This window comes from Methylobacillus methanolivorans, assembly GCF_044751345.1.
In the GTDB taxonomy this organism is placed as follows: domain Bacteria; phylum Pseudomonadota; class Gammaproteobacteria; order Burkholderiales; family Methylophilaceae; genus Methylobacillus; species Methylobacillus methanolivorans.
In genome coordinates this window covers 403,700-461,370 of sequence record NZ_JBIWXY010000001.1, presented here as the reverse complement: position 1 = coordinate 461,370, position 57,671 = coordinate 403,700, and the positions used below count along the sequence as shown (strand labels likewise).

Here is a 57,671-nt window from a genome sequence, read left to right as displayed (position 1 = left end):
GTTGGTCAGCTGCTTACCCTTGATCGGGTTAACCACCAAGTCATTATCACGGCTATGGATACCAATGATCATGCCTTCATACAGCTTGTCACCTGGTACGGAGAACATGCGACCACGATCTTGCAACTTCCACAGCGCATAAGCCACTGCATCGCCCTGCTCAGAAGAAATCAGTACACCGTTACGGCGACCAGGCATATCAGCCTTGACAGGGGCATACTCATCAAAAATATGCGCCATCAGACCTGTACCGCGGGTCATGGTGAGGAACTCGCTCTGGAAACCAATCAGGCCACGCGCTGGAATCTTGTATTCCAGGCGGGTACGGCCATTACCGTCGGACTCCATGTTCTGCAATTCGCCACGGCGGCGGCCCAGCTCTTCCATCACGGCACCCTGGCAGTCATCTTCCAGGTCAACCGTCAGGATTTCATAAGGCTCACACTTCTGACCGTCAATATCGCGGTAAACCACGCGTGGCTTACCTACAGCAATTTCATAGCCTTCACGACGCATGTTTTCCAGCAAGATGGTCAAGTGCAATTCACCACGGCCAGAGACACGGAAAATATCAGCATCGGCAGTATCTTCAACACGCAGCGCTACGTTGATCAGCAACTCTTTAGTCAAGCGGTCACGGATCTGACGGCTAGTCACGAACTTGCCCTCGGTACCGGCCAGTGGTGAAGTGTTCACCATGAAGTCCATGGTCAGGGTCGGCTCATCCACCGCCAGGATAGGCAGGCCAACTGGACTTTCACGATCAGCAATGGTGACACCAATACCGATTTCCTCAATACCAGAAATAATAACGATATCGCCTGCTTCAGCTTCTTCCACCTGCACACGCTCCAGGCCACGGAAGCCTAGCACCTGGTTGATACGCCCTTGGGCAACTTGCTCATCACCCTTCATGACAGTAACGACTTGACCAGGTTTGATACGACCATTACGAATGCGACCCACGCCTAAGCGACCAGTATAAGTAGAGTAGTCCAGTGCGGAAATCTGCAGTTGCAATCCAGCATTACTATCGCCGTCTGGTGGTTGTACGTGACTCAACACGGTCTCGAACAACGGACGCATATTGTCGGAAGGCTTATTCATATCAAGAGTAGCAAAGCCATTCAACGCAGAGGCATACACTACCGGGAAATCCAGTTGCTCGTCTGTTGCACCCAAGTTGGCAAATAGATCAAATGTCTGGTTGATCACCCAATCGGTACGTGCACCCGGACGGTCTACCTTATTAATAACCACAATCGGGCGCAAACCAAGCGCCAGAGCCTTCTTGGTGACGAAGCGAGTTTGTGGCATTGGGCCTTCCACCGCATCAACCAACAGCACAACGCCATCCACCATGCCCAATACGCGCTCAACTTCACCACCGAAGTCGGCGTGGCCTGGTGTATCAACAATATTAATATGCGTGCCTTCGTAATTGACGGCGGTATTCTTGGCCAGGATGGTAATACCGCGTTCCTTTTCAATATCCCCCGAATCCATGACACGTTCTGAAACCTGCTGGTGGGCGGCAAAGGTGCCAGCCTGTTGCAGGAGCTTGTCCACCATGGTGGTCTTGCCATGATCGACGTGAGCGATGATGGCGATATTACGAAGGGCGCGCGACATGTGTAATTACTCTATTGGCGAAAAAGTGCGCGATTTTAACACAGAGTTGATTAAATCCGCGTGAAAACCTTTGACAAATTAAGGACAAGCTATATACTGCCGGACTGATTCGATTCAGACGAATTGATGATTCATCGCCCTAGCCTCTCGAAGCCTGTGCAATTTTACGGCTCTCTTGTATTTGTTACCGGTTAGTGGCTATGCCCGTGCGCCGGTAAGAATGCTAAAAAATTTTAGTCATTGCGCCTAATACTGATACTGCCCACCAGGCAGGGTCACTATGGCTGCTTGCGCCCTTTTGGGCCTTGAACTCAAGGCCTTGTCAGTTTTCCTTGAAAGGGAATTTTGTGTCTTTTGAAAGCTTGAACCTACATCCATCCATCCTGCGTGCATTGACCGAGGCTGGCTACAACTCTCCTACCCCTATCCAAGCCCAGGCAATTCCTGAAGTGCTGGAAGGTCACGACCTGATGGCCTCTGCCCAGACCGGCACTGGCAAAACCGCAGCATTTACCCTGCCAGCACTGAACCTCCTGGCAACACCACACCCAGCCAAGAGCCGTGGCCCACGCATCCTGGTACTGACACCAACACGTGAACTGGCTGCCCAGGTGAATGAAGCCGCCCGTAAATATGGCAAGTTCCTGCGCGCCCGCACTGTCAGCATCGTCGGCGGTATGCCATACCCACTGCAAAACAAGCTGCTGTCACAACCGATTGATATCCTGGTCGCTACTCCTGGCCGCCTGCTGGACCACATGGAACGTGGCCGTATCGACATGTCCCGCCTGCAGATGCTGATTCTTGACGAAGCTGACCGCATGCTGGATATGGGCTTCATGCCCGACATCGAGCGCATCTCCTCTGCCTTGCCTGGCGAGCGCCAGACATTGATGTTCTCTGCTACTTTCGAAGGCCAGATCGCTAACATCGCCAAGACTCTACTTAAGAATCCTAAGGTGATCCAGATTGCTGCGGTCAAGGAAAAGCATGCCAACATCGAGCAGAAGCTGCTGTTCGTTGATGACATGGCACATAAAAACAAATTGCTGGAGCATTTGTTGATTGCACCTGAAGTCAACCAGGCTATCGTATTTACTTCGACCAAGCGTCACGCTGACCTGCTGGCAGAAGACCTTTACGCTGCTGGTCACAAGTCTGCTGCACTTCACGGCGACATGACACAGGGCGCACGTAACCGCACCCTGACCAAGCTGCGTCACGGTGATGTACGCGTACTGGTGGCCACTGATGTTGCCGCGCGAGGTATTGACGTTCACGGCATTACCCACGTCATCAACTACGACCTGCCGAAGTTTGCTGAAGACTATGTACACCGCATTGGCCGTACTGGCCGCGCCGGCAACACTGGCACCGCTTTGTCTTTCGCATCTCACATGGATAGGCACCAGTTGCGCAAGATCGAGCAATACACCGGTCAGCGCCTGGAGATTTCCGTGGTTGAAGGCTTGGAGCCTAAGCGCCCAGCGCCGCGCATGGACCGTAACGACAAGCCACGCAGTGGCCGCCCAGGTCAACGCCCAGGTGGCAATGGCGGCGGTTACAAGTCACGTGGACAAGGCTTTGGCAATCGCGAAGGCCAACGTGACGGCAATCGCTCGGAAGGCCGTACCTTTGGTGACCGCGCTGCCAGTGGCCGCAACGATGCTAACCGTGCGCCAGCCAAGCGTCATGACGGTGATCGTCCGGCACGCCGCCCACGTAGCTTTGCCTAATCGTATCGTTAATTTGTGACCACTCAACCTGAAGACAACGTGAATACAGACACTATCAGCTTTGCATCACTCAACCTCGCGCCTGAATTATTGAAGGCGCTGGATGAGTCAGGCTACACCACCCCAACCCCTATCCAGGCCCAGGCAATTCCTGTGGTGCTTGAAGGTGGTGACCTGATGGCAGGAGCGCAAACCGGCACCGGCAAAACCGCCGCTTTCACCCTGCCCCTGTTACAAAAACTGCTGCCACTTGCCAGTACCAGCGCTTCGCCCGCGAGGCACCCGGTACGCGCACTGATCCTGGCTCCCACGCGGGAGCTGGCGATCCAGGTGGAAGAAAGTGTAAAAGCCTATGCCAAACATACGCCTTTGCGTTCGCTCGTTGTCTTCGGTGGAGTAGATATCAAGACCCAGACTCCATCCCTCATGAAAGGGGTGGAGATTCTGGTAGCAACACCAGGCCGCCTACTTGACCACGTTGAGCAGCGTACCGTGCAACTGAGCCAGGTGCAGATGCTGGTGCTGGATGAGGCCGACCGCATGCTGGATATGGGCTTTATGCCCGATCTAAAGCGCATTCTTGCCCTGTTGCCGAAGAAGCGCCAGAACCTGATGTTCTCTGCCACTTTTTCACCGGAAATCAAGAAGCTCTCTGAAGACTTCCTGAGCAAACCCACATTGATCGAAGTTGCACGCAGCAATGCGACTTCTGAAAACGTCACACAAAAAATCCTGTTGGTCGAGACCGAGCACAAACAGCATGTGCTGGCAGATTTGCTGCGCAAGGAAGCCACACAGGTCATTGTTTTTACCAAGACCAAACTATCTGCCAGCCGCCTGGCACGCCATCTGGAGCGTGAAGGCATTGCCGCCGGCGCGATTCATGGCGACAAGAGCCAGCTTGAGCGCATCCAGGCGCTGGATGCCTTCAAGCAAAACAAGATCACGGCATTGGTTGCCACTGATGTTGCCGCGCGTGGCCTGGATATTGATCAGCTACCCATGGTGATCAATTACGAACTGCCTAGCGCTGCCGAGGATTATGTCCACCGCATTGGCCGTACTGGCCGCGCAGGTGCATCCGGGATTGCCATCTCTCTGGTGGCGAGCGAAGAAGAAAAATTCCTCAAGGAAATCGAAAAGCTCATCAAGCGCGAACTCCCCAAGGAACAAGCCAGTGTTCCCCAGTCTTCACGTCATAGCCATGATGGCCAGCGCGATCGACATGACAGTCAACGTTCAAGAGCGCCTAGCGCCCCTACTCACGCTAGCCCGCGTCCGCGCATGGCTCCGCGAAACAAGGAAGATGAGTGGTTCTTCAAACCTTACGAGCCATCTATAGATGCCCCAGCTCCCAAGCCCATGCATTCCAGGGAAAAATCAAAGAAAGAAATCCCAGCATTGCTTGGCGGCTTGAATCGCAAGTAATAAAAAAGGCGCTCACAGCGCCTTTTTTATTACGCACACCTTCTCTACTTTACCCTTCGCGATTGCGCATAAAGTCAGCAACACCATGCAGCGCAGCACCCATCTTTTCAATTATTGTGTCTTCAACCCCAGTATCGTGCATCGCCTTGATCATGCAATACATCCACTGGTCACGGGCCGATTCATCAATCGGGAATGGCATGTGCCGCATGCGTAAACGCGGATGCCCATATTGCTCAATATAAAGTTGCGGGCCACCAGTCCAGCCAGTGAGAAACATAAACAGCTTTTCGCGGGCAGAAGTTAGATCAGGCGCGTGCATGGCACGAATACCTGCAGCGCGAGGATCGCTATCCATGATGTCGTAGAAGCGCTCAACGATGGCACGTACCTGCTCGACACCACCCAACATCTCAAACAGGGTTGCCTTGCTGCTCCCTGGCTCACCTATCTTGTCCAGCATGTCTACTGCCCGTCTCTTGTCTTGACCAAACCAGCAGCCTGGCGAGCACGCTCTCTTGCTTGTTCAACATTTTCGGCAGTGGCAAGTGCCACCCCCATACGGCGTCGCTCAAACGACTCGGGTTTGCCAAACAGGCGAATATCCGACTCCGGCACGGCAAGCGCCTGCTCGACACCATCAAACACCAACTGCTCACTATCTAGCCCGCCATAGATCACCGCGCTGGCGCCAGGACGACTAAGGGTGACATTCACCGGCAACCCCAAGATAGCGCGTGCATGCAAATCAAACTCGCTGAAACGCTGGCTAGCCATCGTCACCATGCCAGTATCATGCGGGCGCGGGCTGACTTCCGAGAACCAGACCTGGTCACCCTTGATGAATAACTCAACGCCAAACAGGCCAAGCCCTCCCAGACTCTCCGTCACTGCATGGGCAATCTCTTGGGCACGTTGCAAGGCCAGCGCTGTCATGGGCTGCGGTTGCCAGCTTTCGATATAGTCACCTTTTTCCTGCAAATGGCCAATAGGCTCGCAAAAACTGGTTTCCATCTCACCCTTGGCATTCAGGGCGCGCAGGGTTAATAAGGTGATTTCATAATCAAAATCAATCTGGCCTTCCACAATCACTTTGCCCTGATTCACACGACCAGCGGTTGCTGCATACTCCCAGGCTGCAGCAATTTGCTCCGGGCCGGTCAAGCGCGATTGCCCTTTGCCGGATGACGACATCGTGGGCTTGATGAAACAGGGATAACCAATACCGCCTTCAATGGCGTCACGCAATGCCTGTTCACTATCAGCAAAGGCATAAGGCGAAGTAGGCAATTTGAGCTCTTCCGCAGCCAGTCGGCGTATGCCTTCGCGATTCATGGTGAGCTGCACGGCTTTCACCGTAGGAATCACTCGCGTATGCCCAGCAGCTTCGACTTCTGCCAACAATTGCGTATTCAAGGCCTCAATCTCAGGCACGATCAGATGTGGGTTTTCCTTGTCGATGACAGCACGCAAGGCCACCGGGTCAGTCATATCAATTGCATAAGCACGATGTGCCACCTGATGGCCGGGAGCATTCTGGTAACGATCCACCGCAATCACCTCGACGCCCAGTCTTTGCAAGGCAATGATCACTTCCTTGCCCAACTCTCCACTGCCTAGCAACATGACACGTGTGGCAACAGGACTGAGGGGGGTACCGATTTTCATGAACTCTCCAGAATTGAATGCGAGGAATTGCCCGGAATGATACCACGAGCACCTTGCCACCGTTGAGGCCCAGCGCTATTGGAGATACTACAGGAGCTTATAATTTAAGGCCGTGGCGCTCCATGCGGTAACGCATCGCCATGCGCGTGATGCCTAATTGGCGGGCAGCCTCAGAAACATTGTTGTTGGACTGACGCAGTGCATTCTCGATAAGCACTTTTTCGGCAGATTCCAGAGTGACACCCGGCTCTGGTGTCACCATGGGCGGTGCGGCTTGTAAGCTGCCTGGCAAAGCCAGGTCATGAGACATGATCTGGCTTTCGCGGCTGAGCAGTACCGCACGACTCACCTGGTGCTTGAGTTCGCGCACATTCCCGGGCCATTGATAATCGCGGATCATATGACTGGCTTCGATGGAAAAAGGCCTAGGTTGCAAGCCGTAGCGACGCTCTGTCTGGGTTGCAAAGTGCTTGGCCAGCAACAAGATATCGTCGCCACGCTCCCGCAATGGCGGCATATGCATGGTCAACACATTCAGGCGATAAAACAGATCAGAGCGAAAGCGCCCTTCTAGCACCATTTGATGCAGATCACGATTGGTAGCTGCCACAAAACGTGCCTGGACAGGATGCTCTTTGGTAGAGCCCAAGCGTCGCACCCTGCGCCTTTCCAGCACATTCAGCAGCTTGGCTTGCAAGGGCAAAGGCAATTCGCCTATTTCATCTAGGAACAAGGTGCCATCCTCGGCAGCCTCGATTAGACCGTAACGTGAAGCCTGCGCACTGGTAAACGCGCCTTTTTCATGGCCAAACAACTCACTCTCGATCAACTCTGCTGGCAAGGAGGCACAATCCACATGGACAAAAGGTCGATCACTATTCGCGCAAGAGAGGTGCAGCAAACGTGCCGCCACGTCCTTACCCGTTCCTGTTTCGCCTTGAATCAGCACGGTAGGAGGAATAGCGTCAGAGAGTGAGACCAATTGCGCAAAACGCTCAATCTGAGCCCGCACACTGCTCACCGCAGGACTATCACCAAGCAGTTCAACTCCTTCGCTAGCATGCATATTGCGCTGCCGGGAGTAATCAAGATGATGTTTCAGCTGCGTGGCGGTTTGTGCTTTTTCAACCGCCAGCAATAATTCTTCTAAATCGACTGGTTTTTTAAGGTAGTCCGTAGCGCCCAATTTCATGGCATAGACGGCATCTGTCACCTCACCATAAGCGGTCATGGAAATAACAGCTATCCCTTTGCTGACCAGCTCAGGCAGTAAATCCAGACCATTGCCATCAGGTAGGCGCATATCCAGCAATACCAGATCTGGCGCCATCTGACGTACAAGTTCACGGCCATCCTCAAGCGTTGCAGCATGCTCACAGTCATACCCTGCCTGCTGCAAGCGCTTGGCGACGGCACGTGCAAAAATCACTTCATCCTCAACCAGCAGGACACGCACCTTGGGGCTTACCCGCCCTGGCTTAAACTTCTGCTCTTGTCCTGGTGCTTGCGCCTGCATCGTGAGGTATTTCCTTAATACAACCTGTTGTTAACTTAGTTGGAAGAGGCTACGTTCTTCGGGCCACCAAACTCCCAGCGCACGCCAATCCAGCCTGCACGTGGAGCACCTGGCGCACGTAGGCTCGCACGGTGATCATCGCCATCATCATACAGACCATTGGCTTGGAAGTAAGACTCCCCGATCATGCCGCCGCTACTGTACTCGCGATCAAAGATGTTGATGGCTTTTGCAAACAATTGCCAGCCATTACCAAAGTTGTAGCGTGTATCCAGGTTAACAACCGTATAACCGCCGAGCTTGGCACCCTCGCCTTGATCCTTATTATTCTCATTACCGTGAGAGAATTGATCAGAGAACATCAGGATGTTGGTACCTACGCTCCACTTTGGTGTAATAGCATATTCACCACGGAACTTCAGGCGATGCGCAGGGATACCAGCCAAGCGATTACCCTTGCGAACATGAATACCGTCCACATCAGCACCGCTGTCATCTTGGCCAATCACCTGCTTTGAGGTATTTACTTCGTTCACCAAAGTAAAGTCACTCTCATAGGTTGCCTTGATGTAGCTATAGCCAACATTCCAGTTGAATTGACCAGCATTGCCAAACAAGTTGGTATCAAGACCAAGGCGACGTGTCTTGCCTACATTGTCGAAATACCCCATGCCATTGGAAGCATTGGCATAAATGAACTGGATATCGTCATAGTTTTGCGCACGGTACGCACTGGCCGTCCAACCAACATTCTCTGCCAGGCTACCACGCAAACCAGCCTCATAGGTCTTGGCTACCACTTGCTTTAGCGGTGGATCACCAGCCATCGCATTTGGCAACTTGCAAGGCACATTTTCGTTTGCACAACCTAACTCAATCGCAGTCGGTGCACGGCTACCTTCGTTATAGGCACCATAGAATGTCCAATCCTTGCTTGGCGTGAAGTTCAAACCGATAGCTGGATTGATGCGATTGAAGCTGTGATCACCAGACAAGGACTCATCACCGCTAGAGATGAGATGGTCCGTATTCTCTACACGGGTATGGTTATAGCGTGCAGAAAGTGTCAGGTGCCATACATCGGTCAACGACACGGTATCTGTCGCAAATACGCTGTAAGTCTTGGTACGGCCAGTGAGGCTGACTTCATTTTCACCTTCTTCGCCAATGCCAGTTACCCCACGGCTATCGGTCAGATTACCTAACTCGGACTCTTGACTGAAGCGCGTCTTGCTTTGATCATAGCCAAAACCAACGATAAATTGGTTTTTCTTGTTCAACCAGTCCTGGTTAAAACTCAACTGTGTATTAAAGCCATAACTATCTTTACGTGCACGGCTGCGGTTTAACGCACCAGCACAAGCCTCATCATAGTCACTACCTGCAGTACTACAATCAGCCAGATAATTATTATCATCCACATCGTCATTGCCATCGCCATTTAGCGTACGTGTTCTGGATTGACGGTAGTAAACATTACCGCTCAGCATGACGTCATCGTTGAACCAATGCGAGCCTGTCAAGTTCAAGAATGAAAGTGTATTACGTGTCTGATCAGGACGGGTCAGGATGGTATCGCGGCCCAGTGTACGCAGCATTTCGGATGGTGTCAGACCGTTACCGATCATATCGTTGTCAGCGCCGGTGTAGCTCAGGTCGAGCTTGGTAGTTTCGTTCTGCCAACCCACCTTGGCAAACACTTGGCGTACATCAGTTGGGGAGTAATCACGCCAGCCATCTTCACGGAAGGAGTTAGCAGTGATGAAGAAGTCCACCGAGCCATCTTCGGATACACCACCGTATTCGACTGAACCTGTCTTGCGGCCCCAGGAACCAACACTGGCTTCAACAGCCGCACCCTGGTTATCACGACCACTCTTGGTTTGTATCGACAAGGCACCGCCCAAAGTATTCAGGCCGAACAATGGGTTAGAGCCTGGAATCAATGAGGTATTGGCAATCGCATTCACGGGAATCAAGTCCCAGCTCACCACGTCACCGAAAGGCTCATTGACACGCACTCCATCCACATAGACGGACAAGCCTTGTGGCGTACCCAGCAATGGAGATGCGGAATAGCCACGGAAGCTGACATCCGGCTGGAATGGGTTATTTTGGGTATCGTTGACATTGACACCGGCAATGTTGTTTTGCAGATAGTCTGCAATCGTGACACTACGCTGCTTTTTCAACTGGGGGCCAGTAATCAGCTGGATACCAGCAGGTACCTGCTCCAATGGCAAACCAAGTGATGGCAGTGGTGTGGTGCCTACGACATTGACCTTGTCAGTCGTAATGGCATCTGCAGCATGTGCCTGGAAACTGATACAGGCATTGGCTACCAGCACGGCAACCGTGCTCAGCCTCAAGCTCTCTCTCTTTAACATACAATCCTTCCATAGTAGTGATGATGGGCTGGTTTATTTTTTTTGGTCCAGCACCTCCATCTATCAAGTTTCATGCCTGATTTCAGCTGGATGGTAAGTGATTGTATTAATGGAACTCTATGCAGCATGGCGTAAGCATCGCATGTAAATTGGTTATATACAACCAATTTACATGGCTACATGCAACCACATTGGCTATATATAACCAATGTGGTTAGATGCTTTGCAACACAGCCCGAGGAGATAGATTGAGGAAGCGGCGCATACCAAACCACGCCGCAGCAGGCACCAACAGCGTAGCCAGCAGGATGACAAACATCACCCCCTGCACGTTGAAATGGTAGGGAATATTGAATACCTGGCTACTCAAGTAATACGCCATGATCGCTGCAGCCAATGTCGCCACCACTGCGGCCAATGCACCTATCATGGCAAACTCTGTCCAGAGTGATTGCACCACTTGCCGCCTGGAAGCGCCAAGCACACGCAACAAGGTCGCCTCCTTGACACGTTCTTCGCGAGTTGCCACTAAGGCGGCATACAGCACTGCCAAGCCGGTCAATACGCTAAAGGCAAACACATATTCCAATGCATGACTCATCTTGTTCATGATCTCGCGTACCTGATCAAGCAATGCCGCTACATCAATAATCGTCAAGTTGGGAAACTCCCTGACCAATTGATTGAGCAGTTGCTCATGCCCAGCAGCCAAATGAAAGCTGGTGATATGGCTAGCGGGATAGCCATCCAGCACACCGGGAGGTGTGACTGCGAAAAAATTCGCCCGCATGGTATCCCACTCCACTTTGCGTATGCTGCTGATTTCCAGCGCCAGCTTGGTGCCAGCCACATCATAAGTCAGCACATCCCCCAACTTGAGGTGCAAGTCTTTGGCGATCCCCTCCTCAAGCGAGAGCAAGGGTTTGCCATGTTCCAAAGGCTCCCACCAACGCCCCTCTAGCAATTGGTTATCCTGTTGCATCTCAGCGGCCCATGACAGGTTGAACTCACGCTCTGCCAGCCTGCGCGCCCTGTCATCCTGATACTCATCAAGATTAAGTGCCTTGCCGTTGATCTCCAGCAAGCGTGCGCGCACCATGGGAAATATTTCGACATGCTGCAAGTCATGGCGCTCAAAGAATTGCTTGATTGGGTTGATCTGATCTGGCTGTATATTGATGATGAAGCGGTTTGGCGCGTCTTCTGGCAAAGTTTGCTGCCAGCTCGACAACAAATCCCCGCGCACAATCGTCAGCAATATCAGTGCAGTAAGCCCCAAACTAAAGCCCACCACTTGAGCGATCACCAAGCCAGGCCTGCGCTTCAAGGCTGCCAAACCAAGCAACCAAGCACCTGTCACATTCTGTGGTAAGCGCGCCAACAAGCGTAGGCCCAACCAGGCGACCAAGGCAATAACCAACAACAATCCCAACAGGGCCAACAACACAATCACAGCTAGCTTTGCATGCCCAGCCTGCCAGAAAATCAAGGCAGCAAGCACCAATAGTGCGGGGATAAAATGCAGCCAATGTGCCTGATATTGTTCAGCGAGATCGCGACGCAGAATGCGCAGTGCAGGCACATCGCGGAGCCGGAGCAAATGTGGCCACACCACAGCCAGCATGGTGGCAAACCCGGCTGCCAGGCCTGCAAACGCAGGCACAACGCCGGGAGCAGGCAAAGTCTCGAGCAACAAGCGGCTAGCCAGCACAGCCAATCCTGCTTGGGCAGCAAAGCCAAGCAATACCCCTACCCCACTGCCCAATGCAGCGATCATCAAGGTCTGACTAATGAGGATACAGAGGATAAAGCGACGCGAAGCGCCAAAGCAGCGCATCAGGGCATAACCATCCAGGCTTTTTTGTACATAAGGCTGGCTAGCGAGAAACATGGCTACCATCGCCAAGATCACGCTCACCATGGCAGACAAGCCAAGGAATTGCTGGGCCTTTGCCATGGCGTTGCGCATTTCAGGCCGGGCATCGGTCACTTTCTGCGCCAACTCGCCGCGCGCAAGCTGAGGCTTGAGCCAGCTGGCGTAATCATCAATCGCCTCAGCCTCTCCAGCGAGCAACAATTGGTATTTGACCCGGCTACCGAACTGAATCAAGCCAGTGGAAGCCACATCTGCCATATTCATCATCAATCTCGGCGCAATGCTGAACATATCGCCGCCACGGGAAGGCTCGCGTTGCAGGATGGCAGACACCAGCAACTGTCGTTCACCAACCTCTAGTTGATCACCTATGTTCACCCCCAAACGGCTTGCAAGGCGAGGCTCTATCCAGATGCTACCCGGTGCTGGAATATCACGGGCGACTCCTCCGCCTGTCAGCATCAAGGCTGGTTCGACCTTGTGCTGCAATATCGTCAACTCACCACGCAAGGGAAAACCAGCCTCCACGGCTTTGATTTCCACTAACTGGCTATCGTCACCATAGAGCACCATGCTGGGAAACTCGGCCGTACGCGTCAATTGCAAGCCACGCTGATTGGCTTCAAGCGCATAGCGGTCAGGCATGGCATGATCTGCCGCGACCATGAGGTCACCGCCCAACAGCATCCCGCCTTGCCTGACCAAGGCAGATTCGATACGACTGGTAAAAAACCCTACCGAGGTGGTAGCGGCAACAGCAAGCACCAAGGCAAGCACCAGCACTCTCACCTCACCAGCGGCCCACTGGCTACGCAACTGTCGCCAAGCAATCAAGAAGGCCGTCATGCAGCATCCTCTTCATGCAATTGTCCATCATGCAGGCGTAAGCGTCGCTGGCAACGCATTGCCAGCTTCATATCGTGGGTAACGAGAATCAAGGTCGTGCCAGACGCAGCATTGAGGCTGAACAGCAACTCCACAATACGTTCACCGGTATGCTCATCAAGGTTACCCGTAGGCTCGTCGGCAAACAGGATGGCAGGCTGTGGAGCAAAGGCACGTGCAATCGCTACCCGCTGCTGCTCACCACCGGACAATTGGCGGGGATAATGCGAGAGGCGTTGCCCCAGCCCTACCCGTTCGAGAGCGGCAGTAGATTTCTCCCGAGCATCCTTGCGGCCAGCGAGTTGCAAGGGCAGCATGACGTTTTCTAGCGCAGTGAGAGATGGCAGTAACTGGAAGGATTGAAAAACGAAGCCCATGCTCCTGCCACGCACGGCAGCGCGACCATCTTCATCCAGATGACTGATCTCGGTGCCATTGATCAGCACTTTTCCATGACTTGGACTGTCCAACCCGGCAAGCAGGCTCAGCAAGGTTGATTTCCCTGACCCTGAGCTACCAATAATGGCGACCTTCTCACCGGCTTGTACCTGGAGCGAAAGCGCCTGCAAAATATCAAGCCTGCCAGCCCCGTTTTCTATATATTTATCGAGATTAACCGCCTCAACTGCCAAAGGTGTTTGCATCAATGATGTTCCGTTTCATATTGTTATTCAGTCTGGCTCTTACATGCTTCGGCAATGCAGCACATGCCGCGACTATCCTGGTATATGGCGATAGCCTGTCTGCGGCTTACGGCATACCTCGCGAACAAGGTTGGGTCAGCCTGCTGGCAAACCGTCTCAAGCAGCAGTATCCCAGCTATCAGGTCGTCAATGCCAGCATCAGCGGGGAAACCACCAACGGTGGTAATAGCCGCATCAAAGCAGCACTCCAGCAACACAAACCCGACATTGTCATTCTGGAACTGGGTGCCAATGATGGCCTGCGTGGACTGCCTATCGCTGGCATGCGCAATAACCTCACCAGCATGATCAAGGCCAGCCAAGCAGCAAAAGCGCAGCTCTTGCTGCTTGGCATGATAATCCCACCCAACTATGGCCCTAAATATACGCGAGAGTTCACCAGCAGCTACGCCACTCTGGCAAAAGAATACAAATTGCCGCTGGTTGATTTCCTGCTGGACGGTGTAGCTGGCAAGGCTGAATTGACGCAAGCCGACGGATTGCACCCTAACGCTGATGCCCAGGAGCGTATCCTGGACAATGTCTGGAAGCAACTCAAGCCCATGCTCAAGACAGTGAAATAGCGGCGGCGCTATTAGCCCAGCCTACGTTGGCTTATACAATCGCTTGTACAATCATGGCATGATGACACCTGGCTGCAGAGGCTGCCAATCCAGCAGCAGCCCATGCTCGCCAGGCTGTGCTTGCCAGCCTGCGGCCACACCAAAGCCAGGCACCATGACCAATTCATCCTCCAGATAGATCAAGGGCATACGATCCCGCAACCAGGGAGCAATATTGAACTCTTGGGAAAGCTGCTTGATGGTGCGCGTTGGTCGCCGCGCATCTGGCTTGAAGCGCTCGCCCCCGCTACGGTAGCGTATGGTCAAGCTGCGCCCTTGTAGCCTGGAGAGTGCCAGCCCAGCTGTTACATCATATCGAGCCAGCAATTCGCCATTGGCAGGTAGCCTTAAGCTTTGCTCACCTTGCCATTGCAAAGGGGTCAATGCTGCTAATGGTGGCTCTACACTCAGATAAGCCCCCCCCTGATAACGCCGCAGATAAGTGCACTCATGCACTTGCACCTTCAGCAACGCCTTATCTCCCGCATGGCATAACTGATGCAGCATCTCCTGCAATCGTGGAATACCGGGCATTGGCAAGCCATAAGAGGCCAGCCACCAACGCAACAGATTGCGCGCACGCTGATCAGACAAAGTGCTCAAGCTGGCCACTTGGATATTGCCATCAACCATCACGGCATCAGCATCAATCACTGCCAGTTCATCAAGCAAGATCATGGCCTCGGCTATATGTGCTGCTGAGCGAGCCAAGGTGCTCTTTACTGCGGGATAACGCTGCTCCAGCAAGGGGATGATCTCATGACGGCAAAAATTCCTGTCATAGCGCGTATCAAGGTTGCTTTCGTCCTCTATCCATTGCAGGCCTACCAGCTTGGCATAAGCCTCAATCTCGCTACGGGGGACATCCATTAACGGACGCAACAAACGACGGGGCGCATCGTGCATCGCCATCCCGGCTAAACCTTTGGCACCAGCACCTCGTAGCAATTGCAGCAGCAAGGTTTCTGCCTGGTCATCCTGGTGATGTGCCAGCAAGACATAATCCGCAGGATGCGCCAACAAGGCGGCGTACCGCGCACGCCTTGCGCTTGCCTCTATACCCAGGCCTGACTGCCGTTCAACATCCACACGGGCACAATGAAATGGCACATCCAGCTTTTCGCACTCTGTTGCACAAAACACTGCCCAATCATCGGCATTCGGGCTGAGGCCATGATGGACATGCATAGCCTCCAGCACAATATTGTGGCTAGGTCTGGCTTCTGCCAGTAGTTGCAAGAGCACTCGAGAATCCAGGCCCCCGCTGAAAGCGAGCAGCAAGCGCTGCCCAGGCTGGGTATGAAGTGAGAGGAAACGATGGAAGCAGCGCACCAACTCGGGCAAGCCGGTGGGCATAACTACAGACTCACGTGAATGGAGGGGCTGCCCTCCATTCACGGATAATGATTTATTTGACAGGGACTTCCTTGAACTTGCCATAGCTCATGAGGCGCTCATGACGTGCCTCCAGCAAGTGATCAACCGACTTGACCTGCAAATGGGCAAGTTCGTCAGCCAAGACGCGACGCAAATTCTGCATCATGTCCTCTGGCGCACGGTGTGCACCACCCATGGGTTCAGGCACGATGCGATCTACCAGGCCCAGGGTCTTGAGGCGCGTCGCCGTGATGCCCAAGGTTTCTGCCGCTTCAGAGGCCTTGTCTGCGCTCTTCCACAGAATAGAAGCGCATCCTTCGGGCGAAATCACGGAATAAGTGGAATATTGCAGCATCATGAGATGATCAACCACACCCAGCGCCAATGCACCGCCAGAGCCACCTTCGCCGATAATGACACCGATAATCGGCACGGTCAGCTCAGCCATCACATAGAGATTACGGGCAATCGCCTCGGACTGGCCACGCTCTTCGGCACCGATGCCTGGATAAGCACCTGGGGTATCGATCAGCGTGATGATGGGCAACCTGAATTTCTCAGCCAGGCGATAAAGACGCAAAGCCTTGCGATAACCCTCTGGACGCGGCATACCAAAATTGCGGTATTGACGCTCCTTCACGTCACGGCCTTTCTGGTGACCGATCACCATGACCGGATGGCCCTCGAAGCGGGCAAGACCACCCACGATAGCAGGATCATCGGAAAAAGCACGATCCCCGTGTAGCTCTTCAAAATCAGTGAAGATGCCACGGATGTAGTCCAGAGTATAAGGCCGCTGTGGGTGGCGCGCCACCTGGGAAATCTGCCAGGCAGTCAGCTTGGCATAGATATCCTTGGTCAGTGTTTTGTTCTTCTGCTGCAAGCGCTCAATCTCTTCCGAGATATCCAGTGCGGAGTCATCCTGCACGTAGCGAAGCTCTTCAATCTTGGCTTCCAACTCGGCTATCGGTTGCTCGAAGTCGAGGAAGCTGGTTTTTACGTTGTTGGTTTTGGCGTTCATAGGGCGTCAATTATAAAGTATTTTCACGTTTTCATCGCTGAGCCATCCTTTCAGCCCATGCAATAATTCATCCTGCAATTCCACACGCCAGGCATCACCCAGCATCAGCTCTACCTGTGCCTGCTGGTTATGGTAGGCAATCTTCACGGCACAACCCCGCTTGGCTTCCGGCGTGCTCGATGAACAATAAGGTGCTAGCAAACCGCGTAGCTTATCGGCATCGGATTGACCATTGCAGCTCAACTTGAGCAAGTTGGCGTACATATTGCGCGCACCGGCGATATCGGTAACACGACGCGCATTTACACGCACGCCTCCCGAAAAATCGTCGTGGCTGACCCGGCCTTCCACAATAAGAAGCTGGTCTTCCTTGATCAAGGAGGCACTCTCTTGCAGCACCTCGCCACTCACCACGATATCCACGCGCCCTGCCATATCATCCAGAGTGACAATCGCCATCTTGCCACGGCCAGTCATGCGCACACGTACACCCATGACGACACCAGCTAGCAACTGTGCCTGGTCGCTGGGCTTGAGGTTAGAAAGATTCTGGCGTACGAAAGTCGCAACTTCCTTCTGGTAATCCGCATAAGGATGTCCGCTGAAATAAAAGCCCAGTGCGGTCTTTTCTTCCTGCAAGCGCTGCTTTTCTGGCCAGGGTGGCGTTTCCGGCAACACATGTGCAGCGCTATCAATGATGGAGCCAAACAGGCTATCCTGCCCACTCGCCGCCCCGCTCTGCTCCGCAGCACTGATGGCTAAGCTAACACCAGCAAGCAAGGCTGCTCGGTTGGGTTCGAGCTTGTCAAATGCGCCAGCCCGGATCAACGATTCGATCACGCGACGATTGACCTTGCGCAAGTCCAGGCGACTACAGAAATCGAATAGATCCTTGAAGTCCCCACCCTCCTGGCGAGCGGCGAGTATCAGCTCAATCGCGGCCCAACCTGTGCCCTTGATCGCACCCAGGCCATAGATAATCTGCTTGGCATTGATCGGCTTGAAGCGGTACTCACTGGTATTAATATCTGGCGGCAACACCTCAAGGCCATTGACAACGCAATCGTCATAGAACAAATGGACATTATCAGTATTGTTCATATCCGCCGACATAGTGGCGGCAAGGAAGGCAGCTGGATAATGCGCCTTGAGGAAGGCGGTATGGTAAGCCACCAGCGCATAAGCCGCAGCATGTGACTTATTGAAGCCGTAGCTCGCGAACTTTTCCATCAAATCAAAAAGCTCACCCGCCTGTTTCTCCGGGGTACCGTTCTTGACAGCGCCTTCCACGAAAATACTGCGCTGTTGCGCCATTTCCTCAGGCTTTTTCTTACCCATCGCGCGACGCAGCAAATCCGCGCCACCCAGGCTATAGCCTGCGACCACCTGGGCAATCTGCATCACCTGCTCCTGATAGACCATGATGCCATAGGTCTCTTTCAAGATAGGCTCGGTTGCAGCATGTGGATACTCCACGCGTTGCAGGCCATGCTTGCGGCGGCAGAAATCCGGGATCAGGTCCATCGGGCCTGGGCGATACAACGCCACTAGCGCAATAATGTCTTCAAAGACATCCGGCTTGGCCTGCTTCAGCATGTCCTTCATGCCGCGCGATTCCAGCTGGAACACGGCCGTGGTATTGGCCGCCTTGAGCAGTTGGTAACTTGCCTTGTCATCAATCGGCAAGGTCTCGAAGCTCAGCGGCTCCTGGCCTTTTTCTGCGCGTTGCAGGTTGGCACTTTCCAGCGCCATGTCGAGAATGGTCAGCGTGCGCAAGCCCAGGAAGTCGAACTTGACCAGCCCCACGGCCTCGACGTCATCTTTGTCGTACTGGCTAACCACGCTCTCGCCACCAGCCTGGCAATACACCGGTGAAAAATCGGAAATCTTGCCTGGGGAAATCAGTACCCCACCCGCATGCATACCGATATTGCGGGTCAGGCCTTCCAGCCTCAATGCCAGCTCCAGCAGCTCGCCAACCTCTTCTTCCTGTTCGCGGCGCTCCTTGAGCTGAGGCTCTTTTTCCAAGGCATCGCTGAGGCTGATCCCCAACTCGTTAGGAATAAGCTTTGCCACGCTATCGACGAAGTTGAATGGCAGGTCCAGCACCCGACCCACATCACGGATCACGGCCTTGGCGGCCATGGTACCGAAGGTGGCAATTTGTGACACCGAATCCAGGCCATACTTATGCTTCACGTAATCAATGACGCGGTCGCGGCCTTCCTGGCAGAAGTCGATATCGAAGTCGGGCATCGAAACCCGTTCTGGGTTAAGGAAGCGCTCGAACAGCAGTGCATACTGCATGGGGTCGAGGTCGGTAATCCCTAAACTGTAAGCGACCAGCGAGCCAGCACCCGAACCCCGGCCCGGCCCCACTGGCACGCCATTATTCTTGGCCCAGTTGATGAAGTCCGCCACGATGAGGAAGTAGCCTGGGAACCCCATCTGGATAATAATATTGGTCTCAAACTCCAGGCGTGCTTCATATTCCGCACGCTTGGCCTCGCGCCTGGTCTCGTCCGGATACAACACCTTGAGGCGTTCTTCCAAACCTAGCTTGGCTTGAACCACCAGATATTCATCCAGGCTCTCACCATTCGGTGTGGGAAATTGTGGCAGGTAATTCTTGCCCAAGGTCAGGGTGAGATTGCAGCGCTTGGCAATTTCCACGCTGTTCGCCAGCGCCTCGGGAATATCAGCGAACAATTCCGCCATCTGTGCCTGGGTCTTGAAATATTGCTCGGCAGTGAATACCTTGGGGCGACGCTTATCTGCCAGCACATAGCCTTCTGCAATACAGACGCGGGCCTCGTGCGCCTTGAAATCATCAGGCGTCATAAACTGCACTGGATGCGTCGCGACGACAGGAAGCTCCAAGTCGCTGGCCAAGGCCAATGCACTGGCAATATAGGCCTCCTGCTGCGCATGCCCGGCACGCTGCAACTCGATGTAGAAGCGCTGCGGGAACAACGCTGCCCATTGTTCTGCCAGCACTTTTGCCTGGGCCAGATTGCCTTGCAATAATGCCTGGCCAATATCGCCACTCATGGCTCCTGAAAGCAGGATCAGGCCTTCCGCATTTTCATGCAGCCATTCACGCTTGACCTCCGCACGTCCACGATACTGATTTTGCAAAAAGGCGCGGCTCAACAGCTCGCATAGGCGCAAGTAGCCAGCATGGGTATGGCATAGCAGGAGCAGGCGGTATGGCTGATCACGCTTGGATTCGTTCTCCAGCCAGATATCAGCACCAATGAGTGGCTTGATACCCTTGCCGCGGGATGATTTATAGAACTTGACCGCACCAAACAGATTGTTCAGGTCAGTCAATGCCAAGGCAGGCATTTGGTCTGCCACCGCCTGCTTGACGTAATCGCCAATGCGCACGGTGCCATCGACCACGGAATACTCGCTATGGCAGCGCAGATGGATGAATGAGGGATTCGACATACTGCGCCAATTTTACCTGATTCGGGCTGTCTTGATGTCATGAGATTGCATCAACGACCAGAAAGCGTAGTGGTCAATAGACCAGTTTCAACCCAGCAACTGGCGCAATGTCGCCGCCAGCTCGTCCTCCTGTACCGGTTTGCCAAAGAAGGCATTCACCCCCAGATTTTTGGCCAGCGCCTGGTGCTTTTCTGCGGTGCGCGAGCTGACGATGATTAATGGTATGTCGCGTGTCCGCTCATCGTCGCGCACATTGCGCGCCAGCTCAAAGCCATCCATACGTGGCATCTCGATATCTGTCAGGATCACGGCGGGCAGGGTTTGCTGCATCGCCTGGATCGCCTCCATGCCATCCTTAGCGGTTACGACTTCATAGCCTTCACGCTCAAGGAAGCGCCCCAATACCTTGCGCATCGTCAAGGAATCATCCACCAGCAATGCCAGTGGCTTGCCAAGCGGGAGGGGCTTGTCAGCCGTGATGGCAAGATGAAGGCTACCTGCCGACAAGGCTTCGCGATTGGCAAGCTGCAATGGGTTGATAATAAAGACAATGCTACCATCCCCTAGCACCGTTGCTCCCATCAAGCCTGGGACACGTGCCAGTTGCGGGCCAATGTGCTTCATCACCACTTCCTGGTTGCCTAGGATGTCGTCCACATGCAAGGCAATGCGGTATTGGCCACTACGCAACAACATCACTGGGGTATAACGCTGGTTTTCTGCAGCCGCTTGCATATCGCCACACAATCGACCCAGGAAAGAAATCGGGTAGTCATGACCAGACCAGCTTAACCTGCCATCGGCATAGGCAGCGCTTAAGACATCAGGCTTGAGTTTAACTACCTGCTCTACCAAGGCTGCAGGTAGGGCAAATTGGCGACTGCCATACCTGACCAGCACCGCCTGTGCGACGGAAAGCGTCACAGGCAAATAAATGCTGAACAGGGTACCAGTACCCTGGGTGCTATTGACATCAATACGCCCGCCCAGTGAGGTAATATCGCTACGCACCACATCCAGCCCTACTCCACGGCCTGAGATTTGTGACACAGTGAGAGCGGTGGTAAAGCCAGGCTCAAAAATCAATGCCAACAAGGCCTGATCGCTAACCTCTTGCTCCGCATGTAAGAGATGCTGCGCCAGCGCACGTTCACGTACCTGCCCCAGGTCTACCCCGGCGCCATCATCGCTCACCGTAAGCAAGATTTCATCATGCTCCTGGCGTACCTTGAGTGTAATCTTGCCTATCGGCGACTTGCCTTGCTTGCGCCGCGCTTCCGGTATTTCTATGCCATGCGCCACCGCATTGCGCAGGATATGCTCGATGGCGGCCCCCATGCGATCAAGCACGCTACGGTCAATCTCGGTATCAGCCCCCAGCAACGCCAACTCAACCTGCTTATCAAGTTCGCGGGCAGTTTGGCGTACGATGCGATGCAAACGCTCCGTCATCAACGAAAATGGCACACGACGTATGTTCATCAGGCCATATTGCAGGTCTCGACTCATGCGCGCCTGCTGCTGCAAAGCAGCATCGCTCTCATCAAGGTTACGCACCAAGCCCTGCTGAATGGTGGAAACGTCATTGACGCTTTCCGCCATCATGCGGGTCAGCTCCTGCAAACGGGTGAAGCGGTCAAACTCGAGCGGATCGAATGCCTCATTCGACTCTTGCAACAAGGTCATGCGCGATTGCAACTGGCTTTCCGCCTCAATCTCCAGCTCACGCAGGTAGCCACGCAAACGCTGCACACTTTCTGTCAAATCCTGCGAAGATTGCTTGAATGCCTGCATTTCACGCTCCAGGCGTGACCGCGCGATACTGACTTCACCAGCTTCGTTAATCAGTCCATCCAGCATTTCGGCACGCAAACGCAAGTATTGCGTACGGCGATCCAGCCCGGTACGTTGCGCAAGCGACTGCCTGCCTGTCACCAGCGTGGTTTGTCCGCCCAAAGCTTCTTCCAGCAAGCCTCCCACATGGTCCAGGCCATCGAACATCTCGGCAAAGTCGTCAGGCTGCGGTGATTGCCTCAAGGCTCGCATCACCATATCTTCCATGCCATGCACGGCATCGGCCAATGCACCCTGCCCGGCCATGCGGGCGCTACCTTTGAGCGTATGCAGTGCGCGCTGCAACATATCAGGATGCTCGGCTTCATGCGGATAGGCCTGCCAGGCACGCAACTCACTCCCTATCATTGGCATGAGGTCGCTGGCCTCTTCAACAAACAAGGCAAAAAGCTCTTGGTCTACCGCTTGCTGCGCAGTGGGAACAACATCCTCTAATGCCTCAACCTCAGCTTGCTCTGGCAAAGATGCAGTATCCGCGACAGCCACACCTAGATCAGGCTCTTGTGCCTGCTCTATCAAGTTGCTGACCTTAGCCTCTGCTTCCAACAGGCTAGCCATCACATCTTCAGTCTTGGCGAGTCGTGGCGCCAATGGCACCACATTGCTACCGGTACTGGCATCAATCGAAGGAATCACTGCATCTGCGGCAGCTTTCTTCAGGACGCGCAGCAAGGCAGTAGCCGCACGCGACTGCTTACGCTCACGCGCCTTATCCAACATTTTTTCCAGCGCATTCACCGTATTATCTAGCAAGGTAACGGTTTGCTCCGTCCAATTACCCTGATGCACATCCAGCCAATGCTCCAGTGCACGAGAAAGATCGGATAATGCCTTGAAACCCGTGGAACCAGCATTACTAGCCAGAGTATGCGCTGCCCGGCAGGTATCTTGATCTGGAGCCTGCACTGGCTCGCTACGATGCAATACCACTTGCAACCAATCCTGTAGTTGCTCCAGATGCTGCCCAGCCTCCTGCAGGAACACTTCGAACAAGGCGCGACTGATCTTGCGTGTGCCGGCAATCAGGACTTCTTCGGCTTGTTCACCGACCTGATCTTCAGACAAGCTGGATGCCAACTCATCTGCACGCGCCTGCCACAGCGTGTCCTCCACAAGCTGGTGTGAATTCTTGCGCAAGGCTTCTACCCAGCCTGCGAATGCAGCGGTTGAATCCTCGATAAATGCCATCATGGCGCTGCTCGGCGTGAACCTGCTTTCAATCACGCGATTGAGTAAGGTCTCGACAATCGCCGCCACATTACCAATATCCAGTAGGCCAACCGTACGACCACTGCCTTTGAGGGTATGAAATCCACGCCGCACCTCGACTAAGGCCTGGTGGTTCGTCGCATTGATGCGCAAGGCCTGCAAGTGTTGCGCCACACTTGCCAATACTTCCTCTGCCTCTGTCAGGTAAATATCCAGCAGCTCATCATCGGGCAAGTTGGTAGCAAATGCCTGGGGAGCAGGCATAACGACCGTGTCAGCAGGCCGGGTATCAACACCTTCACCATGCACAGCCTTTAAGCGCACCAAGGCATCCTCAAGTGCCAAGGTACCACTAACCCTATGCGGATACTGCTCAACATACATGCCAACCAAGCTCAGGCTATCTGCCAGTGCCTCGAACACGTCCTGTCGAGTTTCCACTTGGCGGCTTTGCAGTCCTAACACCACTTGCTGCGCCGATTGCGCCAGCGCTTTCACTTCTGGCATTTCCAAGATATCCAGCGCACTGACTACTTGCTGCAATGGCATGGTCGCCTGCGCTAATGAATCAAGCGCTTCTGGCTGACGGAAATAGGCATCCAAGGCTTGTTCTATTGCTTGCAGAGAGGCTGCGGTCTCACGGGCCAATGCCTGTTGTGCCGCTTGTTGCACTGCAGGTGCTGGTGCCAATTCCGGCAACTGCCCTTGTGCCAAGGCTTGCAAGCGTTGTTGCTGCATGTGCATATCAAACTCGGCCTGCTCGCTTTGCTGGCCATAATCCTGCAAGGCATCAGACAACAAGGTCAAGGCAGAGGCAACCTCGACCAGGGCCACCTCTTGCTGAGGATGCGGTCCTTTCTGCAAGACAGACGTCAATTCATACACCGCGGCAAATAGCGCCTTCACCGGCGCATTCGATAGTGCAGGATAGGTATTAAGGATACCGGCAAAACGGGTCATGAACTCATGGAGTACACTTTCTCCCGCATCCGCACGCGCCCACAATTCAATGAGCGCCTCGAGCGCAATCCGACATTGCTTAATGTATTGCTGCTCTTCGACATCAGGCACAAAAGTCGCAGCCTTGGGAATCAAGGCATCCAGCTCAAACAACGACTTGACCTGGGCAATGCGCTCGTGAGCGAGGGTACTGGTAGCAATAAAATACAAAAGATCACGCAACAGGACACTAGCCGGACGGCTGGTGCCTTCACTACTGGAGCGCAACTCCTGATCCAGGCGGCGACACAGTCGCTTGACACCGGCATCGTGCCGGTGCGATTCCTCCGTCATGGTCTCGATGAATGCCATCGCCACCCACCACAAGGTTTTTTGGGCGGCCTGGGCATGCACCTGTTGCACGCGGTCCAGCGCAGCCACCATTTCCTGCAAGGCTTGCTCATCACCCTTCAGCCAGGCAAGCAAGGATTTCTGGAACTGGGCTCGTTGTTCCTTGAGGGTTGCCAATACGGCCTGCGGCTCCAATGCCTCGGTAGGGATATCGCGCGGCAGGCGCTGGCTGGTGTCAGGGAAAAATAACTCGGAGTCTTCCAACGCCTCGCCATGCAAGGCCGCCAACTGCTGCAATGGGCGCGATAAGCGCAACGGTTGGTCTGGCTCCCCATTCATCAGATCCTGCAAATATTGCTGCAAATGCAGGATGGCATGCTTGAGCACATCAAGGTATTCAGGCTCAAAAGCAAGTTCGGCATTCTCGAGCTTGGAAACTATGCTTTCAATTTCGTTGCAATAGCGCTTGCAGCCCTCCAAGCCCACCATGTCGAGCGCACCATTGACTTGGTAAAGATGGGTCTTGGCAAAACGCAAGGGCGACAAATCCCCAGGATTGGCACTTAAGGCTGCTAACTGTAGCAATACCTGCTCCAAAGCCTGGTCTATTTCACCCTTGACCCAACTCAGCGGGCCGATGTCGAAATCTTCCACCAATCTATCCTAGTTGAGCTTAAAACCCGCCACCGAAGCACGCAACTCCTCAGCAAGGCTAGTAAGCTGGCCAATAGAGTTGGCTGTTTTTCTAGTTCCATCTGAAGTTTGAGATGTAATACTATGAATCTGCTGCATATTTAAACTTACCGTTGCAGCCGCTTTGGTCTGGGCTTCAGTCGCATGCGAGATTTCCTCAATCAAGCGGGCCAGGTTATTGGTCACATTCTCAATCTCCCCCAGCGCCTTACCGGCAGCATCAGACAGACGCGCACCTTCCACCACGCCCTCCGTGCTTTTCTCCATCGCCGCCACGGCACTGTTGGTATCAGTCTGAATTGTCTTCACAATCGCGCCAATCTGCTTGGTCGCCTCGGAAGAACGCTCGGCAAGACGCTGCACCTCTTCCGCCACCACGGTAAACCCACGGCCTGCCTCACCGGCAGAAGCTGCCTGGATGGCAGCGTTCAATGCCAAAATATTCGTCTGCTCGGTAATATCGGAAATCAAGTCCACAATTTCGCTAATCTCTTGCGAGCTCTCACCTAGGCGCTTGATACGTTTTGAGGTTTCCTGAATCTGTGTGCGGATTTCATTCATGCCAACAATCGTGTTCTGTACCGCCCTCGTTCCTTGGTTGGTGGCATCCAGCGAGCGCCGCGCCACGTCAGAAGCCTCTTCCGCATTACTCGACACCTGCATGATGGACTGGGTCATATGGTTAACAGCTTCGCCTGTTTCCGTAATCTGTTGCGACTGCAACTCTGCAGCATTCAGGAGCGCACTTGAGGTTTCCTGCGCCTGGGCCGTGGCCTGGTTCACCTGCTCAGTCGCACGGTTGATCTCGGTCACCAGGTCCCGCAGGCTATCTATCGTGTAGTTAATCGAGTCGGCAATCGCGCCAGTGATGTTTTCAGCCACTTCCGCTTTTACCGTCAGGTCACCATCCGCCAGGTCACCCATTTCATCCAGCAGGTTAAGGATGGCTTCCTGATTATTCAGGTTAGTCTGCTCAATTTCCTCAAAGCGGCCACGGGCACTACCCACCTGCTGATAACCAATACGTACCAGCAATGCCAATGCCAGGAGGCCGGACACCACGGATAAGGCCAACCACCAGCCAGCCTTGCCTTGTTCCAGGTAAGCCTGCCAGGCCTGGTGTGTCGCCTGCACCGTCAAATCGCTTGCGGTCGCAAGCTGCCCTATGCCGCCAGATGAAGATACCTGTGCACGCAAATCAGCCCAGGCTTCATCCAACTGGTTCAGCTGTTGATTCACCTCTGCAGTTTCCAGCAAGGCAGATTGCTGCAAGTCATGTAACTGTGTGAGATGAGCGGAAGCCTGCTCCAGGGTAGTAGCGATGCGGCCTGTGGCAGTTGCATCGCCTCCAGCGCTCAGCGCAGCATCGCGAGCAACTTGCTGCGCTTCTACTTTCAGGTTGGTGACAAGATCAGTGAATTGATGATTACGCGCGACTTGTAGCTGATTCAGCAACAGTCCCAACAAAGCCAGCACCAAGGCCAATAGTAAAGCACCCAACACGCCCCGACTGGTCTTGCCTACCTCAGGAAGCACCTGATCAGCGACCTTCCTCCTACCCAACAGATTCCTGAATATTGCAAAGTTCAATGCCATATTTGTCTCCCGCTTTCTGTCAGGCAGCGACCTGCAGAAATTCTTTTTTCTCAAGAATGAGGGCTATATCCAGCACCTCCCATTGATAATGCTGCTGATCCTCATAACGCCCTGCCACATGGGACGGCACATCCGCCACCATGTTCAGCAGCTTGAACTCATCCAGGCTACGCAGGCCAGCGAGGCTATCGATGAGAAAACCAGCATTGATGCCAAAATCACCATGCACAATTAACACACGACTTTCAACGGTGATCACGGCAGCCTGCTGGCTTACCCCCAGAAACCTTGCCAGATCAGTGATCGCATAGAGATTGCCACGAATATTCGCCATTCCCATAAACCAAGGCTGCACCAATGGCACAGCTTGGATTGTCGGCACGGGCAACACTTCGCTGATGTCGCGCAAATCCAGTAGATACCGCTCACTACCAGCATACACAGCCAACCTGGAGCGATTCGCTTCTGGCTCTGCAGTCACCTGTTGCAGGCGTTCGAGGATACCTTGCTGATAGGCTTGGAGATTGAGCCTGGATTTAGCCACCTCAGCCTAGCTCCGCAATCTTGGTCAGTAGTTCATCGGCATCCACCGGCTTGATCACACAGTCCTTGGCACCTTGCCGCAATGCCCACATGCGGTCAGTTGCTTGCTCCTTGCCAGTGCAAACGATCACGGGGATATGCGCGGTGGCAGGGTTCTTGGATAAGGCTCGCGTCGCCTGAAAGCCATTCAAGCGAGGCATGACCACGTCCATCAACACCAGGTCAGGCATGGCAATACTCACTTTATCCAGACAATCCTGACCATCTTCCGCTGTACTCACCTCAAAACCAGCTTTTTGCAATAACTCGCTTAAATACAAGCGATCAGTTGCTGAATCATCTACCACCAGGATTTTCTTGATCGTCATTTACTCTTGTTCCGTTGTTAATGCACCTGGGCTGAGCTTGTAATGGCGCACTGCGTCCAACAAGGCATTCTGGGTAAAAGGCTTGGTCAGATATTGATCAGATCCCGCCATGCGTCCGCGGGCACGGTCAAACAAGCCATCCTTGCTGGAAAGCATAATCACGGGAATGGATTTGAAACGCGCATTGCGCTTGATCAGGGAGCAAGTCTGGTAGCCATCAAGGCGCGGCATCATGATGTCGACAAAAATGACATCTGGCAGGTGGTCCGCGATCTTGGACAAGGCATCAAAGCCATCCTCGGCCAGAAACACGGTACACCCTGATTGCTTCAGGAAAATCTCGGCGCTCCTACGAATGGTGTGACTGTCGTCAATCACCATCACTTTCACACCTGATAGATCCGTTTCCCCCACCCTTTATCCCCTGTATTGACAGGCTGCATTGAGCAGCAGGCTTGTTCTTGGCGCTCAAGGCGAGCGCCGGATTTTCGTACCATTCTATCTATAGACTTCTAGGCCGTGCAATACTGGCGACACAAAAAGCAGGTTGTCAATCTGCAGACAAAAAGGTTAAATAACCTGCTGCAATCAGGCATGATGACTTGATTAGTCATCTGCATAGTCGCACAAAACAACAATAACCAGAAGCGTCGCGCCCACAAGCCGCGGCATTTAGGGAACGGAGATCATGTTAGTCAGACAGGAAGCCCTCACGGCGAAGATGAGCATCAAGGATTTGCCCTCATCATCGCCACTACCCAATGCCAACCTGGTATTGGTATTTGGCTCAGTCAGGCGATTCGGCGATGCCAAGCTGCCAGCCCAACTCAAGGAGCGCTACCCGTCTGCCCAGATCGTCGGCTGTACGACCTCAGGTGAAATTGGCCCACACGGCGTCAGCGACGACAGCCTGCAAATTACCGCCATCGCATGGGATAAAACCATGCAACGCGTAACCTACGCCCGTGCCAACAATATGCAGAGCTCTGCCGATACCGCCGTCAACCTGGCCAAACAACTGAAGTCAGAAAGCCTGCGCACTGTGTTGCTATTCTCTGACGGCCTGCACATCAATGGCTCCGAGTTGTTACAAGGCTTTCAGAGCGTGTTGGGTGATATTCCTATCGTTGGCGGCATGGCAGGTGACAATGCCGAATTCTCCAGAACCCTGCAACTCCTCAACGACAGCGTAGAAGAAGGGCTGGTAATTGCTATCGGACTATATGGCGATCATTTGATTACCGCTAGCGGCGCACTCGGTGGCTGGAAACCTTATGGCCCGCCACGCAAGATCACTAAGTCGGAAAAAAACGTCGTCTACGAAATGGATGGCAAACCTGCGTTGCCGCTTTACCGCATGTATATCGGCGAGCAAAACGCCAAGACCTTACCCGGCTCTGGCCTACGCTTCCCGTTTGCCGTGATTGAAGAAGGCAAGCGTGAAGTAGAAAAAGTGCGCACCCTACTTTCAATCGACGCATCCAAGAATAGCCTGACCTTTGCTGGCAACGTGGAAGAAGGCGAAACTGTGCGCCTCTGCCAGACCACACATGACCGCTTGGTGGAAGGTGCAGGAGGCGCTGCCAAACTGGTCACTGGCAACTTGAACACCAATCAGCCCGGCCTAGCCTTGTGTGTCAGCTGCGTCGGGCGCAAACTGGTGATGGCCGACCAGATCGCCGATGAAATTCATGCGGTACAACAAACACTGGGTAACCAGACCGTATTGACCGGCTTTTACTCTTATGGGGAATTCTGTCCGCGGCCCAATACCACGGACAATGTGCTGCATAACCAGACCATGACCATAGGCTACTTGAGCGAAGCCATATGATGGCGAAGCTTGAGTGATCGTGAAACTTTGATGCAAGGTCAGGCATCCAACCTCACTTAAACCAGATAGAAAAGGACTATATTGATGGCAACCGTCACCCTCAAAGGCAACCCAGTACAGATCGGCGGCAACCTGCCACAGCCAGGCGCAACCGCTCCCGACTTTCAGCTGGCAGATGCCAAGCGCAACCTAGTTGGTCTGGCTGAATTTGCTGGCAAGCGCAAGGTATTGAACATTTTCCCTAGTATTGATACGCCAACCTGCGCCACTTCCGTACGCACCTTCAACAAGCAGGCCAGTGGCATCGCCAACACCGTGGTCTTGTGCATTTCTGCTGACCTGCCATTTGCGCAAAGCCGTTTTTGCGGTGCTGAAGGCCTGGAAAATGTCGTGACCCTATCTACTTTCCGTGATACCGCCAAGTTCTCCAAGGATTACGGCGTACAGATCGCTGATAGCAGCCTGGCTGGCTTGACCGCACGCGCTGTCGTCGTGCTGGACGAAAACAACAAGGTACTGCACAGTGAACTGGTTTCCGAGATCGCCAACGAACCAAATTACGACGCTGCCCTGGCTGCGCTGTAACGCCCACTCCGCTCAGCCGTGGCTCGAGCCACGGCTGACTGTTTTTAGCCTCAAGCTCCTCGCTTGTACAAACGCTCAAGCAAATGCCAATCCTGTCGGCAACTCTTCGGGCTGGCGATGCATCTGGTAACCCATCCATAAACTATTGGCAATCTTGCCAGCCATCAACTCGGCCTGCGCCTGCAAGGCACGGTTAGGCTGTTCGGCTAGTGTTTGATGAAACAAAGACAGCCAGTGCTCGAACAATTCCGCACTCAAATCCGGCAAGGCGATATGCTTGGGCATAGGGGTCCCCGAGAACCGGCGGCTGCCCAACAAGATCGCACACCAGAAATCCACTAGCTTGTTCAGGTGAGTATCCCAATCTTGTATATGCCCATTGAATATCGGCCCTAGAAGCGCGTCCTGACGGACGGTGGTATAAAAAGTATCCACCAGCGACTTGATTTCATCTTCGGTACAGATTGCATGTTGACTCATTGCCTTCTCCTTCTTACTGACACGCTGATAAACATCTCCATTGTTTCATTAAATATACAACAATAAGGCAAAAAAACAACCCGGGATAACAACAAAGGTTGCCAGACCGGGTTTTGTTTATATTATCATGACAGGCAACTTATGGTGCCAGGCATTTGCTCACCACCTCAAACACATCTCTAGAAAGCTTGGGGGTATCCATGATGGCTTGCAACGCCTGCTGCATGTGTGCCTGCAACACTGGCGTGTAGCGCTTCCATTCGCGGAAAGGCGTTACTTGGCGTGAAGCGATCTGCGGGTTAATGGCATTCAGTTCAATAATGGCATCCCTGAGCAAGGCATAGCCTTGACCACTAGCGTCGTGGAATTTCACAGGGTTATTCACGGCAAACGCTGAATACAAAGCTCGCACGCGATTCGGGTTGCGGATATTGAACTCAGGATGCTGGCGCAAGCTGGCAAAGTCCGCGAAGATGCTGTCACGATTCGCAATGGCCTGTAGCGAGAACCACTTATCCACCACAAGTTGGTAACCCTTGAAGCGCTCGTAAAAATCAGCAAACACTTCATCGCGTTGTGGCTGCTGGCTATCAGCCAAGCTGGATAAGGCTGCTACGCGATCGGTCATATTGTCGGCCTGATCGTAATGCGCCTTGCCACGTGCAGCACAACCCGTGCCGTTGGTCACCGTCAGTAGCTCCAGCAAGGTATTACGCAAGGCGCGACGCCCCATCGCGGCAGGTGAAATGGAGAATGCCCCTGCACTGTGATGATGCTCATACAGCTTTGCCAACGTATCCTTATGGGCACGCTTGATCGCCTTGAGCAAGCTTCCACGGGCATGATCAATCGCGGCCGGATCCACCACCTCTTGTGCTTGCGCAATCACTGCGATAGATGGCAACGACAACGCACGAGCCAACAGCGCCTTGTCTACGTTATCATGCGTGCCCTGCGCTATCAAAACGCCGAAATCATCAACGAATTGCGTGGTATCGCTGGCAGGGTCGGCAATCAAGCGCTGGATGGTACGCAGTGCAATGGTTTGCCCGGCTTCCCATTTGTTGAATCCATCCGTATCCCTCAACTGCAACAAGCGCAAGTCATCGTCACTCAGGTCACTACTCAGCTTCACTGGGGCAGAGAAGCCACGCAAGATGGAAGGCACAGGGCGCGCGGCCACATCATTAAACGTAAAACTCTGCTCACGCTCCGTCATCTCCAGCACTTGGGTGGCATGCGTTTCCTCACCCGCTTCGTTGAGCAAGCCAACGGCTACTGGAATCAGCAAAGGCTGCTTATCCTTTTGCCCAGGTGTATCCGGCTGTGATTGCTTGAATGTGAGGGTATATTGCTTGGCCTCGGCATTGTAACGACCACTAGCCTGCAAACTAGGCGTGCCAGCCTGCTTGTACCAGCGGAAGAACTGCGACATATCGCGCCCCGAAGCATCGGCCATGCATTGCACAAAATCATTGATAGTAACGGCATGACCATCATAGCGATCGAAATAGAGATCGGTCGCCTGACGGTATTGTTGCGCCCCCAGCAAGGTATGCTGCATGCGAATCAGCTCAGACCCTTTCTCATAAATGGTCATGGTGTAAAAATTGCTGATTTCGATAAAATGATCCGGCTGCACCGAGTGCGCCAGCGGGCTCGCATCTTCAGGGAATTGCAGCCTGCGCAACTGATCCACATCATCAATGCGCTGCACCGCACGTGAGTTCATATCGGCGCTGAACTCCTGGTCACGGAATACGGTGAGACCCTCTTTGAGGGAGAGCTGAAACCAATCGCGGCAGGTGACACGGTTACCGGTCCAGTTATGGAAATACTCATGCGCGATCACCGCCTCAACGCTGATGAAATCGCTGTCGGTTGCCGTTTCCTGGTGTGCCAGCACCAGCTTGGTGTTGAAGATGTTGAGCGAGGTATTTTCCATCGCGCCCATATTGAAGTCGCTGACAGCCACGATATTGAAGAGATCCAGTGCATATTCCCGGCCATATTTTTCCTCATCCCACTTCATCGCCTTTTTCAGCGAAGCCATGGCATGGTCGCACTGTCCCTCATCGCCTTTCCTGACATAGATGTGCAAATCAACATCACGGCCAGATTGCGTGGCGAAACGATCAGCAATCCTGACCAAATCACCCGCCACCAAGGCAAACAGGTAACAAGGCTTGGGGAATGGATCATGCCACTCGGTAAAATGCCGCCCCGCCTCAACTTCACCTGAAGCCACCAGATTGCCATTGGAAAGCAACACCGGATAGCGCGCTTTATCCGCCTCGATGCGCACAGAGAAAACGCTCAAGACATCTGGCCTATCCTGGAAGTAAGTAATCCGGCGGAAGCCTTCAGCCTCGCATTGCGTGCAGAAAGTACCCTGGGATTTATATAAACCTTCCAGCGCGGTATTAGTTTCAGGGTGGATTTCAGTGGTAATGGTGAGCGTGAAACTGTCTCCAGGCTGGTCAATGATCAGCCTGCCCTCTTCCAAGAGATAACCATCAAACGGCTTGCCATCAAGCTCCACAGAGATAATGGCCTGATCCTGGCCGTTAAGCACTAATCGCGTTGAGCTTGCGTCTGCTGCCTTGAGGTAAGTCACCTCCGACCTGACAATGGTTTTATCCTCGAACAATGCAAACTTGAGGCTGATATGCGATGCCTGGTAAGGCGCGGGAGTGTAATCCTTGAGGTAAATCGTATTGGGAGCGGCTTGGGTATCTGGAGGCATAAACAGGCGTTTCTTGGTGAGTAAATATGCCGATAGTATACGGCCTGAGCTGTGGTTTCAGGCACCTCACCCACAAGATCAGCAATTTAAGTCTTGTGTTTATCGCGTATTGCTTCCTTGGATGACTGTACCCATGAAGTCAATTGATCTGCGGGCAGCGGGGGCGAATACAAATAGCCTTGCGCCACAGGATAGCCCAGCTCAAGCAATATATGATGTTGTGCCGGGGTTTCAACCCCCTCTGCCACCACGTGAAGATGCAAGCTCCTGCCGATCTCGAGAATGGCACTACTCAAGGCCTGCGCTGCCTCGTCATGTTCCAGATCAACCACAAAGCTGCGATCAAGCTTGAGTCCAGATACCGGCAGGCGACGCAAATAACTCAAACTGGAATAGCCCGTTCCAAAATCATCGAGGGAAAGCCTGACTCCTAACGCATCTATTGCCTCAATGACTTGCATGACACCTGGAGTGTTGTCCAGCAACATGCTTTCGGTAAGCTCTACAATCAAATCCTTTGGCAATAAGCCATTACTTTCCAGGACGTGGGCAATCAGGCTGGGAAGGTGAACATCCTGAAAGTTGCTTACCGACAGGTTCACGGCAATACAAGGGATAGGCACACCTGTGGCACGCCATGAAGCAAGCTGACGGCATGCCTCGTGCAATACCCAGCGGCTTAGCTCATTGATCAAGCCACACTCCTCCGCCAGTGGAATAAAGCGTGCGGGAGGTATCTCCCCCATGGCAGGATGATTCCAGCGGGCCAAGGCCTCAACGCCATGTAAATCACCTGTGGAAAGCCCCATCTGCGGCTGGTAATGCAGATGCAACTGATTATGCTGCAATGCATCGCGCAGGGCATTCTCGAACATCAAGCGCTCTTGCGCGCGCACATTGATTTCATTGCTAAAAAATCGAGACTGGCCACGACCAGCCTTTTTGGCTTGGTACATCGCCATTTCGGCCCGATGCAGCAATGTCCCTACATCGCGGCCATCCTCGGGAAACATAGCAATCCCGACACTGGCTGACACAGACAAGGAGGAGCGAGCCAACAGCACTGGTTCCATCAGTAAAGTACGAATACGCGCCAAGATATGCTGCACCTGAGCAGCATCACATTGTGGCAATACTAGAACAAAGGCATTGCCAGAAAGGCGCCCCGCCATATCCATGGCGCGCATCCCTTGTTTCAGCTTGGCTGCCACCCGGCATAGCAGTTCATCTCCTGCGGAGCGGCCCAGGGAGTCGTTCACTTTTTTGAAATGATCCATATCCATGACCAGCACAGCAAGCGCCTGCTCATTACGAGCCATGGCCGCTAGCGCCTGCTCAGCCTTGGCATAGAGCAGATTGCGGTTAGGCAAACCTGTTAGCTCATCATAAAAAGCCAACTGCCGGATACGCTGCCTGGAATGCTCGCGCTCCAGCGCCAATGCACAAAGTGCCGTGCAAGCATCGACTAGGAGCGGATGAAAACGCTCGGCAACTGGCCGATTATTTTCATGGAAATAGAATGCAAATGTACCGACCACCATCCCATGAGAATTGCAAATTGGCGTAGACCAGCATGCGGTATAGCCGAGCGGCCATACCATATGGCAAAAAGGTGACCAGCGCGTGTCTGTTTTGATGTCATTGACTTTGACCGTCTCGTTCAACCAGGCTGCCGAGCCACAAGAGCCAACCATCGGACCGACTTCCACCCCGTCCAGCGATTTAGAATAAGCATATGGCAAGCTAGGGGCTGCCAATGGATGCAACTTTCCTGCTGCATCCACCTCAAGAATAGAGGTCGCCATGTCGGGCACGATACGCTCAGCCTCGAGGCAGATAATCTCCAATATTTCCGCCAGGGGCAGCTCTTGCACCATCGCATCCAGGGTTGGCTGTTGCAATGCAGCATATAGCTTCACCTGGGTAATATCCGTCAACGTCGTGACTGTATATTGCCAACAACCTTCCGTACTGGTAACCAAATTGCTGACGATCTTGACCCAGTAACGCTGTTGATCTTGCCCGACTACAATATCTTCCCAGGCGGTGGATTCGCCCGTATCCAATCCCGCGTAATAGGCATACTGCGCAGCATGCTCGGCATCAGGCATCAGTAGCTCGGAAATCGGCCGATTGATTTCATCCAGATGCCACCCCAACATCCGGCTGAACCCGCGATTCACATACACGATATTGCCCTGGGGGTCAGAAATGGCAATGGCAGTATCACTGGCATCAGCCGCCAGTGAAAGCCTATGTAGGCTTTCTTGGTGTTCTCGCTCAGCCTGCAATCGGGCACTGATATCAATCGCCATCTTGAAGATATGCATCACCGTGCCCTGCTCATCCGGCACCGGTATATACGTTGCTTCCAGCCAACGATTGCCAGCGTGATCTATCCGCTCAACCTGCCCTGAGCATACCTCCCCATTACGCAGTCTTGCCCAGAAAGCATCTTCACCGTCACTCCCGGCCAGCGCAGGATAGCAAAAACTGCGATGATGACTTCCTATGACTTCAGTATCCGCATCGCCCAGCAAAGCCCAATAATGGGCATTGGCCCACTGCAATACACCATCAGGGGAGAACTCCGCAATCGCCAAGGCCTGTTCCAGCCCAGCCAATCTCAGGTACGCAGGCACCGCAGGGATATCGGGTAGCTCATTGATATTGTTGGTAGACATGCTCTCTCCAGCAAAGTCATCGTGACACAATCAAACAACTCCCCGAATAATGCTGATCTGCTAAGACTCACACCAACATAGGCACCGGGCCATGTATTTTAAAATGATCATGATCATGGCCGATATCAAACCACAGATACTATGGCACTACATTAGGAAAATCACCTGATCCACACAGGCTGGTGTTCAGTCGCTTCTTTTTATGCGAGCACGAGATTGTGCTGATATCTTGCTGACAGCCCTAAAGCATGACACAGGGCGTTATTTATCTTGATACGCCGTATATTTGGCATTGCTGCCACGCGCCCTGTCGGCGGGATATTTTTTGGCATTAAGGTCTATCTTGTCATTGGCAGCGGCAATCAGGTCTATGCCGCACACCTCGGCGATACGCAGCAGGTAGACAAAGGTGTCCGCAAGCTCATGTCCGATCTCAGTCTTGCGCTCATCACTCAATGTTGCACTTTCAGCCGGGCTATCCCACTGAAAGTGCTCCACCACCTCTGCCGCTTCAACAATCATCGCCATCGCCAGGTTTTTCGGCGTATGAAACTGCGCCCAATCCCGCTCAGCCACAAAGTTGTTCACCCTGGCACGCAAGTTTTCCAGGGAGTCTGCCTCATGACACTCGTCATTCATTGGGTTTTTCCTTGCGGTTGGAACCTGCCACCATCTTGATCTCGAATACCCGGCACTCCAGCGGGCCATTGAATAACGGCGTGCGTTTAGTGGGCGACAAGCGCATAAGCTTGGGCAGGCGCATGTCATTGGTCAGGAAATAGGTATTCCATCCTGCGAATTTCTTCTTTAATGCTTCGCCCATCTTGGGGTAGAGCGCCGCGAGGTCTTCATCTTCACCGATACGCACACCATAAGGTGGGTTGGCAACAAGCACGCCTTCGGCTGCGGGAGGTACAACCTCTGTAAAGTCTCGATGGGCTATCTGCACTGCATCCAGCAAGCCCGCTTGTTGCAGGTTCTGGCGGGTCACCCGCACTGCACGCAAGTCAACATCACTACCATAAATGGCCTGAAAGCTGACAGGTTTGGCACGGTTTTTTACCTGTTTGAGCAAGGATTGCCAGGCACCAGTATTGAAATTCTTCAGACGCTCAAAACCAAAGTGGCGATTGCTACCAGGTGCAATATCCAGGGACATCATTGCGGCTTCCAGCAAAAAAGTACCGCTGCCACACATCGGGTCGAGCAAAGGCATACCTGGCTGCCAGCCGGAAAGCTTGAGTATGCCTGCGGCCAGGTTTTCGCGCAGGGGAGCCTCGATGCTGGCACGACGCAAGCCACGCTGATAGAGTGCCGCGCCTGAGGTATCGACATAGAGCTGATATTCTTCCGCGCCCAGATAGGCATGCACACGCACTTCCGGCTCGCGGGTATCAATAGAGGGCCGACTGCCAACTTCCTCACGGAAGCGGTCACAAATGGCATCCTTGATGCGCAAGGTAGCAAACTCCAGGCTCTTGAGCGGGCATTTCACGCCAGTAACCTTGACCATGAAGTCTTGCTCCACCTCGAACCACTGCGCCCAGTCTATCTTATAGGCGCCTTGGTATAGCTCGTCTTCATTGCTATAGCGCCCCTTGCCCACTTGCAGCAGGATACGTGTGGCAATACGGCTTTCAAGGTTAGCGCGATAACAAAGCAGCATATCCCCGGCAAACCCTACACCGCCATCGGTAGGCTTGATCTGGCGCGCATGCAGGCTTTTTAGCTCATCTTCGAGCAGGGATTCAAGCCCTCGCGGGCAAGTGGCAAAAAACTGATAGTGCATGAAATATCCTGGTCGCGGTTAGGATTCCAGCAACAAGCGGTTGCTGGTACTCGGGTTATGCTCGCGCAAGCGCTCGACGAACTCAAGGAACTCAACCTTGTGCTCAGTTTCAAGTGCCTTGGCACGCACGCGTAATGTGCTCCAGCGCAGGTCGTTGGGCGCACGCTTGAAGCCAAAGACAACCACATTGCCTGGGCGGCCTGTCGGCATCACCAACATGCGACCATGAAAACTGGTCTCTATGCGTTGCAGGTAAGCATCATAATTCTTGTCACTTCCCCAGAGGTTGATGGCGCACATGCCATCCAGCGTCAACGCCTCGAAACAGGAATCAAAGAAATCCTGCGAACATAGCTCTGCTGGCAAGCCGCTGCTGCCAAAAGCATCCATCATGAGCATCGAAGTGGTATTAGGGTGATCACGCAGGAAAGCCACGGCATCACCTTCGATAATCTCGAAGCGCTCATCATTTTCTGGCGTGAGGAAGTGGCTACGTGCCACCTCGATAATGCGCGGGTTGATCTCCACCACCCGTGTTTTCACCTCAGGCAAGTGGTGATAAACGTATTTGGGAATAGAACCTCCGCCCAGGCCCAGCACTACCAGATCGCGCGGTTGCTTCTGGAACAACAGAAATACCATCATGCCGCGCGAATAGCGCAACTCCAGCGCGTAAGGGTCCTTGACGCGCATCGAACTCTGGATTGTGTCAGACCCCAGGTGCAGCGAACGTACGCCATCGACTTCACTGACATCAACGCTATCTTCGTTGGTCACCGCTTTGTGTATGCTGCGTGCAATCTTGCGCCCTACCCTGAACATTAGGCAGCCTCACTTTCTGTTGCCGACTCTGTATGTTCAAGTGCCTTGAAACGGCTTTCCAGCTCAATCAGCAAGGTATCAACCTTCTGGATTTCTATCGTCACGCGCGTCCCCTGAGGCAACTCGGGCATACCGTGCACCTTGGTCATCAGCGGCATGCCGTCGAGGCGCACCAGGCTTTCGCGCCACACAGTAGCACCAATCTCCTGAATATGTTCCTGCAATAGGTATTGCAAGCACCAATAGCGCTCCATGCGTGTCTGGAATTCGTTATAAGCGTTATAAGTCATGTCGAAGTTACGCATCACTACGGCCAGCTCATCACTACCTTGGGCATAAACAGGCTCCTGGCCTTGCACCACGGATACAATTTGACGCTGGTTAACCAGGTCAACCGCACGGCGCAAGGGTGAGGTGCTCCAGCTATACTGGCTAACGCCCAGCCCCTGGTGCGGTTCGGCCTTGACTGTCATATATACCTTGCCACCGTTCTGCGCACGATAAATACCCGGCACATTGTACTCAGCCAACAGGCCGCCCCAATGGCTGTTGGCCTCAATCATGAGCTCGGCCACCAGCTTATCGATAGGCGCACCACGGCGGCGGCCCACAATACGTACCTGGCCATGCTCAACGTAGAAGTTGTAATCCAGCTGGATCGGGCGTGTTGGGTCATACTTGCCACGCGCCTTTTCCAGCGATTCGGCAAGACGGAACAGGAACAGCAAGCGCTGCCAATAAGGATGGCCGCTATCCTGCTCCAGCGTATTCTCATTGAAAAAAGGCTCCAGCGTGTCATGGCGCAAATTCTCGGCCACCTTCACCTGCTCGACGCGGCTTTCTCGCTTGATGATGCTCAAGTCAGGCGCAACATCTAAATAAAGCGAAAGCGCAGGCCGCCACTCGCCCTCATTCAGGCTGAATGGCGTCACCACATCTTCGGGCAGCATGGTGATTTTATTACCTGGCATATACACGGTAGACAGCCGTTGCATCACCACCTGGTCTAGTGGAGTACCAGGAAGTATGCCCAATGCGGGCGCAGCAATATGAATGCCTACACGGGTCACGCCATCTGCCAGCGGCACCAGGGTGAAAGCATCGTCAATCTCTGTGGTTGTACTGTCATCGATACTGAATGCCTCAGCTTCGGCTCGCGGCAAGTCCAGTGGAGCCACTGGCGCATCGAGTGGTGGGAAACCCTGCCCCTCGGCAAAGTATTCGCGCAGGAAAGCACCAAGATGGTAATCGTGCACAGAAGCTATCGCGCCGCAGGAAGCCAGCACGCGTACCACGTGTTCGCCTTGCTCACTCGCTGCCTGCTCCAAAGCCTTCCACTCCAGGGCGTTCTTGTCCGGCTGGTACAGCAAGGCATCGATAACCTTGCTATCGAATTCAGCTGGCAACTGCCCAGCCTTGAGTTGTTCAACGTATTGCGCCACCTTCTCGGCTTGCAAGCGCTTTTTTTCCAGGCCAGCCAAGGCAGCTTGCAAGGTTTCTTCCGGTGCTGCCTTGTAGCGTCCCTTGCCCTTGCGGTAGAAATACATCGGGGCACTGTGCAAGCGAATAGCCACAGCCGCGGCCTGCATAGAGGTCGGCTTGCTACCATAATATTCCTGCGCAAGCTCTTCAAACCCGAACTCCGGTTCGCCGCAACACTCCCACAAAAATGGCACATCCAGGCTTTCAGCCTCGGTACTAGCGCTTTCCATAAAACCCGACAATGCACCTTCGAAACGCATCAATACATTGGCAGACTTGATCTTGGAGCGTTTGCCGGAAATCGCTTCTACTTGGAGAGAGCCTGGGTTTTCCGTCATGACCGAAGCCACCTTGAAACTGCCCTCTTCTTCAAAAAATACGTTCATAATCCTGCTTTTTGGACGTGCCCAGTTGACGGCACGTGATGATTGTCTGTAATTTAGCGCCTATGCATAACGCCGAACGAATGATACATGAGATTGGGCAACGCCCGACCTCATCCCGTGTTGCTGTATTGAATGTCCTGATGGAGTCGGAATTTCCGCTCACCCACCACGAGCTACTGCAAACCTTGACCCAGGAAGCACCTTTTGACCGCGTTACCTTGTATCGCGTGCTTGATTGGCTGGTGGAGTGCAACCTGGTACACCCCATCCTGGGTGATGATCGTGCCAGGCGCTTTCAGCTTACGCAGCGCAATGCCAAGCACCACCACGCCCATTTCGAATGCTCGTCCTGCGGCAAGATTTTTTGCCTGGACGAGGTCAAACCGCGTATTCCCAACAGCGTACCCTCCCATTTTACCGTTGAGTCGGTCGAACTCAATATAAAAGGTCAATGCGACCAGTGTAATTCAGCAAAAAACTGATCTCCAGCTACCCCGGCCCAAGCTAATCACAAGGGCCTGATTTCTTTTTAGCCCCCCTCAACGTCATATCCTGCCACACCCACAATATGCAACACAGTTGCACATTCAATCAAATTCAGCATAAAATGCAACTTTGTTGCACAATTAACTTCATCCATGACAAAACCCGACATCATCAGTATCGACGAACTACTTGCCATGCCTGATGAGCAGTACATGAATGTGCAGCAACTCGCTTTTTTCCAGCACCTACTTGAACAGCAACTTGCGCATATTCATGACAATGCAGCCGAGACGGGCAAGCACCTGAGAGAACAACAAGAACTCCCCGACCCGGCAGATCGGGCCACGCAGGAAGAACTGCATACGCTGGAATTACGCACGCGTGACCGTGAACGCAAACTGGAAAAGAAAATCCATGCCGCATTACAACGTATCAACGACCATGCCTATGGCTATTGCGAAGAAAGTGGCGAGCCTATCGGCCTAAAACGCCTACTGGCTAGGCCAACCGCCACACTCTCCATTGACGCGCAGGAACGCCATGAAAGGCGCGAGCGGCAATTCAGCCATTAATTCACTATTCAAGCGCATTTCAGGAATCATCATGCATACCTCCACCAAACTCCCTGTCACCGTCCTCTCCGGCTTTCTCGGTGCGGGCAAGACCACCCTGCTCAACCACATCCTCAATAACCGCGAGGGCAAACGCGTAGCGGTGATCGTCAATGACATGTCCGAGGTGAATATTGACGCGCAACTGGTACGCGAAGGCGGTGCCGACTTATCGCGCGCAGAAGAAAAACTGGTCGAAATGAGCAATGGCTGTATCTGTTGCACGCTACGAGAAGATTTACTGGTCGAGATCAAGCGCCTCGCAGAGGCAGGGAGATTCGACTATTTGCTGATCGAGTCTACCGGCATCTCCGAACCACTCCCGGTTGCTGAAACCTTTACCTTTCGCGATGAAGATGGCACTAGCCTGTCTGACCTTGCCAGACTGGACACCATGGTAACCGTGGTCGATGCCTTGCATTTCCTGCGCGACTATAGTTCGCGCGATTTGCTGAGAGAACGTGGCTCTTCCATGGGGGAAGAGGATGAGCGTACCGTGGTAGACCTGTTGATTGAGCAAATCGAATTCTGCGACGTCATTATCCTCAACAAGACCGATCTGGTGAGCACCGAGCAATTGCGGCAATTGCATGGCATCCTGAAAACCTTCAACCCACGTGCCCAGATTGTGGAAAGCGCGTTTGGGCGCGTACCACTGGAGCGGGTATTGAACACCGGCTTATTCGACTTTGAACAAGCCCAGGATGCGCCCGGCTGGCTCAAGGAGTTGCGCGGGGAGCATGTGCCGGAAACCGAGCAATACGGCATCACCAGCTTTGTCTACCGTCATCGTCGTCCCTTCCACCCACAACGGTTATGGCAGTGGTTCCAGCAGGAGTGGCCAGGTGTGCTCCGCTCCAAAGGGCACTTTTGGATCGCTAGTCGCCCGGCTTATTGCGGCAACTGGTCGCAAGCAGGCTCTGTGACACGGCACGGTTTGGCAGGCTATTGGTGGACCGCAACGCCCCAAGCCTATTGGCCACAAGATAGTGACTCCTTGGCATTGATACGTGCGCGTTTCGATGGCGAATTCGGTGACCGCCAGCAGGAAATCGTCATCATCGGCATAGACATGGACGAAACTGCATTACGCCATCAATTCGACCAATGTCTGCTCACCGATGATGAGCTCGCGCTGGGCATGAATGGCTGGAGCAGATTTGCTGACCCATTTCCTCTCTGGGACAAACACAATGAAGAGGCAATTGCCTGATTCAAGGTGAAACCAAATCCCGAAACATCGGGCAAATCAGTAGACTGAAACCAGCTAGGGTATAGGCAAGATTTACCTCCAATGCCTCCACTCATTCCTGATGAATGGGCCAGCCTGCGCTGTTCTCGTTTAAAATACCCATGCCGCTCCCATGGCGGCATCGTTAAGTTTTCTATTCAGGTAAGGAACTCCCACGCCATGACGTTGGACCATCGCATCCCCGTGACCTTGTTGACCGGCTTTCTCGGCAGCGGCAAAACCACCTTGCTCAATAAGCTGCTACACAACCCTGGCATGAAAGACACTGCCGTCATCATCAATGAGCTCGGTAGCGCCGGGCTGGATCATATTCTGGCACGCACGGTCGAAAGCCAGCATATCGCCGACAATACTGTCCTGCTGGAATCAGGCTGCCTGTGCTGCACCCTGAGCAACGAGCTGGCAGACACCATGCGCGACCTGTTCTTCAAGCGCCAATTGCAGGCTATTCCCAACTTCTCGCGACTGGTGATAGAAACAACTGGCATGGCAGACCCAGGCCCTATCATGGCCAACCTGCTCAATGAGCCGGTCATTTCATCTACTTACCGCCTGGATGCCGTCGTCGTCACCATTGACAGCACCTACGGCCTGCAACAAATTGCGGAACACGGCGAGGCACGTAAACAAGCTGCCGTAGCCGATGTGCTGCTGATCACCAAGACTGACCTGGCCTCGCCAGAAGGCCTGGAGACATTGACAGAAGCACTGATCAAGCTCAACCCAGGCGCCACCCAATATCGCATTACCCACGGCGACATCGACCCATCCGCGATTATTGATGCCGGACTGTTCAGCCCCAACGGCGCGCAAGCCCAACCGCAACGCTGGCTACGAGCCCCCTCGCGCTCCAAGGCCACGCGTGGCATGCTGCCTCAAGCCGTACATGAGGACGAGATCACCAGCTTTACTGTCACCATGCCTAAGCCATTGACCTGGATTCAATTGGAACCAGTACTGCAATGGCTATGCGCAACCCATGGCGAGCAACTGTTGCGCATGAAAGGCATCATTCATGCAGAAGACCAGCCAGCGCCGCTGGCAGTACATGCGGTGCACCACACACTTTACCCGCCTAACCTGCTGGAAGGCTGGGATGAGGACGAGCCCATTACCCGCATCGTGTTGATTGGCAAAGGGCTGGACGAAATCAAGATTCGTGATGCCTTAATGCAAATTTAGAGTGGTATTGGGATGATTTAAGAAGCAGCGCTTTGTAGCAATCAAACGAGGTGCTAGACAACAAACCTGGCTAGCGGCTGCAATAACTGGCTCTCTTCTTGGCCTATTCCAGATTGAGTCATCATCACCAACTGGCTACGTTGATGCTGGCCCTGCCAATCCCTCAACGGCTCAGGCGTATGCAATACATGTTGCACGCGGTGTACGGCAACAGGGCTTTGCTCTCCCGCAATCTGGAATATCCCCTTGAAGCGTAACAAGCCTGGGTTGTCATACGCACGCAATAACGCAAGCCACTGTTCAAAATCTACTTGGGGAATAGGCTGCTGTAACTCCAGGCTCAGCGTCGTCACCTCGGCGCCATGCGAGGCTGGTGCAGCCAACATTGGCAACCAATGCGGGAAACCATGCTCAACTCCTATGCCAAACAGTAATCCCAAACCTGCTGTATTCACCAGCGCTGTATCCAGCTGGCTAATAGGAGCCATGGCGTTCAATCTGTGCAATTCGGCATGCAACCCCTCACACGCCGGGCTATCAACATCAGCAAGATCGGTTTTCGAGAGCAATATCCGGTCAGCCATTTGTACCTGTTTAACCGCTTCAGGATGCTGCTCCAGTGTCGCAAGTCCCAATAGACTATCTACCACCGTGACCACGCCATCCAATTGGTAAGCCGCAGCCACATAGGCGTCAGTCATCAGCGTATGTAGGATGGGCACAGGATCTGCCAAGCCGCTGGTCTCGATCACCACGCGCTTGAATTGCCGCACACCATTGCGGGAAAAGCGCCAGTGAATGTCTTTCAACGTTTGTTTGAGGTCGCTGCGCAACTGGCAGCACAGGCAACCATTACTCAACTCCACCACCATGGGCTGATCCTGCTGGTGGGCCACCAACAAATGATCCAAACCAACCTCGCCAAACTCATTGACGATCACCAAGGTGTCCTGCACTTGCGGATGGCGTAGCCATTGATTGAGCAAGGAGGTCTTACCTGAGCCGAGGAAACCAGTCAGCACAGTGACAGGCAAGCGCATGGCATCAACCATGAGTCTGCCCCATGTCAGAGCATAATCTCTGCTTGCCAATCATCGTGGCGAGTCGGTAAAGTCCTACGTGTAATTCAGTGTAGTCTGATATTACGAATTGCATGTGCGGCGTACGCTCCCATCCGAACTGCAGCAGGGAGCCTGCCGTCAATTTCACTACCAAGAAAAAGGAAAACATCATGCAAAGCATTATCGCCCTATTGATCCTCGTTGCAGATATTTACGCCATCATCAAGATTATCCAAAGCTCTGCGGATACGGTAAAGAAAATCCTCTGGATTCTTGGCGTACTGATTTTCCCCGTTCTCGGCTTGATTGTCTGGTACTTGGCTGGCCCTGGCAGCAAAACTGACTAACCCACATGACAGGCTGCCAAGCATTGGCTGGGTAGCCTGCCTATTATCTCTCAAGGCCCACACACATGCTCGTGATATTCTCAACCTCGCGCTATAGCGACATCATGCTGTTTGGCGATGTTGCCAAGCAACTCCTTCAACTCATGGGCCACAGCGGCACCATCCCCGGCGCTATCCTGGCAGACGATGTCCCCAAGGCGCTACAAGGCTTGCAACAAGGGCTAAAAAGCTCCACCTCACCAGAAAACACCGAACAAACAGAAGCTGAAGCAGAGCCTATTCATATCAGCCTGAACAAGCGTGCATTACCATTGATAGAATTGTTGCAATCGGCTATCCAGAACCATAGTGACGTCATGTGGAAATAAGTGCGTGTAGCAACACTCCATCAGATATTTAACGCGTAAACTCCTGCCTTATGAATAGCGCCGATTTCCACAATAAATCTTTTATCTTCCTGCTGCTTCTGGTGTCTGCCGGATTGATCGTCATCCTCCTGCCCTTTTATGGCGCAGTGTTCTGGGGGGTGATTCTCTCTATCCTGTTTACGCCTTTATATCGTCAGCTGCTGGTCAAGACTAACAATCGCAAAAACCTCGCAGCGCTCGGCACGCTCACAGCTTGTATCATCATTGTGATCTTGCCGCTAATCATCATTGCCAGCTCGCTGGTACATGAAGGGGCAACGCTGTTCCAGAAAGTGAAGTCAGGCGAAATCAACCCAGCGCTCTACACTCAGGAAATCCTGGATGCTGCGCCAGCGCCTATTCATCGTGTGCTGGAGCGCGTCGGCCTGACGGATGTAAAAAGCTTTCAGGACAAGCTTTCGCAAATCGCCATGCAGGGTAGCCAATTGCTGGCAACCAAGGCGCTGAGTATTGGGCAGAATACCTTCCAGTTTGTGGTTGGCTTTGCTGTCATGTTGTACTTGATGTTTTTCCTGCTACGCGATGGCACGACGCTTTCGATGCGGGTGAAACAAGCCATCCCCCTCAGTGCTGAGCATAAGCGCCACCTGTTCAATAAATTCACCACCGTGATCCGCGCCACAGTCAAAGGCAACATCTTGGTTGCGATAACGCAAGGGGCTTTAGGTGGGTTGATTTTCTGGATACTAGGCATCCAAGCAGCCCTGCTCTGGGCTGTCATCATGGCCTTTCTATCACTTCTGCCCGCCGTGGGTGCAAGCCTGATATGGGCGCCAGTAGCCATCTACTTTCTCGCCACTGGTGCACTGTGGCAAGGCATTACCCTGATTGCATTTGGCGTATTCGTGATTGGCTTGGTAGATAACATCCTGCGTCCGATTTTGGTTGGCAAGGACACCAAGCTACCGGATTACGTCGTACTGATCTCCACACTCGGCGGCATGGCCGTGTTTGGGCTAAATGGCTTCGTCATCGGCCCGCTGATTGCGGCACTATTCATTACCATGTGGGATATTTTTTCTACATCCCGTCCCTTGGACCGGGGTTAAATAGGATTAAATAGCGGCAAAGTCGCTACATGCTTGCAGTCAGCAATACAATCAAAGCGATGCTGACTGCAACCCCGAGCCAGGCGAGCAATCTAGGTTGATAGGCAAGCACTAGCACGACATTGATCGCCGCCACGGAAATCAAGCCTACCCAGATCACCAGCCCCATCGCCAAGCTCCAGCCCTGGATCACAGGCAGCAAGGCGAATGCTAATAAGCTCCAACCCAAGGTCTTGAACAACACTTTCCTGCTGGAGGGCAACTCAGCATCAGCGGTCAATTGGGCATAATGCTTTTGCATGCCCAAGCTTAAGGCCGCCATCCCAGCATAGGCCAGGGTGTAGCCCATCATGACCGCTGTCAAGATTGAAGTATGGCTCACTGGCTGGCCCTCCTCACGCACTTCAACACCTTTGCTATCACCTTCATGCCCTTCCCTCCTTGGGCAAACTTTTTTTACGTGTGGATGGCGTACCACGCATGGCATTGGACACCTTGGGAATAGCCATTGCCAGCAAGAGGCCTATGACCAACATGGTCGCCTCGACGCCAAAGGCAATGCCATCGCCTAGGCGCCAGAACTCCAGTAACGTCGGCAGGCCATTCAGCCAGGCACATAGCGGCAATAAGCAGCACAACATCACCGCCAGCAGGAGTTGGTCGCGCCAGGCCGCCAATGGTTTCCGCAATAGGCCATGCAGCAAACTCACCAGCCAGGTGAGCAGGAATGCACGCACCTCCCAACCTGCACGCCCATCCAGATCGGCTGGCAATAGGCGATTGGCCCAGAAATAAACCAGAATGGCATTGATGCTGCCCATCACAGCAGCAATATTAAGTGCCTCAATCAGGCGGTATACACGAGCACTGGCCGCGCCAAATTCATTCTCCGGCCGTTTGCGGCGTTTGATGGTAAATAAGATCAGGCCTGTGGCAATCAGCCCGCAACTCACCAGCCCGGCGAAGAAATACAGCCAGGAAACTACCCAGCCACCAAACATGGCAACGTGGATGCCAACAAAGCCACGGAATACATAAGCAGAATCACGCCACTTGGTCTGCACACCTAGCAATTCACCTGTCACACCGTTGAAAGCCGCATGATCCGCCACAGCAGAAATCCGCCCTCCGACGCCGGAAAAAAACTCGACCACAGCCGAGGCATCCCCACCATTCTGGATCACCACCCACTCCACAGCACCGAGTGCTTGCTGTGCCTTGGGTAATAAAGTGGCAATATTGATCATGGGCGCTTCCTCAGCGACATACGGGCGCTCAAACGACTGGACTGCATCGGCACGCAAACTACGTGGATTGTCATAAACAGCCTTGATACCCAACGGCAGGAAGACCATTGGCTGCATCACTAAGCCAGTGTAGGTAATCATGAACAGGAAAGGTAACATCATTACCCCTGCCACATTATGTGCATCCAGCCATGAGCGCTGGGATGACGATTGCCGCCGAAACGTGAAAAAATCCTTGAAGATACGCTTATGAATGACCACGCCGCTAATCAAACCAACCAGCATCACCACCGCTGCCAAGCCGACAATAATGGTACCAGTGAGATCAGCCAGCAAGGTGTAGTGAAAATGCGTGAGCATTTCCCCGCCCTCGGTTTCACGCACCTTGAGTGCTTGGCCGGAGTGCGGGTCAAGCACGACTTCATGCGCTTCACCTTTCTTGCGCCAGATAACCTCCAATGTAGGATGATTATCCGAGATAGGACGTATCATCCACATGCTGCCTTTTTCGCGTGGTGCATGCTGCTCCAGGTAAGCCTGGCCCTGATCCAATTGCTCTTGCATGCTAGGCATAGGCAAAGAGTGATCGACTCTCGCCTCGGGCTGCATCCAGTGCGTGATGCTATGCTCAAACACTGCCATACTGCCAGTCAGGAAAATGGCAAACAATAGCCAGCCCAGGTACAACCCAAACCAAGCATGCAGCCAGGCCATGGAAAGAGAGAATGTCTTTTTCATTGTAGCCACCTGGCCAATCCCAACAATACCGCCAACATCAGTGCAACCAGGATGATCCAACCCCAGGCACGCAAGGCGCTGCGGGCAGCAAAAGCCCAGATCATCACCAGGCAATACACCACCCACGGTAACAACACGCCATAGAAAACCGCATCAGCCCGGTGACCCGGCCACCACAGTACCCACAACAAGTTGAACAAGGCCGTCAACAGATAGCCACCGACAAACGCCGCCAGCACCCGTAAGCCGATATCCATAGATGGCTTCATGGCTGCGACACCTCTGCATTAAACTTATCGGAGCGCCCCATAAAAAACTCCACCGCCCGGATACTACCCGTCCACATTGCCGTGCCATGGTTTTCACCTACCTGCAATTGATAGAAAGTGCTCAAGCCGTGTGGCTTGGCCTGCTGTAAACGGCTCGCCAATTCCCGTGTGGCATCGACCATCTGCCGCCGTTGCGTGGATGTATTGCCTGGAGCTGTCGCATCAGTTGCGACAGGCCTTCCCTGTTCGAGCCCACCCACCATCAACAACAACCGTGAGTGGGATAAATCAAGTGAAGATGCAGCCATGAAAGCTTGCTCTTCGGTCAGGATGAACTGCTTGTTCCACCAGATGGAAGGGCTAGAGGCAATATAAACCTGAAACGCCTGTGGGCGCGTGAACAAGGTATGCAACGTCAACAGGCCACCGTAGGAATGCCCAAACAAAGCCTGCTGCTGAGGGTTGATATGAACCTCCTTGGCAATCAGGGGCTTCAACTCCTGCTCAACAAAATCCAGAAAGCGGTCTGCCCCACCCTGCCTGGGTGCACGTTGGTCGCCAGTATCAGAAAGATCAGGGGCTGGCGGCGTCAAATCCTCAGCGCGGGACACCTCATCCAGCATCCTCTGAGTGGGATAACCTATACCCACTACCACTGCCGGCGTGATACCGGTAGCCTCGCGCCGTTGCGATTGCCCATGCACCAACATGGAAACCGGGTAAAACAAGACATTGCCATCCAGCACATAAATAACGGGGAAACCCTCAGGAGGCGGCTCAACAGCCGGCTTGGAGATAAAAATGCGGTAGGTCTGGCCTGTGGCTGCTGACCGAATATCCTGCTGCTGCGCGATAGGCAAGGTTGCTACCCGCCAGTCGCTCGCATCCTCAGCAATACTAGTGCAAGATTGTATTGCCCATAAATACAAGAGACCCGCAAACAAAATAGGCTTGAATTTCACAATGACTCACCCATAAAAAAAGCGATTGCCTGCTACTCGCGGACAATCGCTCTGGATCACATTACCAGTTGTACTTCAGGGTAGCATTCACGACGCGGCCGGAGCCGTAATAGCAAGCACCTAGACCAGTACAAGTTGTCACGTACAGTCGGTCTGTCAAATTACTGGCATTGATTGCAAACTCTGCGCCAGAATATCCTACAGACTTCAAGTTATAGCGAACTGCAGCATCATAGGTTGTATAGGAGTCTGTATGCAGATATGGATTATCAGCTGGCCCTACTGCACGAGCAGCACCGTAAGACCCGCCAACATATCGAGCACCAAGCCCAATATTTAACCCATCAAGATAACCGGTAGTGAAAGTGTAATTAGCCCATAGTGATGACATGTGCTTAGCGACTTGAGGAATAGCGGCTCCATTTACCTCGGTAGCTGTATTACTCTTGGTGATTTCACTATCCATGTAGGTATAGCTACCAAGCAAGCTAATATTCTTCGTTAGCTCAGCTTTGCCTTCAAGCTCAACGCCTCGAATCCTTGCCTCTCCAACCTGGGAATAACAAGTATTGTCTGCACTGTTTACACAAGTCGCACCGGTTGAGACCATACGATTTTCTTGTGTCAGTTCATACACTGAAGCACTGACCAAGCTATTACTGCCGGGCGGTTGATACTTAACCCCCGCTTCATATTGATTTCCCTTGATAGGTTTAACAGCCACGTCATTCAACATGGCTACTCCCAGAGGCCCTGGATCAAATGAAGTGGAGTAACTGATGAAAGGTGCCAAGCCATTATCAAACAAATACAGCGCACCTGTGCGCCAAGTAAAAGAGTGGTCGTTGAATCCCTCCCGACGATGCCCATAAGTCGACGATGTAGCACTCATCGTATTATCAAAATAATCGTAACGCCCACCTACACTAAACCGCCACTTATCCCATGCTAACTGCTCTTGAACATACACTCCAGTTTGCTTTTGATCGGCATCCTGACGCATCGTACTTACCGTGACATTATAATTTCCTGCACTTGTCGGGCCTGGATTAAATAATGAAATTGAGCTTGCGGTTCCATTACCTCTTTTGTTCTGCCAATTGAAGCGTTGCGCATCCATCCCCAAAAGAAGGGTATGTTGCAACTCACCAGTCGCAAAATCGGCTTGTAGTTGATTATCAATCGACACTCCTTCTGAGTTGCCCTCTCCCAAAGTGGATCTACGATCGAACAAGCCATTAGTTTCATTACCTCTAGAAATACCTCCTATGACAGATTTATAGGTATTTTCTACACTGGTATACCGTACTTTTTGACGGAACTGCCATGTATCACTAAAGCGATGATCAAACTCCCAACCTACCGCTGACTGCTCACGATCATAAGTATTCCAATCCTTGTCACCATAAAAGGTGTCACGACTCAGACGTCGTCCAATCACTGAGTTAAATGCGGCAGTGCCATAATATGGGAGAAACTGAAAGGTTGAACCGCCCTTGTCGCGCTGATACTGCGCCAGCAATGTCAAGCTGGTCTTATCTGAAATCTGCCAAAGCAGACTTGGCGCAAAATAGGTACGTTGCAGATCATTATGTTTGATCTGGGAGCCACCATCGTTGAAAGAGCCTACTAATCTGAATAATACTGACTGATCGTCAGCCAGGCTTCCGCCAATATCGAATGCTGCCTTATATTGGTCAAAACTACCGCCTTGCAAACGCACTTCGTTGACCTGATTTGCTGTTGGACGCTTACTCACAAGATTAATCATGCCGCCAGGAGTGATCTGACCATATATGGCGGCTGAAGGACCTTTCAATACCTCTACCCGCTCAAGACCATAATTATCAAAAGTTGCACGGTTCCATTGACCACCGGCCTGGACCTTGAGCCCATCAAGGAAAAGAGTGGAGGTTCCGCTATCAGTTTCCAAGCCACCCTTAAATCCTCGAATAGAGTAACTATCTGCGCGGCTATCCATACCACCGACCTCTGAACGAACACCAGCAGTATAGGCAATTGCCTCATTCAAGGTCTGCGCATTACGGTCATCCAGCTCCTTGCGGTCAACAACCGAAATAGATTGTGGCGTTTCTACAATAGGGGTGTCGGTCTTGGTGGCACTTTTGGTTTTTTTAGCAACATAGCTTGTTGCCTCTTTATTGACCTTACCACCAACGACAGCAACTTCGGGTAATACGGAATTATCACGATCGGCTGCGATAGCAGGCATTGCAAATAATGCGCTGACCACAAGATAAACAAGTTTTGGCTTCTGAACTGCCAATATTGGAGTGTGCTTCATTGCTTTTCCCTGAATGAAAAGCAGCGATTTTATTAAAAATCATTCTCAATAATATTAGCGAATGATAATTTTTACATTTTATTTACACTTTGTTGGGCTAAGCCGTGCAAAAAAACAACACTTCTAAAACAGAGATAAATTATTTGCCGATGTAGCTGACTTAGCCGCTCTTCTTCTACGCCACTTTTTCACTGGGGGAAACTGTTCTTCGTGAGGCAACGCATCAGCAAAAAGCGACTGCTGAACGGGGAACATATCCTCTTGTCCTTGCCACCCGCGCATCTCAGGCCTGAGCTCGCACTCCACCCTGACATCAGATTTTGGTACACAACAGCACGGCAAGATTTCGTCGGCAGCAATGAATGCCAATGGCTGCTCAAGGTATTGCACCTCGCCATCAAGTAGGCGTACCCGGCAAATGCCACAATATCCGCCCCGGCACTGGTATTCCACTTCGTGGCCTGTACGCTCCAGGCCATCGAGCAACGTTTCGTGCGAAATGAGGTTAAAGCTGGTGTGCTGGGTACGGACTGTGCTCAAAGCTCGAAATCACCGAGGTCGTCAGAGCTGACCTCAGAATCAATCTGGCCGATGAGGTAGGAGCTCAACTCCACTTCCTGCGGCGCCACTTGTACGGTATCGGACGCCAACCAGGTATTGATCCAGGGGATAGGATTACTCTTGGCATTTGGAAACGCAGGCGCCAGGCCAACCGCTGTCATGCGGTTATTGGTGATGTACTCGACATACTGACAGAGAATGTCCTTGTTGAGGCCGATCATGGAACCGTCCTTGAACAGGTACTCTGCCCATTTCTTTTCCTGCTCCGCAGCATTCTTGAACATGTCGAAGCACTCCTGCTGCAACTCTGCGGCAATCTCAGCAAACTCCGTGTCATCCTGGCCATTGCGCATGATATTAAGCATGTGCTGGGTGCCAGTTAGATGCAGCGCTTCGTCACGCGCAATTAGGCGAATGATCTTGGCATTGCCTTCCATCACCTTGCGCTCAGCAAAGGCAAACGAGCAGGCAAAGCTGACATAAAAGCGGATCGCCTCCAGGATATTGACGCTCATCAGGCAACGGTAGAGCAGTTTTTTCAGTTCATGCAGGTTGACCGACTTGACCTCGCCATTGATCACATGATCACCCTCGCCTAGCTGCGAATACAGCATGGAGTAGTGAATCAGATCATCGTAATAACTCGAGATGTCGCTAGCGCGCGCTACGATGTTTTCATTGCGCACAATATCGTCAAAGATCAGTGAGGGATCAGAAACGATGTTGCGGATGATATGGGTATAAGAGCGCGAGTGGATGGTCTCGGAGAAAGCCCAGGTTTCGATCCAGGTTTCCAGCTCTGGCAACGAGACCAATGGCAACAACGCCACGTTAGGGCTACGTCCCTGGATAGAATCCAGCAGCGTCTGATACTTCAGGTTGCTGATGAAGATATGCTTTTCATGGTCAGGCAAACCCTGGTAGTCGATACGATCTTGCGATACGTCGACTTCTTCCGGACGCCAGAAGAACGACAGCTGCTTTTCGATCAGCTTCTCGAATACCGGATATTTCTGCTGGTCGTAACGCGCGACATTGACCGGCTGACCGAAAAACATCGGCTCCTTGAGTTGCTCGTTATCGACCTTGGAAAAAATGCTGTATGCCATGATTTGTCTCTATATTCTTCAATCAGGGCGGCGTGCCTGCCGCCCCATCCTTCACCTGCTTGCTAGATCTTGCAAGCACCGCTGGCGCAACCGTCATCTTCCGCCTCGCTACCGCCTTCGCTCGCCCCATCGCGAGTGTTGTGGTAGTAGAGGGTTTTGACGCCAAGCTTGTAAGCCTGCAACAAATCCTTGAGCAACTGCTTCATCGGCACCTTGCCGCCCTCGAAGCGCTTGGGATCGTAGTTGGTATTGGAAGAAATCGACTGATCGACAAACTTCTGCATGATGCCCACCAGCTTGAGATAGCCATCATTATTCGGCAGCGACCACAGCAACTGGTATTGATGGCGCAGGCGCTCGATCTCGGGCACCACTTGGCGCAGGATGCCATCCTTGGATTGCTTGACCGACACCAAGCCACGCGGTGGCTCAATGCCGTTGGTCGCATTGGCGATCTGGCTGGAAGTCTCGGAAGGCATCAGCGCAGTCAATGTGGAGTTGCGCAAACCATTCGCGACGATATCCTTGCGCAGTTGCTCCCAATCCAGCTGCAATGCCTCGTTACATACGGCATCCAGGTCTTTCTTGTAAGTGTCGATCGGCAAGATGCCTTGCGCATAGGTTGTTTCATTAAACGCACCACAAGGACCGAATTCACGCGCAAGCTGTACCGAGGCTTTCAACAGGTAATACTGGATCGCCTCAAAGGTGCGATGGGTCAACCCTAGCGCCGCTTCATCGGTGTAGCCAGTGCTATTCTTGGCAAGGTAATAAGCGTAATTGATCACGCCTACGCCAAGCGAGCGACGCTTGTCAGTGGCATTGAGTGCCGCCTTGACCGGGTAATCCTGATACTCCAGCAAGGCATCCAGCGCACGCACCACAAGGTCGGCCAAGCCTTCCAATTCACCGAGGTTTTCCAACGCACCAAGGTTAAAGGCGGACAAGGTGCACAAGGCAATCTCGCCCTGCTCGTCATTGATATCTTCAAGCGGGTGTGTAGGCAGTGCGATTTCCATACATAGGTTGGATTGGCGCACCGGGGCCAGCTTCGGGTTGAACGGGCTGTGAGTGTTGCAATGGTCGACGTTCTGGATATAAATGCGGCCCGTGCCTGCGCGCTCCTGCATCAGCAAGGAAAACAGGTCCACTGCTGGCAAGCTACGCTTGCGGATGCTGTCATCAGCTTCGTATTGCGTATACAGGCGCTCAAACTCATCCTGGTCGGCAAAGAAAGCATCATAAAGCCCTGGTACATCGTGCGGTGAGAACAGTGTGATGTCGCCACCCTTGATCAGGCGCTGATAGAGCAAACGGTTGATCTGCACGCCGTAATCAAGATGGCGTACACGATTTTCTTCCACGCCGCGGTTGTTCTTCAATACCAGCAGTGATTCAACTTCCAGGTGCCACAGAGGATAGAACAAGGTTGCCGCACCGCCACGCACGCCACCCTGCGAACAAGATTTTACTGCGGCCTGGAACAGTTTATAGAAAGGCAAGCAGCCAGTATGCTGCGCCTCGCCACCACGGATCTCACTGCCCAATGCGCGGATGCGGCCTGCATTCACGCCAATCCCAGCACGTTGCGAAACATACTTCACAATCGCGCTGGTTGTCGCATTGATACTATCCAGGCTGTCGTCGCACTCAATCAGCACGCAGGAGCTGAACTGGCGGGTCGGTGTACGCACACCGGACATGATGGGCGTAGGCAGGGAAATCTTGAAGGTGGATACCGCATCGTAGAAGCGCTTGATGTATTCCAGGCGCGCCTTACCCTCATACTTGGCAAACAAGCACATTGCCACCAGGATGTAGAGGAACTGTGGGCTCTCGTAGATCTTCTTGGTCACCCGGTTTTGCACCAGGTATTTGCCTTCCAGCTGCTTCACGGCAGCGTAAGAGAAATTCATATCGCGCCAATGGTCGATATGACTGTTCAGCTCGTCAAACTCTTCGCGGCTGTAATCAGCCAGAAGGTGCTGATCGTACTTGCCCATCTCGGTAAGCTTGGTGACGTGGTCAAACAAATGCGGCGGCTCAAACTGGCCGTAGGCGATCTTGCGCAGGTGGAAAATGGAAAGGCGTGCGGCAAGGTACTGGTAATCCGGCGTCTCTTCTGAGATCAAGTCAGCGGCGGACTTAATAATGGTTTCATGAATGACATCGGTACGAATTCCGTCATAGAACTGGATGTGCGACTTCAGCTCGACCTGCGATACCGATACATTGTCCAGTCCCTGTGCCGCCCAATCGATCACACGATGGATCTTGTCCAAGTTGATCGGCTCACGACGACCATCCCGCTTGGTGGCATTCATGGATTCATACTGTGTCATCTAAGGCTCCCTGTCAGGAAGCAAGGTGTCTCCATGCCCTGGCGACCAGACTCCCGGTCAAGCCTACATGCATGGAGTCAGCAAAATGAACTGCTTCGCGGCATTGGCCACGATAGCTATCTGCTGAGGACACCCCGCCTCAAACGTTATGAAAATAATCTACGGCAGGTTTCCTGGCTTCCGGGTCTCCGCAGTTTGCCAGCCTTCCCAGGCCCTACACTCACAGGCCTAGTGGCTATCAATATGGCACACCACTCTCCAGTTACAGTTGCGGGGGCAGCTGCGGTTTAAACAGGCCTAAACCCGTTCATCGCATTCCCTTTTCTCGACTGAATCGAACCGCTGTCGAACACCGTAGTGGGATGGAATATAGCTCAATAAAATGTGCTTGTGTAGACTACAAAACACTATATATTGATTTTTTGAGGTATATGCAGGATTTTTAAGGAGAAATTTTTTGAAGAATTTTCTAGCCATCTCTGCATCATGAATTGAGCTATCATGAAACGATATTTTCGCCAAGATGGGCGCGTAAAAATGGGGAATAAAAAGACCTACCATGAAACCAGCCATCACTCCCGAACCTAGCCGTGCAGAGATTGAGCAAATACCGGGTGCGTTACTGCTTGAATTTGGCGCGAGTTGGTGTGGCTTTTGCCAGCGTGCACAGCCGCTGCTGAACAGCGCGCTACAGTTTCACCCCACGCTGCGCCACGAGCGCATAGAAGATGGCCCTGGCAAGCGGCTGGGCCGCAGCTTCCGCATTAAGCTGTGGCCCACCCTGATCTTGCTGCACAATGGCGTAGAAATTGGTCGTGTAGTGCGGCCGGAGAGCGTGGAAGCGATCACCACGCTACTCCAGGCACACCAGTCGCCTGATTAAGCAGCCAATTCAGTACGCAACTGCTTGGCCACCTGCACCATATTATCCAGTGCGGTACGCGTTTCTGCCCAGCCGCGGGTCTTGAGGCCGCAATCCGGGTTAACCCATAACTGCGCAAGAGGCACGACACTAGCCGCACGGCGCAACAATGCCTCGATTTCAGCAATCGTCGGCACACGGGGGGAATGAATGT

The 57,671-nt window shown here is 53.1% G+C and carries 45 protein-coding genes and 1 riboswitch (2 of these 46 running past the window's edge); of the genes, 13 read left to right on the top strand and 32 right to left on the bottom strand.

Annotated features, from left to right (window positions below):
• A protein-coding gene (gene typA, locus ACIKP9_RS02160) for a translational GTPase TypA (protein ID WP_400878696.1) crosses the window boundary here: on the bottom strand, positions 1 to 1,632 show its 5' portion. Its footprint begins 177 nt before the window's first position; only the first 1,632 of its 1,809 coding nucleotides appear in the window; its start codon is at positions 1,630 to 1,632; the stop codon falls past the left edge of the window.
• 347 nt (positions 1,633 to 1,979) lie between these two features.
• On the opposite strand from typA, the gene ACIKP9_RS02155 reads away from it, so the two are divergent.
• Positions 1,980 to 3,368 (top strand): DEAD/DEAH box helicase, encoded by a 1,389-nt coding sequence (locus ACIKP9_RS02155; protein ID WP_400878693.1) that lies wholly within the window; start codon positions 1,980 to 1,982, stop codon positions 3,366 to 3,368.
• A gap of 39 nt (positions 3,369 to 3,407) precedes the next feature.
• Positions 3,408 to 4,796, top strand: coding sequence for a DEAD/DEAH box helicase (locus ACIKP9_RS02150; RefSeq protein ID WP_400878690.1), 1,389 nt, complete (start codon positions 3,408 to 3,410; stop codon positions 4,794 to 4,796).
• 49 nt (positions 4,797 to 4,845) lie between these two features.
• On the opposite strand, the gene ACIKP9_RS02145 is transcribed toward ACIKP9_RS02150, so the two are convergent.
• The 6 genes from ACIKP9_RS02145 to ACIKP9_RS02120 all read right to left on the bottom strand — a co-directional run bounded on the left by ACIKP9_RS02145 (position 4,846) and on the right by ACIKP9_RS02120 (position 13,772).
• A complete protein-coding gene (locus ACIKP9_RS02145) occupies positions 4,846 to 5,259 on the bottom strand; it encodes a group II truncated hemoglobin (protein WP_400878687.1) in 414 nt (137 codons plus the stop codon).
• Between the two features lie 2 nt (positions 5,260 to 5,261).
• The gene (purT, locus tag ACIKP9_RS02140) at positions 5,262 to 6,464 is read right to left on the bottom strand and encodes a formate-dependent phosphoribosylglycinamide formyltransferase (RefSeq protein ID WP_400878685.1); all 1,203 of its coding nucleotides are present in this window, start codon (positions 6,462 to 6,464) and stop codon (positions 5,262 to 5,264) included.
• A gap of 97 nt (positions 6,465 to 6,561) precedes the next feature.
• Positions 6,562 to 7,980 carry a sigma-54-dependent transcriptional regulator gene (locus ACIKP9_RS02135; RefSeq protein ID WP_400878682.1) on the bottom strand — a complete coding sequence of 473 codons (1,419 nt, stop codon included), beginning with the start codon at positions 7,978 to 7,980 and terminating at the stop codon, positions 6,562 to 6,564.
• A gap of 35 nt (positions 7,981 to 8,015) precedes the next feature.
• Positions 8,016 to 10,367: a TonB-dependent receptor gene (locus tag ACIKP9_RS02130; protein ID WP_400878679.1), complete on the bottom strand. Its 2,352-nt coding sequence runs from the start codon at positions 10,365 to 10,367 to the stop codon at positions 8,016 to 8,018.
• Positions 10,368 to 10,581: 214 nt separating this feature from the next.
• Positions 10,582 to 13,089 carry an ABC transporter permease gene (locus ACIKP9_RS02125; protein ID WP_400878676.1) on the bottom strand — a complete coding sequence of 836 codons (2,508 nt, stop codon included), beginning with the start codon at positions 13,087 to 13,089 and terminating at the stop codon, positions 10,582 to 10,584.
• On the bottom strand, positions 13,086 to 13,772 hold the full coding sequence (locus tag ACIKP9_RS02120) for an ABC transporter ATP-binding protein (protein ID WP_400878673.1): 687 nt from the start codon (positions 13,770 to 13,772) through the stop codon (positions 13,086 to 13,088). Before ACIKP9_RS02120 ends, ACIKP9_RS02125 begins: the two co-directional genes overlap by 4 nt.
• A 2-nt stretch (positions 13,773 to 13,774) precedes the next feature.
• Here ACIKP9_RS02120 and ACIKP9_RS02115 point away from each other — a divergent pair, with 2 nt between their 5' ends.
• Positions 13,775 to 14,395, top strand: a complete 621-nt coding sequence (locus ACIKP9_RS02115) for an arylesterase (protein WP_400878670.1) — start codon at positions 13,775 to 13,777, stop codon at positions 14,393 to 14,395.
• Positions 14,396 to 14,446: 51 nt separating this feature from the next.
• Here the strand turns inward: ACIKP9_RS02115 and tilS are convergent, their stop codons facing one another.
• The 8 genes from tilS to ACIKP9_RS02075 all read right to left on the bottom strand — a co-directional run bounded on the left by tilS (position 14,447) and on the right by ACIKP9_RS02075 (position 28,219).
• Positions 14,447 to 15,790, bottom strand: coding sequence for a tRNA lysidine(34) synthetase TilS (gene tilS, locus ACIKP9_RS02110; protein ID WP_400878667.1), 1,344 nt, complete (start codon positions 15,788 to 15,790; stop codon positions 14,447 to 14,449).
• Positions 15,791 to 15,842: 52 nt separating this feature from the next.
• Positions 15,843 to 16,832 carry an acetyl-CoA carboxylase carboxyltransferase subunit alpha gene (locus ACIKP9_RS02105; protein ID WP_400878664.1) on the bottom strand — a complete coding sequence of 330 codons (990 nt, stop codon included), beginning with the start codon at positions 16,830 to 16,832 and terminating at the stop codon, positions 15,843 to 15,845.
• 6 nt (positions 16,833 to 16,838) lie between these two features.
• Entirely contained in the window at positions 16,839 to 20,285 is a 3,447-nt protein-coding gene (dnaE, locus tag ACIKP9_RS02100) for a DNA polymerase III subunit alpha (protein WP_400878661.1), read from the bottom strand.
• Between the two features lie 87 nt (positions 20,286 to 20,372).
• Entirely contained in the window at positions 20,373 to 25,292 is a 4,920-nt protein-coding gene (locus ACIKP9_RS02095; RefSeq protein WP_400878658.1) for a hybrid sensor histidine kinase/response regulator, read from the bottom strand.
• A 9-nt stretch (positions 25,293 to 25,301) separates the two neighbouring features.
• The gene (locus tag ACIKP9_RS02090; RefSeq protein ID WP_400878655.1) at positions 25,302 to 26,927 is read right to left on the bottom strand and encodes a methyl-accepting chemotaxis protein; all 1,626 of its coding nucleotides are present in this window, start codon (positions 26,925 to 26,927) and stop codon (positions 25,302 to 25,304) included.
• A 19-nt stretch (positions 26,928 to 26,946) separates the two neighbouring features.
• Positions 26,947 to 27,471, bottom strand: coding sequence for a chemotaxis protein CheW (locus ACIKP9_RS02085; protein WP_400878652.1), 525 nt, complete (start codon positions 27,469 to 27,471; stop codon positions 26,947 to 26,949).
• A gap of 1 nt (position 27,472) precedes the next feature.
• Positions 27,473 to 27,838, bottom strand: coding sequence for a response regulator (locus ACIKP9_RS02080; protein ID WP_400878649.1), 366 nt, complete (start codon positions 27,836 to 27,838; stop codon positions 27,473 to 27,475).
• Entirely contained in the window at positions 27,839 to 28,219 is a 381-nt protein-coding gene (locus ACIKP9_RS02075; RefSeq protein ID WP_230347005.1) for a response regulator, read from the bottom strand.
• Positions 28,220 to 28,526: 307 nt separating this feature from the next.
• Between ACIKP9_RS02075 and ACIKP9_RS02070 the strand changes: the two genes are divergently transcribed.
• Together ACIKP9_RS02070 and tpx are read left to right on the top strand one after the other, a co-directional pair.
• Positions 28,527 to 29,672, top strand: coding sequence for an FIST signal transduction protein (locus tag ACIKP9_RS02070; RefSeq protein WP_400878646.1), 1,146 nt, complete (start codon positions 28,527 to 28,529; stop codon positions 29,670 to 29,672).
• An 84-nt stretch (positions 29,673 to 29,756) separates the two neighbouring features.
• The gene (gene tpx, locus ACIKP9_RS02065) at positions 29,757 to 30,257 is read left to right on the top strand and encodes a thiol peroxidase (protein ID WP_400878643.1); all 501 of its coding nucleotides are present in this window, start codon (positions 29,757 to 29,759) and stop codon (positions 30,255 to 30,257) included.
• Positions 30,258 to 30,332: 75 nt separating this feature from the next.
• Here tpx and ACIKP9_RS02060 read toward each other — a convergent pair whose 3' ends face one another.
• From ACIKP9_RS02060 to ACIKP9_RS02030, 7 genes are all read right to left on the bottom strand, one after another.
• Positions 30,333 to 30,737 carry a group III truncated hemoglobin gene (locus tag ACIKP9_RS02060; RefSeq protein ID WP_400878640.1) on the bottom strand — a complete coding sequence of 135 codons (405 nt, stop codon included), beginning with the start codon at positions 30,735 to 30,737 and terminating at the stop codon, positions 30,333 to 30,335.
• A gap of 139 nt (positions 30,738 to 30,876) precedes the next feature.
• Complete coding sequence (gene pepN, locus ACIKP9_RS02055; protein WP_400878637.1) at positions 30,877 to 33,483, bottom strand: aminopeptidase N; 2,607 nt, start codon at positions 33,481 to 33,483, stop codon at positions 30,877 to 30,879.
• Positions 33,484 to 33,569: 86 nt separating this feature from the next.
• Positions 33,570 to 36,167, bottom strand: coding sequence for a bifunctional diguanylate cyclase/phosphodiesterase (locus ACIKP9_RS02050; RefSeq protein WP_400878634.1), 2,598 nt, complete (start codon positions 36,165 to 36,167; stop codon positions 33,570 to 33,572).
• 261 nt (positions 36,168 to 36,428) lie between these two features.
• The gene (locus tag ACIKP9_RS02045; RefSeq protein ID WP_400878631.1) at positions 36,429 to 36,806 is read right to left on the bottom strand and encodes a nucleotide pyrophosphohydrolase; all 378 of its coding nucleotides are present in this window, start codon (positions 36,804 to 36,806) and stop codon (positions 36,429 to 36,431) included.
• Entirely contained in the window at positions 36,799 to 37,956 is a 1,158-nt protein-coding gene (locus ACIKP9_RS02040) for a THUMP domain-containing class I SAM-dependent RNA methyltransferase (protein WP_400878628.1), read from the bottom strand. The genes ACIKP9_RS02045 and ACIKP9_RS02040 overlap by 8 nt, the downstream gene beginning before the upstream one ends.
• Positions 37,957 to 37,974: 18 nt before the next feature.
• Positions 37,975 to 38,778, bottom strand: a complete 804-nt coding sequence (locus ACIKP9_RS02035; protein WP_400878626.1) for a polyamine aminopropyltransferase — start codon at positions 38,776 to 38,778, stop codon at positions 37,975 to 37,977.
• The gene (locus ACIKP9_RS02030; protein WP_400878623.1) at positions 38,778 to 40,646 is read right to left on the bottom strand and encodes a ribonuclease catalytic domain-containing protein; all 1,869 of its coding nucleotides are present in this window, start codon (positions 40,644 to 40,646) and stop codon (positions 38,778 to 38,780) included. Before ACIKP9_RS02030 ends, ACIKP9_RS02035 begins: the two co-directional genes overlap by 1 nt.
• A gap of 80 nt (positions 40,647 to 40,726) precedes the next feature.
• On the opposite strand from ACIKP9_RS02030, the gene ACIKP9_RS02025 reads away from it, so the two are divergent.
• The 4 genes from ACIKP9_RS02025 (at position 40,727) to ACIKP9_RS02010 (ending at position 44,177) form a co-directional block, all read left to right on the top strand.
• Positions 40,727 to 41,128 carry a Fur family transcriptional regulator gene (locus tag ACIKP9_RS02025; protein WP_230346993.1) on the top strand — a complete coding sequence of 134 codons (402 nt, stop codon included), beginning with the start codon at positions 40,727 to 40,729 and terminating at the stop codon, positions 41,126 to 41,128.
• 156 nt (positions 41,129 to 41,284) lie between these two features.
• Entirely contained in the window at positions 41,285 to 41,704 is a 420-nt protein-coding gene (dksA, locus tag ACIKP9_RS02020; protein WP_230346992.1) for an RNA polymerase-binding protein DksA, read from the top strand.
• A gap of 31 nt (positions 41,705 to 41,735) precedes the next feature.
• Positions 41,736 to 42,956 carry a zinc metallochaperone GTPase ZigA gene (gene zigA, locus ACIKP9_RS02015; protein ID WP_400878619.1) on the top strand — a complete coding sequence of 407 codons (1,221 nt, stop codon included), beginning with the start codon at positions 41,736 to 41,738 and terminating at the stop codon, positions 42,954 to 42,956.
• Between the two features lie 198 nt (positions 42,957 to 43,154).
• Positions 43,155 to 44,177: a CobW family GTP-binding protein gene (locus ACIKP9_RS02010; RefSeq protein WP_400878616.1), complete on the top strand. Its 1,023-nt coding sequence runs from the start codon at positions 43,155 to 43,157 to the stop codon at positions 44,175 to 44,177.
• 53 nt (positions 44,178 to 44,230) lie between these two features.
• Here ACIKP9_RS02010 and ACIKP9_RS02005 read toward each other — a convergent pair whose 3' ends face one another.
• Positions 44,231 to 45,229: a CobW family GTP-binding protein gene (locus tag ACIKP9_RS02005; protein ID WP_400878614.1), complete on the bottom strand. Its 999-nt coding sequence runs from the start codon at positions 45,227 to 45,229 to the stop codon at positions 44,231 to 44,233.
• 179 nt (positions 45,230 to 45,408) lie between these two features.
• On the opposite strand from ACIKP9_RS02005, the gene ACIKP9_RS02000 reads away from it, so the two are divergent.
• The 3 genes from ACIKP9_RS02000 to ACIKP9_RS01990 all read left to right on the top strand — a co-directional run bounded on the left by ACIKP9_RS02000 (position 45,409) and on the right by ACIKP9_RS01990 (position 47,062).
• Entirely contained in the window at positions 45,409 to 45,585 is a 177-nt protein-coding gene (locus ACIKP9_RS02000) for a PLD nuclease N-terminal domain-containing protein (protein ID WP_400878611.1), read from the top strand.
• Between the two features lie 65 nt (positions 45,586 to 45,650).
• Positions 45,651 to 45,953, top strand: coding sequence for a DUF1840 domain-containing protein (locus tag ACIKP9_RS01995; protein ID WP_400878608.1), 303 nt, complete (start codon positions 45,651 to 45,653; stop codon positions 45,951 to 45,953).
• Between the two features lie 50 nt (positions 45,954 to 46,003).
• Positions 46,004 to 47,062: an AI-2E family transporter gene (locus tag ACIKP9_RS01990; RefSeq protein ID WP_400878605.1), complete on the top strand. Its 1,059-nt coding sequence runs from the start codon at positions 46,004 to 46,006 to the stop codon at positions 47,060 to 47,062.
• A 25-nt stretch (positions 47,063 to 47,087) separates the two neighbouring features.
• Here ACIKP9_RS01990 and ACIKP9_RS01985 read toward each other — a convergent pair whose 3' ends face one another.
• The 8 genes from ACIKP9_RS01985 to nrdA form a co-directional block, all read right to left on the bottom strand.
• Positions 47,088 to 47,444, bottom strand: a complete 357-nt coding sequence (locus tag ACIKP9_RS01985; protein WP_400878603.1) for a DUF3325 domain-containing protein — start codon at positions 47,442 to 47,444, stop codon at positions 47,088 to 47,090.
• A 43-nt stretch (positions 47,445 to 47,487) separates the two neighbouring features.
• Positions 47,488 to 49,047, bottom strand: a complete 1,560-nt coding sequence (locus tag ACIKP9_RS01980) for a PepSY-associated TM helix domain-containing protein (protein ID WP_400878600.1) — start codon at positions 49,045 to 49,047, stop codon at positions 47,488 to 47,490.
• Positions 49,044 to 49,316, bottom strand: a complete 273-nt coding sequence (locus ACIKP9_RS01975; protein WP_400878597.1) for a hypothetical protein — start codon at positions 49,314 to 49,316, stop codon at positions 49,044 to 49,046. Before ACIKP9_RS01975 ends, ACIKP9_RS01980 begins: the two co-directional genes overlap by 4 nt.
• Entirely contained in the window at positions 49,313 to 50,278 is a 966-nt protein-coding gene (locus tag ACIKP9_RS01970) for an alpha/beta hydrolase (RefSeq protein WP_400878594.1), read from the bottom strand. The genes ACIKP9_RS01975 and ACIKP9_RS01970 overlap by 4 nt, the downstream gene beginning before the upstream one ends.
• Positions 50,279 to 50,339: 61 nt before the next feature.
• Positions 50,340 to 52,583, bottom strand: coding sequence for a TonB-dependent siderophore receptor (locus tag ACIKP9_RS01965; protein ID WP_400878591.1), 2,244 nt, complete (start codon positions 52,581 to 52,583; stop codon positions 50,340 to 50,342).
• 123 nt (positions 52,584 to 52,706) lie between these two features.
• Complete coding sequence (gene yfaE / locus ACIKP9_RS01960) at positions 52,707 to 53,123, bottom strand: class I ribonucleotide reductase maintenance protein YfaE (RefSeq protein ID WP_400878588.1); 417 nt, start codon at positions 53,121 to 53,123, stop codon at positions 52,707 to 52,709.
• Complete coding sequence (gene nrdB, locus ACIKP9_RS01955; protein ID WP_400878586.1) at positions 53,120 to 54,253, bottom strand: class Ia ribonucleoside-diphosphate reductase subunit beta; 1,134 nt, start codon at positions 54,251 to 54,253, stop codon at positions 53,120 to 53,122. The genes yfaE and nrdB overlap by 4 nt, the downstream gene beginning before the upstream one ends.
• A gap of 62 nt (positions 54,254 to 54,315) precedes the next feature.
• Positions 54,316 to 56,595: a class 1a ribonucleoside-diphosphate reductase subunit alpha gene (gene nrdA / locus ACIKP9_RS01950; protein ID WP_400878583.1), complete on the bottom strand. Its 2,280-nt coding sequence runs from the start codon at positions 56,593 to 56,595 to the stop codon at positions 54,316 to 54,318.
• A 146-nt stretch (positions 56,596 to 56,741) separates the two neighbouring features.
• Positions 56,742 to 56,967: riboswitch (cobalamin riboswitch) on the bottom strand.
• Positions 56,968 to 57,154: 187 nt separating this feature from the next.
• Between nrdA and ACIKP9_RS01945 the strand changes: the two genes are divergently transcribed.
• On the top strand, positions 57,155 to 57,478 hold the full coding sequence (locus tag ACIKP9_RS01945; RefSeq protein ID WP_400878581.1) for a thioredoxin family protein: 324 nt from the start codon (positions 57,155 to 57,157) through the stop codon (positions 57,476 to 57,478).
• On the opposite strand, the gene metE is transcribed toward ACIKP9_RS01945, so the two are convergent.
• On the bottom strand, positions 57,475 to 57,671 hold the final stretch of the coding sequence (gene metE, locus ACIKP9_RS01940; protein WP_400878578.1) for a 5-methyltetrahydropteroyltriglutamate--homocysteine S-methyltransferase. It continues 2,065 nt past the right edge of the window; 197 of the gene's 2,262 nt are visible here — the last part of the coding sequence; its start codon lies beyond the right edge, outside the window — the gene reads right to left on this strand; the stop codon is at positions 57,475 to 57,477. The two genes, ACIKP9_RS01945 and metE, sit on opposite strands and share 4 nt — an antisense overlap.

Coding starts and splice junctions, on each gene's coding strand:
- ACIKP9_RS02050 (WP_400878634.1), bottom strand. CDS start 36,167: ATGTCTACCAACAATATCAATGAGCTACCCGATATCCCTGCGGTGCCT.
- ACIKP9_RS02030 (WP_400878623.1), bottom strand. CDS start 40,646: ATGAACGTATTTTTTGAAGAAGAGGGCAGTTTCAAGGTGGCTTCGGTC.
- ACIKP9_RS02090 (WP_400878655.1), bottom strand. CDS start 26,927: ATGGCATTGAACTTTGCAATATTCAGGAATCTGTTGGGTAGGAGGAAG.
- ACIKP9_RS02080 (WP_400878649.1), bottom strand. CDS start 27,838: ATGACGATCAAGAAAATCCTGGTGGTAGATGATTCAGCAACTGATCGC.
- tpx (WP_400878643.1), top strand. CDS start 29,757: ATGGCAACCGTCACCCTCAAAGGCAACCCAGTACAGATCGGCGGCAAC.
- ACIKP9_RS02145 (WP_400878687.1), bottom strand. CDS start 5,259: ATGCTGGACAAGATAGGTGAGCCAGGGAGCAGCAAGGCAACCCTGTTT.
- ACIKP9_RS01990 (WP_400878605.1), top strand. CDS start 46,004: ATGAATAGCGCCGATTTCCACAATAAATCTTTTATCTTCCTGCTGCTT.
- nrdB (WP_400878586.1), bottom strand. CDS start 54,253: ATGGCATACAGCATTTTTTCCAAGGTCGATAACGAGCAACTCAAGGAG.
- ACIKP9_RS02045 (WP_400878631.1), bottom strand. CDS start 36,806: ATGAATGACGAGTGTCATGAGGCAGACTCCCTGGAAAACTTGCGTGCC.
- ACIKP9_RS02070 (WP_400878646.1), top strand. CDS start 28,527: ATGTTAGTCAGACAGGAAGCCCTCACGGCGAAGATGAGCATCAAGGAT.
- ACIKP9_RS02130 (WP_400878679.1), bottom strand. CDS start 10,367: ATGTTAAAGAGAGAGAGCTTGAGGCTGAGCACGGTTGCCGTGCTGGTA.
- ACIKP9_RS02025 (WP_230346993.1), top strand. CDS start 40,727: ATGATACATGAGATTGGGCAACGCCCGACCTCATCCCGTGTTGCTGTA.
- ACIKP9_RS01975 (WP_400878597.1), bottom strand. CDS start 49,316: ATGAAGCCATCTATGGATATCGGCTTACGGGTGCTGGCGGCGTTTGTC.
- ACIKP9_RS02005 (WP_400878614.1), bottom strand. CDS start 45,229: ATGGTTGATGCCATGCGCTTGCCTGTCACTGTGCTGACTGGTTTCCTC.
- ACIKP9_RS02010 (WP_400878616.1), top strand. CDS start 43,155: ATGACGTTGGACCATCGCATCCCCGTGACCTTGTTGACCGGCTTTCTC.
- zigA (WP_400878619.1), top strand. CDS start 41,736: ATGCATACCTCCACCAAACTCCCTGTCACCGTCCTCTCCGGCTTTCTC.
- ACIKP9_RS02115 (WP_400878670.1), top strand. CDS start 13,775: ATGATGTTCCGTTTCATATTGTTATTCAGTCTGGCTCTTACATGCTTC.
- purT (WP_400878685.1), bottom strand. CDS start 6,464: ATGAAAATCGGTACCCCCCTCAGTCCTGTTGCCACACGTGTCATGTTG.
- dnaE (WP_400878661.1), bottom strand. CDS start 20,285: ATGTCGAATCCCTCATTCATCCATCTGCGCTGCCATAGCGAGTATTCC.
- ACIKP9_RS01980 (WP_400878600.1), bottom strand. CDS start 49,047: ATGAAAAAGACATTCTCTCTTTCCATGGCCTGGCTGCATGCTTGGTTT.
- ACIKP9_RS01995 (WP_400878608.1), top strand. CDS start 45,651: ATGCTCGTGATATTCTCAACCTCGCGCTATAGCGACATCATGCTGTTT.
- ACIKP9_RS02120 (WP_400878673.1), bottom strand. CDS start 13,772: ATGCAAACACCTTTGGCAGTTGAGGCGGTTAATCTCGATAAATATATA.
- ACIKP9_RS02040 (WP_400878628.1), bottom strand. CDS start 37,956: ATGCACTATCAGTTTTTTGCCACTTGCCCGCGAGGGCTTGAATCCCTG.
- ACIKP9_RS02060 (WP_400878640.1), bottom strand. CDS start 30,737: ATGAGTCAACATGCAATCTGTACCGAAGATGAAATCAAGTCGCTGGTG.
- ACIKP9_RS02000 (WP_400878611.1), top strand. CDS start 45,409: ATGCAAAGCATTATCGCCCTATTGATCCTCGTTGCAGATATTTACGCC.
- ACIKP9_RS02135 (WP_400878682.1), bottom strand. CDS start 7,980: ATGCAGGCGCAAGCACCAGGACAAGAGCAGAAGTTTAAGCCAGGGCGG.
- ACIKP9_RS02075 (WP_230347005.1), bottom strand. CDS start 28,219: ATGGTGATTGACGACAGTCACACCATTCGTAGGAGCGCCGAGATTTTC.
- dksA (WP_230346992.1), top strand. CDS start 41,285: ATGACAAAACCCGACATCATCAGTATCGACGAACTACTTGCCATGCCT.
- nrdA (WP_400878583.1), bottom strand. CDS start 56,595: ATGACACAGTATGAATCCATGAATGCCACCAAGCGGGATGGTCGTCGT.
- pepN (WP_400878637.1), bottom strand. CDS start 33,483: ATGCCTCCAGATACCCAAGCCGCTCCCAATACGATTTACCTCAAGGAT.
- tilS (WP_400878667.1), bottom strand. CDS start 15,790: ATGCCCACCGGCTTGCCCGAGTTGGTGCGCTGCTTCCATCGTTTCCTC.
- ACIKP9_RS01965 (WP_400878591.1), bottom strand. CDS start 52,583: ATGAAGCACACTCCAATATTGGCAGTTCAGAAGCCAAAACTTGTTTAT.
- ACIKP9_RS02105 (WP_400878664.1), bottom strand. CDS start 16,832: ATGAACGCCAAAACCAACAACGTAAAAACCAGCTTCCTCGACTTCGAG.
- ACIKP9_RS01945 (WP_400878581.1), top strand. CDS start 57,155: ATGAAACCAGCCATCACTCCCGAACCTAGCCGTGCAGAGATTGAGCAA.
- ACIKP9_RS02125 (WP_400878676.1), bottom strand. CDS start 13,089: ATGACGGCCTTCTTGATTGCTTGGCGACAGTTGCGTAGCCAGTGGGCC.
- ACIKP9_RS02035 (WP_400878626.1), bottom strand. CDS start 38,778: ATGTTCAGGGTAGGGCGCAAGATTGCACGCAGCATACACAAAGCGGTG.